This window comes from uncultured Shimia sp. (assembly GCF_913054185.1).
Taxonomy (GTDB): Bacteria; Pseudomonadota; Alphaproteobacteria; order Rhodobacterales; family Rhodobacteraceae; genus Shimia.
Genome location: NZ_CAJXIV010000019.1, coordinates 1 through 48,105 on the forward strand (window position 1 = coordinate 1; position 48,105 = coordinate 48,105).

Sequence of the window (48,105 nt, forward strand, 5' to 3'; positions counted from 1 at the left end):
ACGCGCCGGATTCGTTGCCCTGATCGGAGAGCCCAACGCGGGCAAATCCACGCTCACCAACCAAATGGTGGGGGCAAAGGTCTCGATCGTGACGCATAAGGTGCAAACCACCCGCTCCCGCATCCGTGGTGTGGCCATGGAAGGCGAGAGCCAGCTGGTGTTTGTGGACACACCAGGTCTGTTTGCCCCACGCCGTCGATTGGACCGCGCCATGGTGGCTGCGGCATGGGGAGGCGCGGCAGATGCCGATGTTATCGTGATGATGGTTGAGGCCCACCGTGGTGTGACCAAAGGTGTTGAGGCCATTCTCGAGCGTTTGCAAGAGTTTGGCGAAGGCCGCCGCGTCGCATTGGCAATCAACAAAATTGACCGCGTGAAATCAGACGTGCTTCTGGCGCTGACCCAAGATCTGAACCAACGCTATCCCTTTATCGAGACCTTTATGATCTCGGCAGAAAAAGGCTTTGGTTGCGCGGATCTTCGCAAATGGCTGGCGCAAGAGCTGCCCGAAGGTCCGTGGCTCTACCCTGAGGATCAGATTGCTGATCTGCCAATGCGCATGATTGCCGCTGAGATCACTCGCGAAAAGCTGACCCTGCGCCTGCATCAAGAGCTGCCCTACCAGATGACGGTGGAAACCGAGAGCTGGGATGAGCGCAAAGACGGATCCGCCCGAGTGGATCAGATGATCTATGTCATGCGCGACGGTCACAAAGGCATCGTGCTGGGCAACAAAGGCGAGACCATCAAAGCCGTCTCAAAGGCCGCACGTGAAGAGCTTGAGGAGTTTATGGGGCGTCGTATCCACCTGTTCTTGCAGGTAAAAGTTCGTCCGAACTGGCTCGAAGAGAAAGAGCGTTATTCCGAAATGGGGCTTAAGTTCAGCGACGGAAACGCATGACGGCCAAAAGGCCCCAGATCACGGCCGCCACAGCAAACAACGCAATAGCGATGTGGTTTGCTGGCACTTTTTCGGACGGAATCATTCCTCCGGCCTCAAGGCCAATGAGTATCAAAGCGGCCAAAAACATAAGCCGCACCGTCCATGGAATTCTGAGTTCCGGGCGCATTGTTCAAAGTCCTTGCATACCAATTACCCGCAAGGCGGGTGTGGACTACTACCATGGGTTTAATGAGTTGTCATGCGGTTAACAGCGGAGTTTTGGGTGCACGCCTATTTGGCTCGTTTACGCCTGGCAGATATACCCGCATTTGTGGTGGCGCATGGTGATAACACTGCCGGGGCGGTATTGGTGAAACTCAATACATTGGACGGTAAAGCCATTGTTTTTCAGCGTAGTTTTGATCTTATGACCGGAGATCGCCAATGGGTTGTTCTCGCAGAAGGTGATGAGCCCGAGGTCGATGCTGCCCTGGCTCGGCAACGCAGTTTTGACACTGATGTTTGGGTGATCGAGGTGGAAGACCGACAAGGCCGCCATCTCTTGGACGAGCCCGGCCTCTCGGACTGATACCAAGAAACCTCTTCCCTTTCTTGGGTTTGCAGGCTTTTCTACGCCCAAAGGAGAGGCCATGGATTGGCGCGATCAGGGCTTTGTGCTTAGCACACGCAAACACGGCGAAACCTCGGTGATCCTGGAGGTGTTTGCGGCGGAGCATGGTCGCCACTCCGGTGTGGTTCGTGGCGGCGTGAGTCGAAAGATGACCCCAATCCTTCAGCCAGGTGGGCAGCTTGATTTGTCATGGCGGGCGCGATTGGCAGATCACATTGGCAGCTTCACCGTTGAACCTATGCGATCGCGCGCTGCCGCCCTATCCGACAGGTTTGCGCTTGCAGGCCTCAATTCCGTGACAGCCTTGCTGGCCTTCTGTTTGCCAGATCGTGAACCGCACCCAGAGCTTTATGCGAAAAGCAGTCAGCTGCTTGATCTCCTAGGGCAAAACGACCTTTGGCCACTTGCTTATTTGCAGTGGGAAATGGCGCTTTTGACAGAGCTTGGATATGGTCTCGATCTCACCGAATGCGCTGTCACGGGCAGCACCCAAGATCTGATCTACGTATCACCAAAATCCGGTCGGGCGGTGTCCTCAAAGGGGGCGGGGGCGTGGGCTGACCGTTTGCTGCCACTGCCGCCAATTCTGCGTGGAGAAGGCGATGCTCCTGACGGTGAAATCCTTCAAGCGTTTTCAACGACAGGATATTTTTTGTCCGAGAAGCTGGCCCCGGACCTTGGCGGCAAGCCTTTGCCAGAGGCGCGCGACCGTTTTGTGGACCTCTTTAGGCGGAGGCTTAATGCCCCTTAAACGCCATCTCGCGTCCAGCGTCATTGCTCATTACCAAGCTGTCGCCAGACACTTCCACCACAGTCATTTCCACTAACGATGCCAAAAAGGCTTCCTCATTGTCGATGCCGGAGCAGTACAGCTCTTCAACAAAGTGGATTTGAATCGCGATCCATGGGTACGGTTTGTTTTGTGAGCCGGAAAATCCATTGCACGGCCCCATGCCATTGACGCTGCCGTGTGGGCCAAACGCAACCACGGCCGAATAGTTTACAGGTGCGCCGTCAACCTCGGTCAATTGCCAGTCGTAGTCCATGCCGCCATATTTGGTAACCGTTTCAGAAGGATCGCACGCGACCAATCCCAACAGTGCTGTCATCGCCAAAAAACCGAATTTCATCCGTCTGCCTCATGTAATGCCAAAATCAAATCAACCAAAGTTCCCAGCGCCGGGCCATTTGTGATCCCGTCATGTGTGGAAAGCTCTTCCATACCTACAAAGGCGGCATAAAACACACGCGTCAACTCCGGATTGCGCAATCCAAGCTCCTCAAACAATCCCTGCACATAGGCCATTCGCTTGGTGTCGACCTGTGCAACAGCTCTGGCGACATCTGTGTTGTCGCGTGCCCAGGCTCGGATCGAAGGTTCCGCTGCTATGCCGCCAAAATCTTCTGGAGGTCCGGCTGCGGCAATTTGCACCAATTCGCGCAATTTACGCACTGCCGTTCCTTGCTGGTCAACCAGCGTGACGATCTCAGCAAAAGCACGGGTTTCCCACGTCGCCATCATCGCTGTGTGAAAAGCCGGGACATCGTCAAAGTGCCAATAAAATGAACCCTTTGTCGTTTCCAGACGCCGCGCCAGTGGTTCTGCCTTGAGGGCCTTGGGGCCCGCTTCCGTCAAAGCCAGAAAGCCTGCTTTGATCCAGTCGTCTTTTGAAAGTCGTTTTGCCATGCTTGAACATACGGCACCGTATTGACTCTCGCAAGCATTGGAGTCACCCCTGTCCATACGATAGCGTATGGGTATTGGAGAATGCGATGAACAAGTGGATGATGACCGCAGCCGGGCTGTTTTTTGTGACAACCGGCGTGCATGTATTTCTGGGCGGTCCGGAAATACACGTGCCGATCCAGGAGAGCGACCTGCACCCGGCCGTCCGCGCAGTTGGGGCGGTGGTGTGGCACGCAGTGACGGTGATGTTGTTGGTATTTGGCGCGGGCTGTGTTTGGCTCGCACGCAATCCCAATGCCCCAATGGCCTGGTTGATGATCGCGACACAGCTTGGGTTTGTTGGACTCTTCATCGGCTACGGCGTGGTGTTGCTTGGCAACCTCACGGTCATGCCGCAATGGATCATTTTCGGATTGATCTCAGCCGTAATTGCAATGGGCGTTCGTGCGGATAAAGCACCCGCACCCCGCACAGTAACGGCCTAAACTATTACCAATTGCTGGTGTGGTCGCGCAGCGTCGCGACCACCGCATTTGGCGCGCCGTCAGCAAACTCTTTCACGCGAGCCGCGAAGGTGGCGAAATATTCTTGGCTTTGAACGTGTTTCAGCGTGGCGTCGCTGTCCCAGCGTCCCCAATGAATGCGCGTCACGCCATTGTCGGCCACGGCCACTTGGTAGGAGAACCCCTGAGCGTCCGGGTCATTGCCCACCGCATTGATGAAGGCCTCACAGGTGGCCACCCACACCATGTCGTCCCCGTCGTAGTCATATGTGATGGTGATACAGCGCATTTGGGTTCCCTTCCAATGGGTCTTTGGGCGCATGATGTGGTTTAAATTCACCGCAACAGCGCACGTTGCGTTCATATTTCCCGGAACAGTCTGCCCCGAATTGCGCACCTCCGCAAAACAGACGCGATACCGACGCGATACAGACGCAGATTTCGGCGGATTTTGGCCGCCGCTCCCCAGTTAACACATGTCAAAAAAAACGCGGCCCCCGAAGGAGCCGCGCAATGTCTGCTGTCTAACTGAGAGCGGGTGTCAGCTCAGCAAACGTCTCGCAATCACCTGCGCCTGAATCTCCGCCGCGCCTTCAAAGATGTTGAGGATGCGCGCGTCACACAGGATGCGGCTCACGCTGTATTCCAACGCAAAGCCGTTACCACCATGAATTTGCAGGGCATTATCCGCAGCCGCCCAGGCCACTCGAGCGCCCAGAAGCTTCGCCATACCAGCCTCAAGGTCACAGCGATGGCCGTGATCTTTCTCCCAAGCGGAGAAGTAGGTCAGTTGGCGGGCGATCATAATTTCCACGGCCATCATGGCCAGCTTGCCAGCCACGCGTGGGAAATTGATCAATGACTTGCCAAATTGCTTGCGGTCGATGCCATATTGCATCCCCACATCCAGCGCGGACTGCGCAACACCAATCGCGCGCGCCGCTGTTTGAATGCGGGCCGACTCGAAGGTTTCCATCAACTGTTTGAAACCTTTACCTTCTTCACCGCCCAAAAGGTTCTCACCTTTGACTTTGAAGCCGTCGAAAGCCAGCTCATATTCCTTCATGCCGCGATAGCCGAGCACTTCAATTTCACCACCGGTCATGCCTTCGGTTGGGAAGGGATCTTCTTCAGAGCCAGGTGTTTTTTCAGCCAGAAACATCGACAGCCCGCGATGGTCCGTCGAATCCGGATTGGTACGAGCCAGAAGCGTCATCACTTGGGTGCGGGCCGCATGGGTGATCCAGGTTTTGTTGCCTGTTACGTCCCAGTTGCCATCTTCGGTCTTCACCGCGCGTGTGCGCAAAGAGCCAAGATCGGAGCCAGTGTTTGGCTCTGTAAAGACGGCCGTCGGCAAAATTTCCGCACTGGAGAGTTTGGGCAGCCACTGCTGTTTCTGCTCTTCCGTACCACCACAGAGGATCAGCTCCGCCGCGATTTCAGAACGGGTGCCCAGAGAGCCTACACCAATATAGCCACGTGACAATTCCTCAGAGACAACCACCATGGAAGCCTTGGAGAGGCCAAAGCCGCCGTATTCTTCCGGAATGGTCAGGCCAAACACACCCATTTCCGCAAGCTCTTCAATGATTTCCATTGGAATGAGCTCATCTTTGAGGTGCCACTCATGGGCGTTTGGTTCTACACGATCCACAGCAAACCGGCGGAACTGTTCGCGGATCATCTCTAGCTCTTCATCAAGGCCTGTTTGACCCACTGTGATGTTTGCCGCCTGCTCTTGCATCAGTTCTACAAGGCGCATGCGGGCGGCTTGAGAGTTGCCCTTGTCACAAAGAGTCATGACCTCTGGCGCCATCAGACCGCGGGTCTCATCCTGCGTCAGGCCAAGATCTTGAAGGCGCACAATTTCGCCTTGGCTCATCGGAATGCCGCCATAGACCTGCCAGAGGTACTCACCAAAGGCGATTTGGTGGATGATCTGTTCGATCTCGCCAAATTTGCCTTCGCCGTTCAATTTTTCAGCCCAGGCCTGCATTTGCTTCAGCGACTGGGCATAAGTGGCCAACCAGCTAAGGCCATGGGCCGCTGTTTGATTTTGCTCGATGAGCTTTCCGGAAACGCGACCCTCTTCGGAGACAGTCTCTTTCACCCGCGCAATTGCGGTCTCCAAGATGCTTTCCACCGGCGCAACGGCTGCACCGGTCAATTTCAGAAGATCAGGAAGAATCACTGAGTTTGTCATCGCCAAGTCCTGTCCATCATGCGCCATACGTCAAAAACCCTCTAATGCTGCACCGTGACATAATCACTTTGCAGGTGCAGCGCAACAAAAATACCAAAACCCCACATCATTTGGTTGTTTGTTTCGCGCGAAGTCTTTGCAGGGTGTGTGGTTAGGGGCCTATAGCGGGGTATGGATTCTCTATTTTTGACTTATACACCTCAAGCGTTGGTTTTCTGTGCGAGCGTTGCGTTACTCGCCGGGATTATCAAGGGCATGGTGGGCTTTGGCATGCCTATGGTTTTGATTTCAGGGCTAAGTACATTTCTTTCTCCCGAAATTGCCCTGGCTGGTCTTATTTTCCCAACATTGGCCAGCAATGGCTTCCAAGCCTTCAGGCATGGCGCAACGGCGGCGTTGCAATCCCTAATGCGTTTCCGGCGCTTCCTGATTTCGGGGGGCATCGTCATGGTAGTCAGTGCCCAGTTCGTCCGTTGGGTGCCAGAAAATGTATTGTTGGTCATGATTGGCGCGCCAGTTGCCGTGTTTGTTGTGCTGCAACTGCTTGGCCGTCCGCTGCGCATCTCAAAACCCACTGCGCGAGGTGAAGTTACTGTTGGCGCATTTGCGGGCGCAATTGGTGGTGTGTCAGGTGTATGGGGCCCTCCCACGGTTTCATATTTAACGGCGATTGGCACGGAAAAGACGGAGCAAATCAGAATTCAGGGTGTAATCTATGGCCTGGGCGCGGTGGCCCTTTTGCTGGCTCACTTGGGCTCTGGTGTGCTGAACGTCAAAACCGCGCCATTGTCGGTTTTTCTGGTTTTGCCCGCCATGTTGGGTGTGTGGTTGGGGACGAAGGTTTCGGATCGTATTGACCAGAAAATGTTCCAACGCATGACACTTGTGGTGTTGCTGATTGCCTCCCTTAACCTCATTCGCCGAGCACTTTTCTAGGAGATTTTTCTCAGCTTGCCCCTGCCTGCCTGAACGGTAGGATGATGCTGACGTGCAAGGAGTAAATCACCGGTGTCACAGATTAACGCATCCCTGCGCGTGGCTACACTTAGCCTTGCTATTTTGGCCGCTATTGCCACTGGCTGGTTTCTAAATGCCGCTCAAGCTATCCTTGTACCCATTGTGTTGGGGGCGTTGCTGGCCTTTCTGATGGACGGCATTTCCCGCTTCATGGGCCGCATCCCACTTTATTCACAATATGTACCAGATTGGCTGCGCATGATGCTGACAACCGTAGTGCTATTTATTGTGCTTGCTGGTCTGATCAGTTTTTTTGCCAGAAACTTGGATCCGGTGGTCCGGGCAATGCCAGGGTACTTGGAGCGCCTGTCTCATACATCCTCAGAGGTTGCCGCCCGCTTTGATGTGGAATTTGAACTGACCTGGCAATCATTGGATCGGCTGTTTTTTGACAATATCGACATTCAACGGCTCATCCGCATGACGGTGAATTCGGTCAGTTATTCAGCGGGTTACCTGGCGCTGGTTTTCCTTTACGCCATCTTGTTCCTGATTGAGCGGGATAGTATTCCAAAAAAGGTCGCCGCGATTGTTCCGGATCAGCAGTCGCAGTCCAATGTTTGGCAAACCATTGATCTGATCACCGCGCAAATTGGCACGTATTTCACCACCAAGACCTTGATTAACGTGGTGCTTGGTGTGCTGTGCTGGGTGATTTTTCTGTTCTTCGGGCTTGAATTTGCGGCCTTCTTTGCCGTGACCACTGCAATCTTTAATTACATCCCTTACGTCGGGTCTTGGATTGCGATGGCGCTGCCCATGCTTTTTGCCGTTGGTGACTGGGGGCTTAACATGGATGTGGCGCTGTTGTTTGCCGCGCTGTGTGGTGCGCAATTTGGTGTTGGCTATTTCTGGGAGCCGCGTCTTATGGGACGCTCCATGAACTTGAGCCCGGTGATTGTGATGGTGTCTTTGGCGTCCTGGGCCGCAGTTTGGGGGCTGATTGGTGCCATATTATCTGTCATTCTGACCTCCGGAATTATGACCATCATGTCGTTTTTCCGTGCGACCAGACCTGTGGCAATTCTTCTAACCAATGATGGTGAAATCCCTTGGTTAGAAGAGATTGAAAGTGAAGAAGTCGCCTGACACCGGCCTATTGGTTCACTTGGTCATACCAGGCCAAGAGGGATTCGATGTCGGCGGGCACGTTGGTTGCCATACCGCCCGAAAACTCCTCAAACACCTCAGAGTTTAAAGGATTTGTGCCCGCAATAACCGTCGCGTCTTTTTCCAAGGCGTCTGCCAACAAGTCCCGAAACCCTCCGCCTTCCGTTTCCTGTTTGCCAAACTTGTTGAGCAGGAAAACGTCAAAATCGGCTTGCATCGATTGTCCAACTGCTGTGATCGCGGTTGCCATTGCGTCCGGATCAAGTCGACAACCTTGAGCGTCTTTTCCTAAATTCTGCGAAATGCGAATGGTCGGGCCATCCGGCAAGATACGTACATCCATGTCACACCCATGCGTGGCACCGCACTCAGTATTGGTCTGTACAATCCCGCGGGTCTTAAGGCCGCGTGCTTCTAGGCGCTCCGCCAAATCGGATAATAGTAGGTCCAACTCTCCGCGCCCATGCGCCATGGTGTATGCAATTTTCATCATGCGCTAGAAAATAGGCGAGTGTTTCCAGAAAGCAATTGCGAACTGGGGTTGGCAGCCTTTACTCCAGCGACTTTGGAAGCAATTTGTTGATGAGAGACACTAGGAAGGCAGTGGAAATACCAAAACAAAGAATGCCTGTTACCCCGCCGAACGCGCCAAAAACCCGGAATTCGACAGGCAAAACAACGTCGCCATATCCCACGGTCGTATAGGTCACGAGTGAGAAATAAAGTGCGTCGTAAAGGTAATCAAAGGCATTCATGTGAAGCAGTACCGCCGCCCAGAACCAAACCTGAATGGTGTGTGAACTTACGATCATGACAAAGGCCGCACCAACAACAACAGTTGTTCTAAACATGCGAGATCGGTTTTTGACCCAACGGCCAATATGAGCCAGTACCTCAATCATCGCGGCCAGTAGGCCGACATGAATGAGTGCACAAACGCTAAGAACAACCGATCCCCACAACAGCTGGTCGTGTTGGCTCATCGCAAGTGTGTCTGGGGTCATGGTGTTGCTCTCGTTGCTCGGCGCAAACTGGCATGTGGTTGGGCGAAGAACAAGCCTGCCAGATGGTCACATCGTTTCAACGCAATGGCGCCTAAACGCCCGCTTCAACATGTCCAATTCCGCGCGAAGGAGGTCGATTTCCGCACGCAGGTCTCCCGCCAAGGCTTCGCCGGCAATAAAGCTGACGGTGTCGAGCCGCTTACCCGTAGTGTGATCGGCGATGACAACAGTTTGAACGCCGTCTGAGATGCTTTCCTTTGGGATAGGGAAACGCAGTCGCCAGAGGCCAATATCTTCCGCTGGTTCAACCGACACATCCTGAATCGGCTCACCTAAGTAAGTGACGTCAACTTGCGGCTTTGCACTGGTGTCTTCTGAACACTTAAGAGCCCCTTCCCAAGTACCCTCAAATAGGCGGGTTTTTGTCAGCGTTAGTTCGGTCATGCGGCCATCCCTTTGTGTTTGTTTTAGAACTCAGCCCGTGGACGGCGGGAGAAGGTAACGTCCCTCAGGACAACTTGGTTCATCTCGGGGCCCTCAAAGATCAGGTCGATCCACATTTTTTCGACCCTCTTTTCGTTGAGGTTTGAATAGGCCAGATCAAACTCGACACGAATGTCTTCAGCCTGGAGCGGCAGTTCCCGCACGATTTGCTCTGTGTTGGGGCCATGACGAATGTTCAAACGGGCAAAAATTTCGAGCGGCTTCTCCATCTCAACAATCGTGTCCATGCGCACAACATGTTCCCGCTTAAGGCCAGAAACCGCTTCCTGCGGCATGTCGATAACCAGAGATAGAAAGGAGCCGTCAAACCGAAAAACATCCATGCGCAGGCCAAACGGCGCAAGGTCTTTTTCCCTGTGGTTTCTGAGCTGTCGCAGGGTGAGCTCAGATATGCGACAGTCATGAAAGAGTGTGACTTCCTCGCCCAGCATTTCTTTGTTTTCCACCGCGGCGCGGCCTTTAGCAGGAATAGGCTCCCGCCAAAGAGCCGGGCGCCACGACCAATCTGTCCCATGGGGCTTGGGAAAGGCGTTTGAGCCAATGATGGGCAAAGCCAAACGGCTTTCGGAAACCGCAATCACAGTATCCAGATATTGACGAAGGGTTCTGGCTCTGCGCCGTTGCGCCCGTAAGGTGGCAATATCCGCTTCAGAGGCCTTGCGTGCATTACGCGCCCAATACTTGGACAATCCGCTTTGAAGCGCCTGCTGAAAAAAACGTCTGCTTTTTGCCATTTGCCTTGGAACCATGTCTCATTGTTGCTGGCGGCGAAACGATCTGCGGCCTTCGTTATGATTATTTAGCGAAATGGTTGCGATAGGACAAATGTCCATTCAGGCCAATCCCCATGAATTCTCAGTGTGTTGCCCTGTGTCTGTCCCGTAAATGTAGCACTTCGGCTGTGATTGGAGATGAAATGTACATTTTAACGGTGCCAAAAAAGGGATTTGGGGGTGCTACTGGAGCATGACTGAGATTGCATTTTCTGACGTAGCGTCTTATCTCATCCGAGATTGGAACCAGAGGACACTGATCACATGAACTGGATCACCAACTACGTCCGTCCGCGGATCAACTCGATCTTTTCTCGCAGAGAAGTTCCAGACAATCTCTGGACCAAATGCGACGAATGCGGGACGATGTTGTTTCACCGCGAGCTGAAGGGCAACCAAAACGTTTGCACGCAATGTGACCATCATATGTCGATTTCCCCGCGGGATCGGTTTGAGGCATTGTTTGACGGTGGTGTGTTTGTCGAGGTGGATGTACCAGAACCAGTCGCTGATCCTCTGCAGTTCCGGGATCAGAAAAAATATCCAGAACGCATGAAGGCCGCGCAGAAAAAGACGGGCGAGGCAGAAGCCATGTTGGTGGCAGAAGGTGATATTGGTCGAACCCCAATTGTGGCCGCGTGCCAGGACTTCTCCTTTATGGGCGGCTCCATGGGCATGTATGTCGGCAATGCGATCATTGCAGCTGCGGAGCGTGCCATCGCCCTGAAGCGCCCATTGGTGTTGTTCTCGGCAGCCGGTGGTGCTCGGATGCAGGAAGGCATTCTTTCTTTGATGCAGATGCCCCGCACAACCGTTGCGGTGCAGATGCTCAAAGAAGCAGGTTTGCCGTATATTGTTGTCCTGACACACCCGACAACCGGTGGAGTAACGGCGTCTTATGCCATGCTGGGTGATGTTCAGATTTCCGAACCCAACGCGCTAATCTGTTTTGCTGGTCCTCGGGTGATTCAGCAGACCATCGGAGAAAAATTGCCTGAAGGTTTCCAGCGCGCCGAGTATTTGCTGGACCACGGCATGCTTGATCGCGTGACAAAGCGAACCGAACTCAAAGCCGAATTGGTGTCGATTATCCGAATGCTAATGGGTATGCCTCCTGCAGTGGCCGGTGACCTGCCTGCTCCTCAGAAAGAGGAAACCTCGCCTAAGACTCCGGAAGAAAAACCCGAAGAGGCGAAAACGGAATAAATCAGTCGCTTATGCGTCGAGAGAAATGGGCTTTCGGAACATAAACCGAGGGCCCGTTTTGTTTAATAGCCCCCCTTTTAGATGGAGTGCTTCATGGTCGCTCAATACGATACGTCGGACACAATCCTCGCCCGTATGATGGCGCTTCACCCAAAAATCATTGATCTGACCTTGGATCGCATGTGGCGCCTTTTGGACGCTCTGGGCAACCCTCAAAAAAAGATGGCTCCGGTTGTGCATCTGGCAGGGACAAATGGCAAAGGCAGCACGCAGGCTATGGTCCGCGCTGGCCTTGAAGGTAGGGGGGACAAGGTTCATGCCTATACCAGCCCGCACTTGGCGCGGTTTCATGAACGCATCCGCTTGGCGGGGGAGCTTATTGATGAAGCGCATTTAGCGGCGGTTTTGGACGAGTGTTGGGAAGCCAACGACAGACAGAACATCACCTACTTTGAGATCACCACGTGTGCCGCCATTCTGGCGTTTTCACGCACGTCTGCCGACTACACGTTGCTGGAGGTTGGTTTGGGGGGGCGCTTGGATGCGACCAATGTGATCACCGCCCCCGAATTGACCGTCATCACACCTGTTTCCAAAGACCATGAGCAGTTTTTAGGGGAGACGGTTGCGGAGATTGCGGCGGAAAAAGCAGGAATTATTAAGCGTGGTGTTCCTTGTGTCGTTGGCCCGCAGCCCGTCGAGGCCATGGACGTGATTGAACGCGCCGCGATGCGTATTGGTGCGCCATTGATTGCCTACGGTCAGCACTGGCACGTGTCTGAAGAACGCGGGCGTCTCGTTTTCCAAGATGAACGCGGATTGCTGGATCTTCCTCTCCCTGCTTTGGCTGGTGCGCACCAGGTGCAAAATGCGGGTGCTGCCTTGGCGGCATTGCGCCACTTAGATGCAGACGAGGCGGCTTGCGAAGCAGCAATGACGAACGTCTCCTGGCCCGCCCGTATGCAACGACTGAAAGACGGGCCACTGTTCGAAGCTGCGGATGGCGCAGAGGTGTGGCTCGACGGAGGGCATAACGCGGCTGCTGGCAAGGCGCTGGCGGATGTCATCTCAACGTTGCCAAAGCGGCCGACCCATCTCGTCTGTGGCATGTTGAACACCAAAGACATCCTTGGGTATCTGACACCTCTCGCGCAGATCGCCGAAAGTTTGACTGCTGTGTCTATTCCCGGAGAAAGCAACACGCTTCCGGCCTCTGAAACGGCGAAATCTGCACGGCAGGCGGGTATGCAGGCCGTCGAGAGTGCCAGTGTCCTAGAGGCGCTGCAAGACGTGGTGTCCAAGTCACCTGAAAGCCGCATATTGATTTGTGGATCGCTTTATCTTGCTGGTGCAGTGCTCCGAGAAAACTCCTAAGTCGGAGTAGCTATGGAGGTGGGGGCTGAGGTCAAATCATCCGGTTGACTGATTCGAATCGGGACACGTATAGTCTAAGCAACGTCTCTTTCGCCCCAACACCATTACAATCAGCGAAGCGACCTACGGACAGGCAGGAAAATGGGGGGCGATCAGCCCCCCTAATAATGCCCGCTGCATTTTGATTTGCATATTGTCTGCGGTGCCGCCTCAAGGAATGTGGAGTGGACACCACCGTTCGTCAGGTTCGTATGAGATATGGCTTTTGTTTATGGAGGCAGTTTTGGCCGCCAAGGTTGTGTTTCATCTGCCCAAGCAGTTCCGTGAGAATTATCTGGAACTGACCCATCTGGCACTTTTTCATAAGATTCATGCGTTGATTGTCTCTCGAGGAGGCGAGGTCGAAGTGCGCCGTCGTCACGAAACGCTGCGGTCGAAGGAACGGACGGATTGGTTCGACCGTTTGGAAGCTGAGAACTTACATGTCGTTGAAAACGGCATGGTCAAGCAAGGCAACGCTCTGAACACGGCATTAGCTTATTTACCACCTTATTTCCATCTCGACCCGCAAGGTGTGTTGGCGGAAAGCATGGCCGGTGACGCCAAGTTTTCTGAAGCTGAGGTGAATGCTGTACTCGCCAATTCGAAATTCCGAGGATTGCATGACCGCTTGGTGAAAAAACGTCGGTCACGTTATGGTCCAAAAGACGAAGCCACGGAAATCCCTGACGGGTGTATTGCCGTCTTTCTTCAGGGCGATAACCCCCACCGGCAGGGCACTGCTTATTGCGACAACGAAACGTTGCTTCGCACAGTGGCGGAGAACGCCGGCGGGCGAGCTGTGGTGGTGAAAGCGCACCCTGTAAGCAAACAGCTTGACGATGCTCAACTGATCTTAAATCTCCTACAGGACGGGTTGGCGGTGGAGCCAACCGACGCCAATATACATGACATTCTGCGTCAATGTTCTGCCACCGTCAGCTACAATTCCGCGGTTGCCATTGAAGGGTTTTTGCATAAAAAGCCAGCGATCCTATTCGGAAAATCTGATTTCCACCATGTTGCTGAAACCGTCCGCGATCCCGGCGGCTTTCCAACTGCGTTGAGTGCAGCTCTGGCCAGCCAACATGATTACGCGAAGTATTTGCACTGGTATTTTTCAAATTACGCCGTGTCCGTCGAGGATTGGCTATTAGAAGATAAACTTCTTCAGGTTTTTGAGACGATGGGGTTCACCGAGGATCGGCTAGGGCTTCGGGGGATCCGTGGCACGACATCGGAGGACCAGGCAGGGCCCAAGAACAAACAGGCGGTCGCCGAAACACAACAGTTGTTCCGGGGACTTGCTGAAGCAAAATCTGTGAAACTTCGGCGCAGTTTGGTTATCGACGATGACTATCATGAATTCATCGGGGCAATCGGCGACCGGAAGGTGCGTGTTTGTCGGTACTTATCTGCAGAAGGCCAGCAGGACGTAAGCGCGCGCGCGGCTGAGTTACGCCACTTGCAAGACACCATGGTCTCAGACCATCTCACCGCTGAAAAAGCCATTTTTGCTTACGAAGAGTATGGCGTCTTGTGCGTGACCCAAGCGCCGGGTGTGCCTTTAGTGCAAAAGATTGCAGGGGCCTCGGGTCCTCGTCGGTCAAAGTTTGTACGCATGGGCGCAGAGTGGCTAGACGAAGCAACCCAGGGGCGTATCAAGCAGACGGAACTGGCATCGCTGTTCCGCCTGAAGATTCTAAAAGAGTGGTCTTTGGACAATATCGAAGACGATGAGGATTGCGCCTTGTTAGAAGGGCTGCTGTCAAATTTGACCAAACGCGCTCGCCTGATCAAGGGCATGGAAATCACGCAAATTCACGGGCAAGCTTGGTTTTCGGCTGAAAACCTTGTGTTCAAAGACAGCACCCTATGTGGGGTTAACATCGGGGGGGCACATTGGACGTCGGTGTCACGCGCTGCCGCGCAATATCTCGTAGATTTGCAATTGGTCGCGCCTGAGAGTTCTGGCAAAACTCGGTTTGGCATTGCGCAAGATGATTGGCGTGCGTTTTTGTCAATTGACGTGGTCCCTGAAGGCGAACGCCGCACGGCTTTGCCATTCTTTTTGGGTGAGCAACTGTTTCGACGTTTTGTGTCTGACTACAGGTGCCAGGAGAAACGTGAACGGGCGCGCCAAGCAATACGCGCATTTTTGGAATAGTTTTTCTGACAAACCGGTCGCAAACCCTGCAATGTGGCAGCAGTGCAGGGAGGGACCAATGCAGATTGTCGATGAGTTTCCATTTGAGGTTCAGGAAGATCCTCACGTTTGGATCGAAATGCCGGATGGTGTGCGGTTGTCTGCGCGCATGTGGCTGCCCAAGACGGCCGAGCCAGTTCCCGCAATCTTGGAGTACCTCCCGTATCGTAAGCGTGATGGCACCGCCGAAAGAGATGCGCTGACACATCCTTACCTCGCGGGCCATGGCTATGTTTGTGTGCGCGTAGACATGCGCGGCTGCGGCGATAGCGAAGGCCTGTTCGAAGACGAATACTCGCCACAAGAATTGGATGATGGGATTGCCGTCATAGAATGGCTGTCACGGCAATCATGGTGCAACGGCAATGTCGGAATGATGGGCATCAGTTGGGGTGGTTTCAACGGGCTGCAAATTGCGGCTCTTGCGCCTCCAGCTTTAAAAGCCATCGCCAGCCTGTGTTCGACTGTGGATCGATTTGCTGATGACATTCATTACAAAGGTGGCGTCATGCTCGGAGAAAATCCGGCTTGGGCGGCGACCGTTTTGGGGTGGTTTGCCCTGCCGCCAGATCCACAGATAGTTGGGCCTCAATGGCGTGAGATGTGGCTGAACCGGTTAAAGAATACTCCGTTTTTAGCCGAAACTTGGGCAAAGCACCAAAATCGGGATGCTTATTGGAAGCACGGATCGGTTTGTGAGGACTACAGCGCAATCCAAGCAGCCGTTTTAAGTGTTGGCGGTTGGCATGATGGGTATCGAAATACCATTTCCCATTTGGTCGAAAATCTGGCGTCTCCGGTAAAAGGACTCATCGGGCCTTGGAACCACAAATACCCGCATTTTGCCGTTCCGGGTCCTCAGATTGATTTCTTAGGGGAATTGCTTTTGTGGTGGGACCATTGGCTAAAGGGCAAAGAGAACGAAGTTGCGTCTTTGCCGGACATGCGTCGCTGGCTCATGGACAGTGTGCCGCCCCAGGTGACCTATGACCTTCGTCCAGGGCGGTGGATTGCGGACGGAGTTGGCTCCAAGGGGAGCGTTCTGACTCTTCACTTGGATGGGGAGATTCTCTCGGAGACTCTCGCGCCGGCAGAACGGCAAGTTCTGCCGGAGTTAGCTGTTGGGCAAGCTGCGGGGGAATTTTTTCCTTTCGGGTTTGGTCCGGGGGAGTTGCCGGACGATCAAAGGAGCGATGACATACGCAGCAGTTGCTTTGATGGGGACCCAATACGTGAAGCATTGGACTTGGTTGGCGCACCAAGACTACGGGTGAAACTTCGCTCCAACACGCCCAAGGCACAGATCGCGGTTCGGCTCTGTGATGTGCACCCATGTGGTGAGAGTACTCTGATTACACACGGATTTCTGAACCTCAGGCACCGGGAAGGACATGAAGCCCTCATTGACGTGCCTATAGGAGAAAACTTCGATGCGGTGGTCTCTCTGGATCAATGTGCCTACCACGTCCCTCAAGGGCATAAGTTACGTGTTGCTCTGTCGACGAGCTACTGGCCTTTTGTGTGGCCAGAATCGGAGCTGACGACACTTGATGTTGTTTTGGGCGCAATTGAGCTTCCAATCCGAAATGTGTCAAAGGGCGACGAGTGGCGATTTGATCCGCCAAAGTCGGCACGCCCGCGGCCAACAAAGCGACTGAGTGTTGGCGACGAGAGCAAGCGCGTCATACGCGACATTGGCAAGCGTTTGACGCGCCAAGAAATTCAAAGCGACGATGGGGGCTTGCGGGATTTGGAAACTGGCCTGGAAAGCAGAACGAAACACCGGGAAGTGTTTTCTATTGGCGACACTGATCCAAATTCTGCAACTGCCAGTTTTGTTTGGGAACGTGACATGTCGCGTGGGGATTGGGGTGTGGCGATCAAAGCTGAGCTGGATATGAGCGCTGATTCAGGCAGTTTCTTCATCAAAGGCCACTTACAGGCCAAAGAGGGAGGGAAAGTGGTCTTTCAAAAAGAATGGGACGTGTCCGTCCCAAGGCTTTGATCAGTGGCAAAAAAAGAAGCCCGCAAAAAACGGGCTTCTTTGGTTTCAGCGTACGACAAAGACCGATTGTTTGGCATGTCTCGATATTCGAGCAGCGTTGGGGCCGATCAAATAGTCTTTCAGCTGTGACTTATGTGCGCCCACGATAATCGCATCCGCAGAGACATTTTCCGCTTCCTTCAGCACCAGATCATAAATGGTGCCTTGATCGACGTGCAGGCGCACTTTCTGTAAATCCGCGAAGCGCTCACCTGCCCAAGTTTCCAAGGCAACCTTGGCTTCCTGAAGAATGGCCTTGTTGTGATCTGCGCTGAAAAACGAACCAACAATCGACATTCCGTAGTCTGGCACGACATTCATGATGTGCAACTCAGCATCGTCACGCTCCGCCATTGTTTTGGCAACCGCAGCAGGACGTTCAGACCCTTTCAGGTCATTCACGTCTACAGTCAGTAGTAGGGTCTTAAACATATCACATCTCCCTAGAATGCAGGCTGCGTGGCGCGAGGCCGTTGAATCAGCATCAATCCGGCAAGCAGCAACAATGCTGGAATGAAGAACAGCTCTTTGGGCATGCGCTCATTTTCGACTTCTACTTGAGAAATCACCACGGGGTTGTCGCCGTAGTAGTCATACTCAGTGCCAAGCGAACCAAAGTATGGCGAACCTGGGAAAGGTTCTTCGAGAAGCAATTTCCCATCTTCTTCCAAAACCGCGAGGCCATTTTCTGTCATTGCCTCACCAGGTTCACCACCGGGATACACCATGGTGATGGTTGTGGCCCGATTATCTCCAGTGTCAAAGTCAGGACCTTCCACCTTAAAGCGGATCAGGCTGCCTTCCGGCTGTTCGCCAACAAGTTGCACCGCCGCAGGGCCCGTCACGCTTTGGTACTTCTCAGTCACCAGATCCAGGAAGAAATCCGGGCGGAACAGCATGAACGCAATAAAGAGCAGCGCAACACTTTCCCAACGTTTGGATTTGGCTATGAAGTATCCTTGAGTTGCAGCTGCAAATATGAGCATCGCGATCAAACTTATGAAGAACACCAAGATGGCTTTGCCCAAACTCACGTCAATCAACAGCAGATCTGTGTTGAAGATGAACATGAACGGCAGCAGGGCGGTACGAATGTCGTAAGCGAAGCCTTGGATACCAGTCTTGATTGGATCACCACGAGAGATCGCCGCCGCAGCATAAGCCGCAAGCCCAACCGGAGGCGTGTCGTCGGCGAGGATGCCAAAGTAGAACACAAACATGTGCACCGCGATCAATGGCACAACAAGGCCCGCCTGAGCACCAACGCTCACGATGACCGGGGCCATGAGAGAGCTCACCACGATGTAGTTCGCCGTGGTCGGCAAACCCATGCCTAGGATCAACGACAAAATTGCAACCAAAACCAGCAGGAGGATCAAGTTGCCACCTGAGATAACCTCGATCACTTGACCAATCACTTGGTGCGCACCTGTCAGGCTGATGGTGCCAACAATGATGCCAGCGGCGCCTGTTGCGACGCCAATGCCAATCATGTTGCGTGCGCCCATGATCAGCCCCTGCACAAAGTCAGACCATCCCGTTGAGAAGGCCACGTTTAGCGCGGTTTCACCGCGGAAAAACGCTTTGATTGGACGATGCGTGAGAGCAACGATGATCATAAAGATTGTTGCCCAGAATGCAGACAGCGCCGGTGACAGGCGGTCCAACGTTTCCGTTTTGACCATCAAATTCCAAACCAGGATAAAGATTGGCAAGGAGTAGTAAGCACCGCCCAAAAGCGTGGGCGTTAGGCGAGGGGCCTCTAGAGGTGCGTTTGGATCATCCATTGCGACGTCGGGATATTTCGACGCGAGGTACAACAATGCCAGGTACATTATCGCCAGTAAAACAACGGCTGCGTAAATGCTGTCAGCCATCATGGGATCAAGTAAGTTGCGAATTCCAATCATCACGAAGGTGATCGCAGCCAGCCCCAAAAAACCTGTCAAAAATAGGACCATGATCATGATCGGGCCAATGTGACGGCCAGCTTTCTTGAGGCCTTTCATCTCCATTTTCAACGCCTCAAGGTGCACAATATACAAGAGAGCGATGTACGAAATGACGGCCGGCAAGAAGGCATGTTTGACGACGTCGATGTAGGGAATATTGACATATTCCACCATCAGGAAGGCCGCAGCCCCCATAACAGGAGGAGTCAGCTGGCCATTGGTGGAGGACGCAACTTCGACAGCACCGGCTTTTTCAGCCGGGAAGCCGATGCGCTTCATCAAGGGAATTGTGAAGGTACCGGTGGTCACGGTGTTAGCAATCGAGCTGCCGGAAATCATGCCGGTCATCATAGAACTCAGAACCGAGGCCTTCGCAGGTCCGCCACGCAGGGCGCCAAGCAGAGCAATTGCTACTTTAATGAACCAGTTCCCACCGCCAGCACGATCAAGAAGAGCACCAAACAGCACAAATAAGAAGATCATCGAGGTAGACACACCAAGTGCCACACCAAAGACACCTTCGGTCTGCATCCAGTAATGCCCAAGCGCCTTGGAAAACGATGCGCCACCGTAGTTAGTGATATCTCGCACCCACTCGGAATTTCCGCCAAAGAAGGCAAAAAGGACAAAAGATCCTGCAATGATGACGAGCGGTAGACCTAGCGAACGATACACGCAGATCATCAAAACCATCATGCCAATCGCAGACATTGTGATGTCTGTCGTCGTCCAAAGACCTGGGCGGTCCGCAATCTGATAGCGGAACACAACGAGGTACAAGCAGGCGCCAACACCCAGTGCAATCAGCGCCCAATCGTAAAGCGGAATACGATCGCGCGGTGACGATTTGAACATCGGGAATGCGAGAATTGCCAAGGCGATCGCAAAGGCAAGGTGAATGTAACGCGCTTGCCCCACGATGTTTGCAAATCCGGAAAATCCTGTTGTTTGCGCGAGAACTCCCGGAAGTTTTGAAGCGATATAAAGCTGAAAAAGCGACCAGATAATGCAGATCGCGATGATCAATTGACCTTGAAAACCGTCGGCGTTGCGTGCGCCAGTATCGACTTCTGCAACAAGTGCGTCGGCTTTGGCGGTGCCATCATTTTGATGATCTTGAGCCATAATTTTCCCCGTTGAACCCATTCGTTGAAAAGCGCCCCGAAGTGCATTTCGGGGCGCTTCCTATACTTGTAAACTCAGGCTGAACTTACTTCAGGCCCAGCTCCATGTAGGCTTTTTCGGCACCTGGGTGCAGTGGCGCGCTGAGGCCATCTTCGACCATTTCAGCTGGGTCCAGGTTAGCAAACGCAGGGTGCAACTTGCGGAAGTCTTCCACATTTTCCATCACGGATTTTGCTACAATGTAGACAACTTCGTCAGGAACGGTTGCGCTGGTTACAAAGGTTGCGCCAACACCAAATGTTGTGGTGTCGCCATCGGTGCCTTTGTACATGCCACCAGGAATGGTTGCCACACGATAGAACGGGTTGTCCGCTACCAGTTTTTCGACTTCAGGGCCTGTTACGCTGACAAGGGTCGCATCACATGTTGTGGTGGCTTCTTTGATCGCCGCAGCAGGGTGACCAATGGTGTAGATCATCGCGTCGATGTTGCCATCACACAGTTGCTTAGCCATCTCGGACCCTTTGTACTCTGTGGCCAGAGCAAAGTCGTCCATGCCAATGCCATAAGCATCCATCACCACTTCCATAGTCGCGCGCTGGCCAGAACCTGGGTTGCCGACGTTGACGCGTTTGCCTTTTAGGTCGGCAAAGCTGTTCACACCCGCGTCAGAGCGCGCGATCACAGTGAACGGCTCAGGGTGCACAGAGAATACTGCACGGATGTCGGGGAATGGGTTGTCGGCGAATTTGGAAGTGCCGTTGTATGCGTGGTACTGCCAGTCAGATTGGGCAACGCCAAATTCCAATTCGCCCGCTTTGATGGTGTTGATGTTGTAGACAGATCCGCCAGTGGATTCCACGGCGCAACGGATGCCGTGCTCTTTGCGGCCTTTGTTGACCAAACGGCAGATTGCACCACCTGTCGGGTAGTAAACGCCGGTTACGCCACCGGTGCCAATGGAGATAAACTCCTGAGCAGAAGCGCCCGCAGAAATGCCCATGGAGGCGATAATGGCCGCACCGGCCAGTTTCAGTTTCGAAATCATCTTAGGCTCCCTAGTTGATGATAGTATTGAAATTTCAGTCTTTTTGTCTTTAGTCCACCCAGAAATCACCCAGGTCTTGATTGCGCCGCTCCACCTCGCGAATGCGGTCGCTTGTCCCTTCGCCAGATTGCGCGACAAGCATGGCAATCATCGACTCCATCAATGCCAGAGTCGCCGCATAAGACGAGAAGAATTGTGGACTATCTGACGGAACAATAAAGGGAAAAGTTGCATATTTGATCGCGGGACAGGTGTGACTGTCGCTGATCACGATGGTTTTTGCCCCAATATCTTGTGCGGCTTGAGTGGCTCGCACCGCTCTATCAGCATAGGGGCGCTTCGTGATCACGAGTAAAACGTCTGCTGGGGTTAAGGACGCCAATGATGCACCTAAAGAGGCCCCCATGCGCCCTGCCAACGTCCAATTGGTTGAGAAATAGTTGGCCAAGTAGGCCATGTATTCAACGATTCCAGTGGAACCAAAGGCGCCAAATAGTACTACTGATCGCGCGTCGCCTAACGCGGTCACCGTATTTTGAAGTCGGTGTTTGTCGAGTGAGTCTGCGAGACCCGAAATGTTGGAAATACAGGCAGTCGCTTGCAGTTCATACATAGAATCTACGGAGTTCGCAGTTGTTTTGAGCCGTTGAGCCCGTTCAGAAAACGAACTTGTGCGCCCTCCGACAGATTTTCGGCAGACTTCGCGAAGTTCCTCGTAGGTTTCATAGCCTAGGGCTCGTGCAAGCCGTGACAGCGTGGCAGGGGAAACGCCACTTGCAGAAGAAATTGAGCGCAGGGATCTTGCCGCCACGTCCATTTCATTAGCTACAACAAAATCTGCCGCTTCCCGAAGCTTGACGCTTAGGTCGGCATAGTTCCCCGCAACCCGCTCTTGAAGACGGTCTGTGTTGTTCACGAATCCCTCCACTTGACAGGGATTATTCATATGTTTTAGCTCGGGTCAAGATTCGAAACGTTCGTTTCACCAAGGGTGCTTGAAGGTCGCCGACTACAGAAAGAAACAGAGATGCCCAAAAACAGCATCAAGCCGCAATTGGGGTGTGAAGCCTTGGTGCCTTTAAAGGTGACCGTTGCTCCCAATGGTGCCCGTAAGACCAAAACAGATCACCCGAACCTACCCGTTTCCATTGAGGATATTGCCTACACTGCAAGGCAATGCTCTGCTGCAGGGGCGCATGAGCTTCATCTGCATATTCGAGATGGCAAGGGCCAGCATACCCTAGACCCAGCGCGATACCGGGAGGCAATTTCCGCGGTGTCTGAAGCTGCGCCAGACATGCAAATCCAGATCACAACAGAAGCTGCTGGGCTATTTGACGTGGCGGAACAGTTTGAAACATTGAAACAGTTGGTGCCCTCAGCTGCGAGTGTGTCAGTCCGTGAAATGGCGCGAGACGACACTGTTTCTCGCCAGCTGTATGCTTTTGCCCATGAGGCAGGCGTTTCAATTCAACACATTCTCTATGATGCGAGAGACATCGCGCAGTATCGGGCGTGGCTTTCTGATGCGGCGATTGCCTCTACTCAACGGGATGTTTTGCTTGTTACCGGACAATACAACCCTCCAAAGCCTGCAAAGGTAGAGGAGCTTTCACCGCTACTGACCGCTTTAGCCGGGGAAATGTCTTCATGGACCGTGTGTGCGTTTGGAGAGAGTGAGCAAGCTGTTATGCAATCCGTAATCCGCCAAGGAGGCCATGTCAGGGTTGGGTTTGAAAACAACGTCCATCGATCTGACGGGCAATTGCTTAAGGACAATGCAGAAAGCGTGTCCGGTGTTGTTCAATGCGCCAATCGTTTGGGGCGCTCGATGTTAGGAAAGGTGCAAGGTCAATGAGCCACGTATTCCCAAGGCATAGCCGAAAAGAGTTGCCCGTCATTGCTCGGGGGGAGGGGCCTTTTCTTTACGACACGTCTGGCAAAGCATACTTCGACGGCTCCGGTGGCGCCGCAGTGAGCTGTTTGGGGCATTCTGACCCAGCTGTGCTGGCAGCGATAAAAGCGCAAGTAGATGCCGTTGCCTTTGCACACACGGGTTTTTTTACGTCAGAACCCGCTGAACGGTTGGCAGGCAAATTAATTGAAAATGCCCCCGGAAATCTGGATCGCGTGTACTTGGTGTCGGGCGGATCTGAGGCCGTAGAGAGCGCTTTGAAGTTGGCCCGGCAATATGTGTTTGAAAAAGGCGAAACGAAGCGTCGGCATGTGATTGCTCGGCGTCAAAGCTATCACGGCAACACACTTGGAGCCCTGGCAACTGGCGGAAATCTTTGGCGACGCGAGCCGTTCTCTCCCTTGTTGATGGAAACGCATCATATTTCGCCGTGTTATGCTTATCGCGGGCAAAACCCCGAAGAGACCAGTTTCGACTATGGACAACGTGTGGCGCAAGAACTGGAGGACAAAATTCTTGAACTTGGGCCGCAGGAGGTTATGGCTTTTGTGGCTGAGCCGATCGTGGGCGCAACTTCAGGCGCAGTGCCACCTGTTGAGGGTTACTTCAAAAGGGTGCGGGAGATTTGTGACAAGTACGGTGTTTTGCTCATTTTGGATGAAGTGATGTGTGGCATGGGCCGCACCGGGAGTTTGTTTGCCTATGAGCAAGAGGGCATTTTTCCGGATATTTGCGCCATCGCAAAAGGGCTTGGCGCGGGGTACCAGCCCATAGGTGCCATGCTTTGCACGTCCGAAATTTACGATGTGATCCAACAGGGGTCAGGTTTTTTTCAACACGGGCACACCTACAATGGGCACCCAACTGCGGCTGCAGCTGCGCTGGCTGTTGCTAAGCGACTGATCGACGACGATGCCATCTCGAATGTTGCGCCAATGGGGGCGAAGCTAATGGACGAGCTTCATAATGCGTTTTTGCACCATCCACACATTGGAGACATTCGCGGTCGTGGTCTGTTTCTAGGGTTGGAAGTCGTAAAGAATCGCGAGACCAAAGAGCCTTTTGAATCTGAACTCGCTATACCTGCGCGCCTGAAGATAGCAGCGTTCGAAGCCGGTCTGATCTGTTATCCGATGGGAGGTACCATAGACGGCAAGCAAGGAGCTCACGTTTTGTTGGCACCGCCGTTTATTATGGAGACGTCCCACATTGATCTCATCGTTGGTACGCTAAAGAAAGCACTCACCAAAGTGCTTCCCTAAGCTCACGCGTTTCATTTTAGGAATGTCGCCGCCTTCATCGAGGGCGGTGCCTGGATGCCGAGGCGGCCAAGAATGGTTGGAGCGAGCTGGAGCTGCGAAAGAACCGCATCAGCCTTTGGCCCATTGGCATCACCGAAGTAATAGAGCGCAAACTCCTGTTGCAGTGGGTCATTGCCGCCATGATGTCCCCGTGCATCCTGACCATGATCTGCCGTGACAATCACTTCGAATCCCATCTGTCGCCATCTCGGAATGAAAGGCGCCAACATTTCGTCCATCACAAAACACGCGTGATCCATTTCGTGGCTGTCGTGCTGGAACCGATGCCCCATGCTATCCAACGTACATGTGTGTAACATGCCGTAATCTAGCCCATGGTTGAGGCAGAGATTGGTAAGGGTTGCGAACAAATCAACATCTGACGGCGTCATTTGATTGGCCGCGCCATACCCGGTCATTGTGTGGAACCGACCGTGGTTGATGGTTTGGCTATCAGCTTCATCATACTCGATATCGCGAACATAATCGAATGGATGCCGATTGAAAAATTCGGACCAGAAAGAATGGGCAACAGCTCCGGTTTTGCCTCCACCCTTGCGTACTTCGGAGAAGATATCAGGTTGTTTGATCCGAAACACGTTTCCATTGCCGGTACAGCCATGTTCTTGAGGTGTGACACCGGTGTGAATCGAAGCGTAACAGCTGGCAGAAATAGACGGTAGAACAGAGGTCATTTTCCATTTTTGGGCAGTGCCATCAGCAACCCAGCCTTCCAAATTGCCAAAAAGACGCGACCAGTTCCGCCAGGGCACGCCATCCAAAATGATGAGAAGTAATTTGTTGTCCAGCTTACCGTCCTCCGATGTTGTGAAAACCGTAGACCAAGATTCTACAATTGAAAGCACAGGGCCGACATTTTTGGTTTGATTGCGCATAAAAAACGGCGGCGTCCTTGCGAACGCCACCGTCGAGTCTGGTTAGTCAGGTTTTAGTTTCCTGCGCTTTCCATTTTACGGTTTGCGATGACATCCTCGAGCCACCCCAGCTTCATCTCAGGTACCGAGCTGAGTAGCAGGTCGGTGTAGTCATCAAATGGTGGTGACAGAACGTCGGATTTACCTCCGTACCGAACAACTTCCCCTTGATACATCACAGCAATGGAGTCCGCGATGGCCTTCACTGTTGCCAGGTCATGCGTGATGAACAGGTAAGCCACATCCTCGATTTTTTGCAAGTCAAGCAGGAGTTTCAGAATGCCATCTGCCACCAGTGGATCAAGCGCACTGGTTACCTCGTCACAAATGATCATTTTTGGCTTGGCAGCCAAGGCCCGCGCGATGCAAACCCGTTGTTTTTGCCCACCAGAAAGCTCAGCCGGGTAGCGGTCAATAAAGGCCTCGCCCATCTCGATCTCGTCAAGAAGTTCAATGATCCTTTTGTGTTTCTCGGCGCCCTTTAAGCCAAAGTAGAATTCGAGCGGCCTCCCGATGATTGTGCCAACGGTCTGACGCGGGTTCATCGCAACGTCTGCCATCTGGTAGATCATCTGCAACTCGCGCAAGTCGTCCTTTTTGCGCCCCGCAAGGTCTCTGCTCAAATCGCGACCTGCAAAGTGCACGCTGCCGTTACTCTGAGGCAGCAAACCCGTGATCACACGCGCTAATGTAGACTTACCCGAACCACTTTCGCCCACAACAGCCAAAGTTTGTCCGGGGTGAAGCTCTACGTTGATGTTTTTCAGAACATCAAAGTTCGTGCCTTTGTAACGCGCAGTTATGTTCTGTACCTTGAGGACAGGCTCAGGCGTCGGCTCTTTTTCTTCATGCTCAATTGAGCGAACTGACACCAGCGCTTTTGTGTAGTCTTCTTGCGGATCATTGATGATCTGATCCACAGTGCCGTACTCAACCATGTCGCCCATCTTGAGCACAAGAATATCGTCGCTGACTTGCGCCACAACCGCAAGATCGTGCGTGATGTAGAGGGCGGCAACGCCGGTGTCGCGGATGGCTTCTTTTATGGCCATGAGAACGTCGATTTGCGTTGTTACGTCTAGTGCGGTTGTTGGTTCGTCAAACACAACCAAATCAGGTTCTGGGCACAGGGCCAAGGCGGTCATACAGCGTTGAAGTTGGCCACCGGATACCTGGTGCGGATACCGATTGCCGATGGTCTCCGGATCTGGGAGGCCAAGTTTCCGGAATAATTCAATGGCCCGGCTTACCGCTTCTTTGCTGGAGAACTTACCCTGAAGAATGGCTGCTTCAGTGACCTGATCCATGATTTTTTTGGCTGGGTTGAACGAAGCTGCCGCGGATTGGCTCACATAGGTAACCTCGCCGCCGCGCAGTGCGCGCACGTCAGAGTGACTGGTTGTCAGGATGTCGCGTCCATTGACCCAAACCTCACCACCGGTGATTTTTACGCCACCCCGCCCATACGCCATAGAGGCCAAGCCAATGGTTGACTTACCCGCGCCGGACTCACCAATCAGGCCGAGCACTTTGCCTTTTTCAACGTCGAAGCTCACACCATGCACAATCTCAATGTCATGCGGTTTTTCCCCAGGGGGATAAACGGTGGCGCCAATTTTGAGGTCGCGAACTTTCAGAAGATTGTCGCTCATCCGCGGCCTCCTTTCAGTGATGTGGTGCGGTTGAGGACCCAATCCGCAACGAGGTTCACAGATATCGCCAATGTAGCGATGGCAACGGCTGGATAAAGCGCTGCGCCAATGCCGTAAACGATGCCATCAGCGTTCTCTTTTACGATGCCACCCCAATCAGCTTGCGGTGGTTGAACACCCAGACCAAGGAATGAAAGGGTGGACACAAACAGAACCATAAAGATAAACCGCAACCCCATTTCCGCAACAAGCGGGCTTAGCGCGTTGGGTAGGATTTCGCGGAAGATAATCCAGCCACGGCCTTCGCCACGCAGTTTTGCGGCTTCGACGTAGTCCATGACATTGATGTCTACGGCCACGGCGCGTGCCAAGCGATACACCCGCGTGCTGTCCAAAAGTCCCATAACGAGGATAAGGACAGGAACGGTAACCGGCATAACGGACAATACAACAAGCGCAAAAATCAGTGACGGGATCGACATGATCAAGTCGACAAACCGGCTCATAGCTTGGTCCGCCCAACCGCCTAAGACAGCTGCGAGGAAGCCAAGTATAGATCCTGTCGTGAAGCTGAGGATGGTTGCTGCCGTGGCTATGAAGATTGTGGTCCGCCCGCCGTAAATCATACGACTGAGCAGATCACGCCCAAGATTGTCGGTACCAAGAAGAAATTCGGATGACGGTGGTAGCCAAACATCGCGGCTGACAACCTCCGCCATGTCATAGGGTGCAATCCAAGGCGCGAAAATCGCGACAAAGAAGTATGCACCGGTGAAGAAAAGCCCGATCAGGGCAGCTATGGGTATTCTCATAACGTGTTCCCTACTTCGGATGCCGCAAACGCGGATTGGCAATAATGGATACGATGTCGGCCACCATGTTGAGCCCGATGTAGACAGCTGCAAATATCAGGCCGCAGGCCTGCACCACCGGAATGTCACGTTTGGACACATGGTCGACCAAATATTGCCCCATGCCGGGATAGGTGAAGACCACCTCGATCACAACAACACCCACGACCAGGTAGGCCATATTGAGCATGACAACGTTGATGACTGGTGCGACGGAGTTGGGCAGAGCGTGTTTCCAGATGATGGTGAACATGCGCAGGCCTTTTAGTTCTGCAGTCTCGATGTATGCAGATTGCATCACATTCAATATGGCCGCGCGGGTCATACGCATCATATGTGCCAGAACAACCAGCGTAAGTACGGCCACAGGAATAGAAATTGTGTGCAGTTTTTCACCTAAACTCATGCTGTCATTGATTGTTGTAACTGATGGTGCCCATCGCAGACGAACCGAAATGAAAAAGATCGCGACGTAAGCAATCAGAAACTCAGGAACAGAAATAGACGCCAGAGTGACAGCGGAGATCAATTTGTCCGGCCAGCGTTCGCGATATCGCACGGCAATCAAGCCAAGCAAAATCGCAAGAGGCACAGAGATGACCGCGGCCCAGAAGGCCAGGAAGAGTGTGTTTCCGAGGCGACGTCCAATGGATTCGGCAATGTCCTTACCGCTGGTGAGTGCGGTGCCGAGGTCGCCTTGCAGCAAACCGCCGAGCCAGTTGAAGTAGCGTTGGACCGGTGGCTCATTCAACCCGAGATCACGGCGCATGTTGGCCAACGCTTCAGGGGTAGCGGATTGTCCAAGGATGGATTGGGCCACGTCTCCCGGCAGAATAATGGTGCCGGAAAAAATCAGAATTGAGACGAGGAAGAGCAAAAGGAGACCCAGCGCGATGCGCTGGGCCAATAGTTTTACAAGGAGCGACATATCAGCCTGTCACCCACATACGCTGTGCCGCGTAACCGTTCATTAAGGAGAAACCTGCAACGCCTTCGACCCAACCGCCGATCTTGTCGGTGTGGGCGTCGACGAAGTCATTGAACATCGGACAGATCAGGCCGCTTTCGTTGCGCACCATCATGCCCATATCGGCATACATCTTCTTGCGCTTGTCCTGATCAAGCTCAGCACGTGCAGCAATGAGCAGCTTGTCAAAGCTATCGCTCTTATAACGTGTGTCGTTCCAGTCGGCTGTGGACAGATACGCGGTTGTGAACATCTGATCTTGCGTGGAGCGGCCACCCCAATAGCTGGTGCAGAATGGCTTGTTGTTCCACACTTCAGACCAGTACCCATCGTTTGGCTCACGTTTGATTTCGAGCTCGATGCCAGCTGCTTTTAGAGACTGTTGGAACAGTGCTGCTGCATCCGGTGCACCTGGGAATGAGTTGTCGGACGTGCGCAGAAGAACCGGACCTTCGTGGCCGGATTTCTTGAAATACTCAGCCGCTTTTTCCGGATCGTACTCGCGTTGCTCCATTTCCTCATACATCGGATAGGCCGCATTGATTGGAGAGTCGTTGCCGACAGAACCGTACCCAAACAGAATCTTATCGACCATTTCCTGACGGTTAATGCCGTATTTCAGAGCCATCATCAGATCAGGGTTGTCAAACGGCGCAGTGTTTACGTGTGCGATAAACACGTAGTGGCCTGGGCCAGCTGTGGAGGAGACAGTGATGCCAGGGGCGCGTGCCACCAAGCCCGCTGTGCGTGGTGGAACGCGGTCGATGATGTCAACTTGACCGGATTGCAGTGCTGCAACGCGGGCGGTATTGTCGTTGATCACCAGCATTTCGATGGCCTCTGCATGGCCAATTTCGCCCCAATAGTTGGGGTTTTTCTCAGCCACAAAGCGCACGCCCATATCAACTTCTTTCATGATATAGGGGCCAGTACCAATTGCAGCATCCGGCGCATCTTTGCCACCGTTTGGCTGAATGATCAGGTGATAGTCGCTCATTAGGTAAGGCAAATCAGCGTTGCCGTTGTTGAGCTCGATAACCACATCTCGGCCATTGGTGCTGACATTTTTGATGTCGCGCAGCAAGCCAAGGGCTCCAGACTTTGACTCTTCACCGGCGTGACGGTCTAGCGTAGCCGCGGCGTCGGCTGCGGTTACTTCTTGGCCATTGGAGAAGGTGATGCCTTTGCGGATGGTAAAGGTCCACGTAGTTGCATCGGCAGAGGCTTCGAAGCTTTCAGCAACTTTGCCTTGCAGGCCGCCGTCGTCAGTCAGCTCGACGAGAGGTTCACCCCACATGCGGATCAGGTTTACAGCCGTTGTGTTTGCTGCCAGTGCCGGGTCAAGGCTGTCGGTGGTCGAACCGCCTTGCAAACCAATACGCAGTGTACCGCCCTTTTGCGGTCCTGCTGCGTGAACAGCGCCAGCAAGCATGGTGCTTGCAGCTGCTGCCGAAACGCCAAGCGCACCAGCGCGGCCGAGGAACTTGCGGCGTGAAATTGTACCCAAAGCAGCCTGGCGGCTCAGGAACTTAAGCTCTTCATTCATTTGGAAACTCCCATGTTGAATATTTTTGTTTTCGTTATGCTGCGGCTCGCCTGCGACACAAATCAAGGAAAATATGCCTAAGCCCACAAAGTTTTCGCCGACTCCGCTCGCGATTGGGGTCGCCACAGTGGTGCCTTCAGGAAACCGTCATATCATGGTTCAAAACCGACAAACATGCCGTTTTTGGGCTTTGCCAATTTTGCGTGTTTTGTGCTGTGTTTCGCGCTTTGAGTGTGTTGCGTGGTGGCAAACGCCTAAGGGGTGTGCGAATTTCTGGCCTGACCTGGCGGCAACTCACCCTGCAAATGGCCGCATGTTTCAATGAAACCGTGCTCGGGAATTCACGAATGGGATTACTATCGGACTATTCAGCAGCCAGTTGTCGGCGCGCTTCGCTCAATAGTGCGGCGAGTTCAGGTCTACATGATCCACAATTGGAACCTGCGGACAATGTCGTGGAAATTTGTTCTACTGACACGAGGTTTTTGTCTTCGATGGCTGCTAAAATAGTGTTCACACCGACATTGAAGCACGCGCAAACCGTGGCGCCGGGATCAAGCTGGACGGTACTTGGGCGCCCAGCCAAAACGCCGAGACCGCTTTGACCAAGCGCCTTTCCAGCAAATGTCCGTGACATTTGAACCGGGGACCGATCTACAAACAGGGCTCCGACCAATTGTTCGCCACAATGAAAGGCCATACGAACGCGGCCTTTAGAAGTGTCAAACAGGCTGGAGCACTGAGCCTCTCCAGTTCGCAGTAATGTCCGCGCAAAACCTTCCCAACTCTCTGGTGTGTTGACGTTCGCCAATTCAAGTTGCCACCCGTCTGCAAGCTTGGCTTTAGCCCAGTAGTTTGTGGTTGCATGTGGTTGCTGTACCGCCACAGCGTAGCCGTACCAGGCCGCGTTAAATTTGGAGAGGCTAACGTAAGCAGATTTGCTGTCTGGCTGACCGGAGACAGGGTCCACCACCGGTGGGACCAAATCAGACACAACAGAATTGCCCGCGGTCTCTCCGGTCCAGTGAATTGGAGCAAATACCTGCCCTTGACGAACGCGATCAGTGACCAATGCACGCAGTATCACGGAGCCAAATGAATTGGAGACCTTCACTAAGTCGGCCTCAAGGAACCCATGCTGGATCGCGTCGGTTGGATGGATTTCCAGAAATGGTTCGCCGTAATGTTGGTTGAGGCGGGGAGATTGTCCAGTGCGTGACATGGTGTGCCACTGATCCCGAATTCGTCCTGTGTTTAGGCGAAATAGTGGTGGTTTAAGCTCTTGTGGAAAGTGAGGTTGCGTAACAGGAACCATTTTCGCGCGCCGGTCCGCCGTAAAATACTTACCGTCAGAAAAGAATCTCTTGTTGGGCACTTTTCCTTGGGAGTGTACGGGCCACCTGACGGGCGTCATACTTTGGTATTCCACATCTGAAACCTGTGCCAAACCGGAGATGTCAAAGTCCTTGCCCAACTTCGCAGCCAAACCGGACAGCGCTGCGTGTTCGCGAAAAATGTCGGCGGGCCCGGAAAAATCGAAACCCTTAGAAAACCTCATATGTTTGGCAACATCGCAAATGATCTGCCAATCATGCCGCGCGTTACCTGGCGCTGGAAAAACGGATCGTTGTCGGCTGATTGTACGGTCGGAATTTGTGACCGTTCCGTCTTTTTCTCCCCACCCCGTGGCCGGCAAGACAACATCTGCCAAGCGTGCGGTGTCGGTTGTGGCAAACATGTCTGATACCACGACAAAATTGCAATTCGAAATCGCTTCCCGCACTTTTGTGGCATTGGGCATGCTGACAGCAGGGTTTGTACACATCACCCAAAGGGCTTTGATCTTTCCGTTGCCGACCGCTTCGAACAGGTCGACTGCCTTGAGCCCCTGGCGCTCTGCGATGGTTGGTGTGTTCCAAAAGGATTGCAAACTTGCGCGATGTGCCGGGTTCTCAATATCGAGGTGGCACGCAAGTGTGTTGGCAAGGCCGCCAACTTCACGACCGCCCATCGCGTTTGGTTGCCCGGTCACGGAAAAAGGACCACATCCAGGTTTACCAATGCGCGCCGTTGCCAAATGGCAATTGATGATGGCGTTGACTTTATCTGCGCCATGGTCGGATTGGTTAACGCCCTGCGAGAACACAGTGACGCTTTTCTCTGTGTTAACCCACAAATTGGAAAAATCGGAAAGCTGTTCTTGGCTCAGGCCTGTAACCGCGACGTCTGTTTTGTACGCGGTATCGAGCGTCTCTGAAAAACCAGTGAGGCTTTGAGAAGCAAACGCCAAATCAACGACGCCCTTAGCGTGCGATTGGCTGAGCAAGTGGTTGAACAACGCCACATCAGTGCCGGGTTGGATCGCAAGGTGCATATCCGCGAGATCACAGGTGGCTGTGCGGCGCGGATCGATAACCACCACTTTCATTGAGGGGCGTGTTGCCTTCGCAGCTGCGATGCGTTGATACAGCACTGGATGGCACCAAGCGAGATTTGAACCCGTTAGAATGACCAAATCGGCCAATTCCAAGTCCTCGTAGGTGCCAGGTACTGTGTCTGTGCCAAAAGCCCGTTTGTGGCCAGCAACGGTCGATGCCATGCACAGGCGCGAGTTGGTGTCGATATTGGCAGAGCCGATGTAGCCCTTCATAAGCTTGTTGGCGACGTAGTAGTCTTCAGTGAGCAACTGTCCCGACACATAAAATGCCACTGAGTCAGGGCCGTGTTCCGCGATTGTGGTGCGGAACTTCTCCGCGACCAGTGTGAGTGCTTCCTCCCAACTCGCTGGTTGGTCACCGATCTGCGGCGCGAGCAGCCGACCTTCTGTCGAAACGGTTTCTCCGAGAGCGGAACCTTTGGAACAGAGACGCCCAAAGTTTGCGGGGTGCTTCGGATCACCCTCTACAGTGAGCCCGCCTGCACCATCCGGTGTGGCAAGAACACCGCAACCGGTACCGCAATAAGGACAAGTGGTACAGGTGGATTGAGATGTCATTCTGCGGCAACCCCAGTGGTCAGTTCTGATGTGTCGAGCAGCACCCGATCTTCGATGATTTGCGTGGCAAACGTTGCAATCTGGCCCACATCCGCGCCTTGAGCTTTGCCAGTTTCCAGCGAGAAGACCCAATTGTGGAGCGGACAGGTGACTGCTTTCCCGTGTACGATGCCTTCCGACAGCGGGCCACCTTTGTGCGGACAACGATCTGATGTCGCGAAGACCTCGTTGTTGTCCGTACGGAAGACGGCAACGCAGCCCACGGCGGTTTTCACAAACCGCGCGCCGCGCAGGGGGATGTCGGTGACGGAACAGATATCAATCCAGTTCATTCTGCTGCCTCCAGTGAGAGGTTTGCGACCGGCTGATAGGTTTCGGCCTTTCCGGATGCGTGCTCGGCCCATGGGTCGGTGCGATAGACGGATTGGGAAACCTCGAAACGCTCGGCCAAAGCTTTGCGGTTCTCTAAGTCATCGACAACCTGCTCTTTGACCCAGTCGAGTCCAACCTTAGCGACCCACTTAAAGATCCGATCGAGATACTTGGCGTTTTCGCGGTAGATTTGCGTCATGGCGGAAATTACCTCGATGGCTTCTTCCTCGGTGGCAACTTTACAAAGAAGTTCGGTTTCCTTGACTTCCATGCCAGCCGCCCCTGCAACGGAAATTTCGTAGCCGGAGTCCACACAGACCACGCCAATGTCCTTGCATGTGGCCTCGGCGCAGTTGCGCGGACAGCCGGAGACGCCGAGTTTCAACTTGTGTGGCGTCCAGGACCCCCAGAGATGCTTTTCGAGCTTCACACCAAGACCGGTGGAGTCCTGCGTGCCAAAGCGGCAGTGATCTGAGCCAACGCAGGTTTTCACTGTACGCAAGCCCTTGGAATAAGCATGACCGGAAACCAAACCAGCTTGGTTCAGGTCGAACCAAATCGCTGGAAGGTCTTCCTTTTTCACGCCCAAAAGATCGATGCGTTGACCGCCGGTGACTTTCACCGTTGGAACGTCGAATTTGTCAGCTGCATTCGCGATGGCGCGCAGCTCACTTGAGGTGGTGATCCCACCCCACATGCGCGGCACAACCGAATAAGTGCCGTCTTTCTGGATGTTGGCGTGATTGCGCTCGTTCACAAAACGGCTCTGTGCATCGTCTTGATACTCCAGCGGCCAATCGGCCAGCAGATAGTAGTTGATCGCGGGTCGGCAAACGTGACAGCCATTTGGCGTCGACCAACTAAGCTCCTGCCAAACCTCCGGTTGCGATTTCAACTCTTTGGATTTGATCAAGCGTCGCACATCTTCATGCGTCAGATCCGTGCAACCACAGACAGACTTCGCGGCAGGCACGACAAAGTCATCGCCCAGCGTGACCGCGAGAACTTGTTCCACCAAACCTGTGCACGTCCCGCAGGATGCCGAGGCTTTGGTGGTTACCTTGATATCTTCAAGCGTTGTGGCGCCGTTGCCAATGGCGTCCTCGATCTGACCTTTACATACGCCGTTGCAGCCACAGATTTCTGCGTCAGCCGGTAAGGCTGCAACGGCTGCCATAGGGTCCAATGGGGACCCTCCCTGAAAAGCCGGACCAAAGATGAGCGTATCGCGCATCTTGGAGATGTCCTCTCGATCTTTGATCAATCCAAAGAACCAGTTACCGTCTGCTGTGTCGCCGTACATGACGGCGCCGACGATGCGGTTCTCCTCGATTACAAGCCGTTTGTAGACGCCACGCGCAGGGTCGCGATACACGATGTCTTCGCGGCCTTCCCCTTCCGCAAAATCGCCCGCGGAAAAAAGGTCACAACCGGTGACCTTGAGCTTGGTGGCCACATCTTTGTTCACAAAGGCCGCATCCCCACCAACCAGTGTTTTGGCAATCACTTTGGCCTGATCAAAGATCGGCGCAACGAGGCCAAAGACGTCGCCGTTGTGTTCCACACATTCGCCAAGGGACAGGATGTTTGCATCCGAAGTGACCATCTGGTCGTCCACATGGATGCCGCGACCAGTCGCGAGGCCAGCCTCAGCTGCCAAAGCCACTGACGGGCGAATGCCCACAGCCATAACCAATAAGTCGCACGGCAACTCCGTGCCGTCGTCCAGTAGCAGCGCTTTAACTTTGCTATCCTCGCCAAGGATTTCCTTAGAGTTGGCAGAGCATTTCACGGTAATGCCCTTGTCCACCAGCGTCTTGCGCAGCAGATAGCCTGCGGCTTCATCCAACTGGCGTTCCATCAAGTGGCCCATAATATGGACCACAGTCACGTCCACACCACGCAGCGCGAGGCCGGCAGCGGCTTCGAGCCCCAGCAAGCCGCCACCGATCACAACAGCTTTTGCATCGGGGATTTCTCCGAGGGAGATCATCGCGTTGGTGTCTTCAAGGTCGCGATAGGCGATCACGCCGTCCAGATCGTGACCTGGCAGCGGGATGATAAACGGAGTGGAGCCTGTGGCGATGATAAGCTTGTCATAAGGTAGCACGTCGCCGCTGTCAGAAGTTACGGTTTGTGCTGCACGGTCGATTCCAACCACCTTTTCGCCAAAGCGTGTGTTTATTCCATTTTCCTCATACCATTCAGCGGTGTGGGTGACGATCTCGTCGAATGTCTTGTCGCCCGACAGGACCGGGGAAAGCATAATCCGGTTGTAAGTGCCACGTGGCTCTGCGTTAAACAGCGTGATCTCGTAGGCGTCAGGGGCCGCTTCAAAGAGATGTTCCAGGGCGCGCCCGGCGGCCATCCCGGCCCCAATAATGATAAGTTTCGGTGTCATAGTTTACTCCGCTGCAATGGCTTTGGCGGGTTTCGTGCTGGGTTTGGCGCCGTGCTCGTATTCTTCAAGGAAATCGAGAACATCTTGGCGGTAGCGGTAGTAGTCGGGGTGCTCGAGCAGGGCTTTGCGCGTGCGCGGGCGTGGCAGGTCGACATCTACAATTTTGCCAATTGTCGCTTGCGGGCCGTTGGTCATCATGACCACGCGATCTGCCAGAAGGATGGCTTCGTCCACGTCATGCGTCACACAAATTGCTGTTACCTTGGTGCGGTCCCAGACTTCCATCAATACTTCCTGCAACTCCCAGCGCGTCAGGCTGTCGAGCATGCCAAAGGGTTCATCCAAAAGAAGAAGTTTCGGGGACAAAGCAAACGCGCGGGCGATGCCAACCCGCTGTTTCATGCCGTTAGACATAGAATGCGCAGGTCGGTCCATGGCATCGGCTAGGCCGACACGTTCGAGGTAGTATTCTACGACGTCCTGGCGCTCACCTTGGCTGGCTTTGGGGTAGACCTTGTGCACACCAATCGCCACGTTCTCTTTGGCGGACAACCAAGGGAACAGGTTAGGCGATTGAAACACCACTGCGCGTTCAGGATCGGCACCTTCCACATGGCGACCATCCAGACGGATGCCACCTTTGGAAATCGGGTTGAGACCGGCGGCCATGGTGAGCACGGTTGACTTGCCGCAACCGGAGTGACCGATCAACGAAATGAATTCGCCGCGCTGCACTTTGAGATCAAAACCCTCCACCACGGTCAGCGGACCTTTCGGTGTTGGGTAGATCTTGTGCAGCTGTGAAAAGTCCAAAAAATTATGGTCGATCATGCCTTTTTGAGCATCTTTGACGGCAGCAGGCACACCGTGGATTGGCGTGACGTTAGGCAGTGTTTTGGTGTCTTCCGCTTTCGCCGCGATGCCCACGTCCATCAGGTGTTTGGTGACCTGAGTACGCAATTTCTTGAACCCTTCGTGGTGGTTCATTTCCAAACGGTCCCGGCGGCGCGGGATGTCGACTTTGAACTCCTGTCCTAAGGTGCCATCCGGGTTCAGCGCGATGATGCGATCCGCGAGAATGATCGCTTCGTCCACATCATTGGTGATCAAAACGCATGTCTTTTTCTCCGCGTCCCAAATGGCCTCGATTTCGTCCGCAAGATTGGCGCGAGTGAGGGCGTCCAACGCGCTAAGGGGCTCATCCAACAGCAAAACTTCGGGGTTCATCGCAAGAGCACGAGCCACGTTGACACGTTGGCGCATGCCACCGGACAGCTCCGCCGGACGGCGGGTTGTCGCGTGGGATAGACCAACCATCTTGATGTAATGGTCGACGCGCTCTTCCTTCTCGGGCTTGGGCATGTTGGGGAACACGCTGTCGAGCGCCAGGCGGACGTTGCCGTTCACCGTCAGCCAAGGCATCAGAGAGTAGGATTGGAAGATCACACCGCGTTCTGGTCCCGGTTGGGTGATCGGTTTGTCCTTGAACGTCACGCTGCCGGAAGTGGGCAATTCGAGGCCCGCCATAAGGTTGATCAGCGTGGTTTTGCCGGAGCCGGAGAAGCCGAGGAGAACGAGGAACTCGCCTTCTTGCACGTCCAGATTGATGTTTTTCAGAACGTCGGACTTGGCGGTGCCTTCGCCGAAGCTCTTGGAGACGTTATTAAATTTCAGAAGACTCATGTCGATCACCGGTTGGATGTGAAGGTGAAGAGTGACTGGATGGCGTACATCAGGCGATCAAGCAGGAAGCCGATGATGCCGATGGTGAAGACCGCGACCATGATCTTGGCGAGCGAACTGGAAGAGCCGTTTTGGAACTCGTCCCAAACAAACTTTCCGAGGCCCGGGTTCTGCGCCAGCATCTCTGCGGCGATCAGCACCATCCAACCAACTCCGAGCGACAGGCGCAGACCGGTGAAGATCAGTGGCAGGGCAGAGGGCAGCACCAGCTTGGTGATTTTGGTCCAAGTGTTCATCTTCAACACCTTGGAGACGTTCACGAGATCCTTGTCGATGGAGGCCACGCCGAGGGAGGTGTTGATCAGAGTTGGCCAGAGAGAACAAAGAGTTACGGTGATTGCAGACGTCAGGAAGGACTTGGAGAATAAGCCGTCATCCACGGTGTAAGTGGCGGAAACCACCATGGTTACAATGGGGAGCCATGCCAGTGGCGAGACCGGTTTGAAGATCTGGATCAGCGGGTTCACGGCGGCGTTGGCGTAGGGCGACAGGCCGGCCATGATGCCAATTGGCACGGCAATTGCAGTGCCGATCAGGAAGCCAACGAACACGGTTTTGATCGAGGTCCAGATTTGATTGTAGTAGCTGGGACTGCCTGTGTACTTGATATCTTTGACTTTTTCCGGCTGGCCGTTGGCGATGAATTTGGCGTTGCGCGCCTCTACTCGTTCGTTGAACTTTGCCTTTTTGACCGCTTTGGCCTGGGCGTCTTTGTGCAGAAGGACGGCTTCGGTCCAGACGTCCTGGGGGCCGGGAACAGCGCCGAGGGAGGTTTGCACCTTGGGCGCAAGGTTGGTCCAGAGCATCAGGAAGACTGTGATGGCCAGCAGTGGCACGCCCAAAAGACGCCATATTTCAACAGCTTGTGCTTTTGGGTTGTCACCAGCCGCGGCTTTCAGAATGGGCGTGAGGAAGCTGAGACCGAAGACTTGGAACCAAGTGTCGGCCTTGTTGATGCGGGTGAAGAGGCGGGCGCGGCGGGCTTCGCGTTCTTCATCTGCGATGTTTTGCGGGTCGATTGTGGTCATTGGTCTGTCCGTGGCTCTAAGCGCTGTTGCAGTATTGGTTAATGCCGGGGCGCGGCTGATTTTGGCGTCGGTATAACGTCGGTATCGCGGCTGTTTTGCGGAGGTGCGGTTTTGCCGGACAGGCGCGTGTTAACGGCCCGTCCGTTGCGCCCCACGATTGGGCTCAGCCTTGCACCTCCGCGCCCACCACACGCTGATCCCCTTTCAGGCCAATTGGCAGGCTGTCGAGGTAGGCGTTGGGCATGCGGCCGTCGTAGGCGATGCCGTCGATGATGTCCTCAGACGGGGTGGGTGCTTTGTAGCCGTCGCTGTCCCATGGGAAATCCGCTTCGTTGGCCAAGCCTTCGTCCACCAGCAGACGGGCGGCTTCCAAATAGATCGCGGGCTTGTAGACAGATTTGGCCACCTCGTCATACCAGCTGTCCGGCTTGGCCTCAGAGATCTGGCCCCAGCGGCGCATCTGGGTGAGATACCAGATGGCGTCGGAGTAGAACGGGTAGGTCGCGTGGTAGCGGAAGAATACGTTGAAGTCGGGAACGTCTCGCTTGTCACCCTTTTCGTATTCAAAAGTGCCGGTCATGGAGGCTGCAATCACGTCGTAATCCGCGCCGACATAGTCTGGCTGGCTCAGAATGCGCACCGCTTTGGCGCGGTTGGCGTTGTCGTTTTCATCGAGCCACTGCGCCGCACGGATCAGCGCCTTGGTCACGGCGAGTGTTGTGTTTGGGTATTGCTCAGCAAAATCAGCATTCAGGCCGAAGACTTTCTCAGGGTTGTTTTTCCAGAGTTCGTAGTCGGTGATCACGGGCACGCCGATGCCTTTGACCACGGCTTGCTGGTTCCAAGGCTCACCCACGCTGTAGCCGTAGATTGTGCCCGCTTCCATCGTGCTGGGCATCTGCGGCGGCGGGGTTACGGAGAGCAGCACATCGGCGCCGATCTGACCGGTGATGTTTTCGGGGGAGTAGTAGCCCGGTTGCAGACCACCAGCAGCGAGCCAGTAGCGCAGTTCGTAGTTGTGGGTGGAGACCGGGAAGACCATGCCCATGTTAAACGGCTTGCCTTCGTTGGCGTAGGTCGCAACCACCGGCTTCAGCGCGGAGGCGGAGATTGGGTGTTGCGGGCGGCCATCGTCCATCAGCGGCACATGCGGCTTCATCTCTTCCCAGATCTGGTTGGAGACGGTGATGCCGTTGCCGTTCAGGTCCATAGAGAATGGCGTGATGATGTGCGCTTTGGTGCCGTAGCCGATGGTGGCGGCGAGCGGTTGACCTGCCAACATATGCGCGCCGTCAAGTTGACCGTCGATCACGCCGTCGAGCAGCACTTTCCAATTGGCTTGAGCCTCCAGAGTGACAAACAGGCCCTCGTCATCAAAGTAGCCCTGCTCATAGGCCACGGCGAGCGGCGCCATGTCTGTTAGTTTGATGAAGCCAAAGGTCAGTTCATCTTTTTCAAGCTCGGCGGCGGCTGGCGCGGCCAGAGCGGTGGTCGCAGCAAGAAGGGCGGCGAAACGATGCATTTGTGGCGTTCCTTTTGGTGTGCCCCGAATTGGAAGAGAGGGCAGGAAAACAAAAAAGCCGCGCGACCAGCGCCGAAGGAGGAGGGTCGGCGGGGTCGAGCGGCTTTGCTCAAAATGTCCCTGGTCATTCAGGGTCAAAACAGAACGTCGTTGTCCTGCGTTGGGTCCATTAGGTGGCGCGGCTTGGTGAGTCTCAAGCGCGATGTGCGGAAAAATGCTGCAATGCCGCAATTCTCTGTGTGGATGCCTAATTTTTGGGCAAATATGCCTGAGAGAGTCGTATTCCTGCCCAACATTGAACCAAACACAGCTACTGTTTGCGACAGGTGCGCGGGTCAGCAACGGCGCGCAGTAATGCGCGTGGCATAACGTGGAGCGCACTTTTGTCTTTTAAATGGGGGGCGGTGGAGGTGCAGACCGCGTGCTCAGGACAAGAGGTCAGAGGCGGTGACCAAAGCCTGCGCCACGCCCGCTATTTTCTTGCCGTCGCGCATCGCGGTCTTACGCAGCAGAGCATAGGCCTCATTTTCCGAAATGTTGCGTGCCTGCATGAGAAGGCCTTTGGCGCGATCAATGATTTTGCGATCTTGCAGCGCCTGTTTGGTGTTGGCCAACTCACTGCGCATGTCTGAAATCATATGAAAGCGGGTGATGGCGGCGTCCAGAATGGGTTTGATCCGATCCGGGTGCATGCCATCGACCACATAGGCAGAGACACCGGCTTTAATCGCCAGTTGCGTCAGACCATCGTCGGAATGATCAACAAATAGGGCAACAGGGCGTGTGAGCGGTTCGGTGGCGCGTGTGAGCGCGTCAATGTCCTGGCGGCTAGGCTTGGCGAGGTCGACCAGAACCAGATCAGGGGTCAGCTCTGCCACGGAGCTGGCGAGGCCGGTGGTTTCTGAAAGCACACGAATGTGGTGATCGCCGGTGGCAACCAGGCTGTCGATGATGGCATCGGCGCGTGTCTTGTCGGCTTCGACAATCAGGATGGTGAGCTGGGCGGTCACGGCGCTTTGGACTCCGCTGGCTGGCGTTGGATTGAGCTAACGCTGCGCTGCGGCAAAGGGCCAGAGTGTCCGTGGGGGGAGGGTGTGACGCAACCGCCCAAGGTGATGAAACTTTGGGCGGTTGGGGGGTGTTTGCTTAAGGAGGCGGCGCTTTTAGCAGTTTGCGTTTGAATTGAATCGCTTGTTCGCTGCCTCTCCCATGCGGTCGAACGCGAAAAGCGATCCGCTTGCTCCTGTAAAACGCAAACTGCTTTAGATACAGCGCCCGCCGTCCACTTCCATCAGGGTGCCGGTGATCATGCTGGCCTCGTCGGAGCACAGGAAGGCGGCGGCGTTGCCCATGTCTTCGGGCTGCGAAAAGCGGCCCAAGGGGATGGAAGAGAGAAACTTGGCGCGGATTTCCGGGGTGTCCTCGCCCATGAAGGAGGCCAGAAGCGGGGTTTCACCGGCAACCGGGTTGATGGCGTTCACGCGGATGCCGTGGGGGGCGAGCTCCACCGCCATGGCTTTGGTCGCGGTGTTCACCCAGCCTTTAGAGGCGTTGTACCAGTTGAGGTTGGGACGGGGGGAGAGGCCTGCGGTTGAGGAGACGTTGAGAATTGCGCCGGTCTTGCGCGACTTCATGTGTGGCACCAGCGACTGGGCGATGAGGTAGATCGATTTACAGTTCACCGCAAAGACGCGGTCAAAATCACTCTCCGTGACGGTTTCCATCGGGGCTGGCAGGTGGGTGACGCCCGCGTTGTTCACAAGGATGTCGATGTGGCCCCATGCGGAGAGTCCCGTGTCGATCATGGCTTGCACGCTGGCGGCATTGGCGACGTCGACGGTGCAGGGGAGGGCGTTGGCGTGTTCGGCGGCTTTGGTGGTGGCCATGTCGCCGTTGATGTCGGCCACGAGCACGCGGGCGCCCTCGGCGAGGAATTTGTCGACAATGCCCGCGCCGAAGCCCTGAGCGCCGCCGGTGATGATGGCTGTTTTGTTTTCAAGACGCATAATGAAGTCCTTTTGCGTTAGCCGTGCAGGGCGGCGACGGTTTTGAGTTGGCTGAAGTGGAACAGGGCCTCAAAGCCTTTTTCGCGGCCGTGACCGGAGTGGCCGGTGCCGCCGAAGGGCAGTTCCACGCCGCCACCAGCGCCGTAGTTGTTGAGGAAGACCTGACCAGCCTTCAGCGACTTGGCGAGGCGCATTTGGCGCGCGCCGTTTTGGCTCCAGATGGAGGCGACAAGGCCGTATTTGGTGCCATTGGCAATTGTGAGGGCTTCCTCTTCGCTGTCAAACGGGATCAGCGCTTGTACCGGGCCGAAGATTTCGTCCTGGGCCAGCGTGTGGCTTGGTGGGACGTCGGCAAACAGGGTTGGCGCAATGTAGTGGCCGGGGGCGTCGGTGACGATTTGGCCCTGGGCGGCGGTGTGCAGGTCTGCGCCTTTGGCCAGAAAGCCGGAGACAAGCTCTTTTTGACGGCCAGAGATCAGCGGGCCGAGATTGGCGTCGTCAAGAGCCGGGGCGACGCGCATCTCGGCATAGGCGGCGGCCATGCGGCTGGTGACTTCATCATAAACGGAGCGCTCGACAAGGATGCGCGAGGAGGCAGAGCAGGTTTGACCGGCGTTCTGGATGCCTGCGTTCACGAGAAACGGAAGCGCTGCGTCGAGGTCAGCATCCGCAAACACCAGCTGCGGGCTTTTGCCGCCGAGCTCCAGCGTGACGGGCACGACGTGTTGCGCAGCGGCGGTTTGAACAAGGCGGCCGGTGTTGACGGAGCCGGTGAAGGAGATGTGTTGAATGTCTGAATGACCTGCGAGCGCGGCACCGGCTTCGGCGCCAAGGCCGGGCACCACGTTCAGAGCACCGGCGGGCAGACCGGCTTGCTGCGCAAGTTCGGCGAAGGCCAGCGCGGTGAGGCAGGCTTCTTCCGCTGGTTTCAGAACACAGGCGTTGCCCATGGCGAGGGCAGCGCCAACCGAGCGGCCAATGATCTGCATCGGGTAGTTCCATGGCACGATGTGGCCGGTCACGCCAAAGGGTTCGCGCAGGGTGTAGACGGTGTAGCCATCCATGTAGGGGATGGTTTCGCCATGCACTTTGTCCGCTGCGCCGCCGTAGAATTCCATGTAACGGGCCAGAGCGATCACGTCGTTGCGGGCTTGGGTGAGCGGCTTGCCGACGTCCAAAGCTTCGAGTTTGGCCAAGGTGTCGGTGTGCTCCAGCACCAGCTGCCCAATGCGGGTGAGAATACGGCCACGTTCCACAGCGGTGGCGCGTCCCCAATCGCCAGCACGGGCAGCATGGGCGGCGGCAACAGCGGCGTCAACGTCAGCGGATGTGCCCCGCGCGATGGCAGCCAAATGGGTGCCGTCCGACGGATTGGTCAACTCCAGTGTGTCGCCAGAGGCAGCGGTTTGCCAAAGGCCGCCAATCAGGCATTTGGATGGGTCAAAAAACAGGTCAGGCAGGGGCATGGGCGGTCTCAGTTTTGTCACTCAACGCGGCCAGATCCGGAAGCACCGGCGCGGCGTTGATCAGGGTTTGGGTGTAGGGGTGCTGTGGCGTGGTGAAGACCGTCTCGGTCTCGCCTTGCTCCACAATCTCACCGTTTTGCATCACCAACACGCGGTCGGTTACAGAGCGCACCACAGAGAGATCGTGGGAGATAAACAGATAGGCCAGATTGTGACGGCGGGAGAGCTCGGCAATCAGGTCGAGGACTTGCGCCCGGATGGACACGTCGAGTGCAGAGACCGCTTCGTCAAAGATGATCAACTCAGGTTTGGTGATCAGGGCGCGGGCAATGGCAATGCGCTGGCGCTGACCGCCGGAGAATTCGTGGATGTATTTCTGCGCGTCAGACGGCTGCAAACCAACGTCGCTGAGCACCTCGCCAATGATCTGCGTTAGTGCGGCGCGGGTGGGGGGCGTATCGACCAGATGGAAAGGCTCGGTCAGGATGCGCCCAACTTTGTGTCGTGGGTTGAAGCTGCTGTAGGGGTCTTGGAACACCACCTGCGTTTTGATGCGGGCCTGCGCCGGCATGTCGGGGGCCACGGCGGTGCCAAAGGCCGTGATGCTACCGTCTTGCAGAGGTTCTAGGCCCAAAATCGCCCGTGTTAGGGTCGATTTTCCGCAACCGGATTCGCCGACCAATCCAACCCGCTCACCTTGGTGGATGTCAAAGCTGATGCCTTTGACCGCACGGTGAAAGCTGCGTGGCGCAAAGAGTTTTGTGCGCGGCAAGGCGTAGTCGCGCGTGGCGTTTTGCACAGACAGGATGGCGGTTTTCCCTTCCTCGGCGCTGGGCAAGTCAACCTGATGGCGGGAGGCGGCAAACAGCGCTTTGGTGTAAGGATGCTGCATATGGGCAAGCAGGTGTCTGGTGTCGCCTTGCTCGACCACTTCGCCTTTGCGCATGACCACAATACGATCCGCCATGTCGGCCACCACGGCGAGGTCATGGGTGATCATCAAGAGGCCCATGTCAAAGTCTTCGACGAGGTCTTTAAGCAGGTCGAGGATCTTGGCCTGTGTGGTGACATCGAGTGCGGTTGTTGGCTCATCCGCGATCAACAGGCGCGGGCGGCGGGCAATGGCCATGGCGATCACCACCCGTTGACGCTGACCGCCGGAGAGTTCGTGTGGGTAGCGCGACAGCGGGAAGCGATCTTGCGGCAGGCCAACTCGAGTGAGCATGGCGGCGGCCTGTGCTTCTGCCTCGGCTTTGGGCAGGATGCAGTGCATGCGGATGGTCTCGGCCACCTGCTGGCCAATGGTGTGCAGCGGGTTGAGCGCGGTCATTGGCTCCTGAAAGACCATGCCGACGTCATTGCCGCGCATGGCGCAAAGGGCTTTTTCTGACTGCGCGGTGAGCTCTTCGTCACCCAGCATAATGTGGCCAGAGGTGCGAGCGCTGTCTGGTAAAAGTTGCATCACCGCCAGCGCGGTCATGGATTTGCCGGAACCGCTTTCGCCGGTGACAGCCACGATCTCGCCCGGCGCAATGGAAAAGGTCACGTCTTTCAGGATCGGCAGCGGGCCGATGGACAGGGACAGGTTTTGAACAGAGAGCAGGCTCATGAGCGCATCACCCTGATTTTGGGGTCAAGAAAGTCGCGCAACCCGTCCCCCAAGAGGTTTAGGCCGAGGACAGAGATGATGATGGCAAAGCCGGGGATCAACGCGAGGTGCGGTGCAAAAGACACCATGGTTTGGGCGTCCGCCAGCATGCGGCCCCAAGACGGTGTGGGCGGTTGCGCGCCAAGGCCGACGTAGCTGAGGCCGGCTTCTGCCAAGATGCCGAGGCTGAACTGGATGGTGCCTTGCACGATCAGCAGGTTGGCGACGTTGGGCAAGATGTGTTCGGCCGAGATGCGGGCGTGGGATTTGCCAGCAACCCGTGCAGCGAGGATGAAGTCGCGTTGCCACAAGGGAAGTGCTCCGGCGCGGGTGAGGCGGGCAAAGACCGGGATGTTGAAGATGCCGATGGCCAGGATGGCATTGACCGCACTGGGGCCAAGAATGGCGGTGATCAGGATGGCGATGACCAGGCTTGGAAAGGCGAAGATCAGGTCGTTGCCGCGCATGATCAGCTCGTCGAGCCAGCTGCCGGAATTGGCGGCGGCCCAGAGCCCCAAAGGCACGCCCAGACCCATGCCGATGCCGACGGCAACAAGGGCCACGGCCAGCGATGTGCGCGCGCCAACCATGATCATCGAAAAGATATCGCGGCCAAAATGGTCGGTGCCAAACCAATGGATGGCGCCGGGTTTTTGCAGCTTATTGGGGATGTCCATCTGCGTGATGTCAAATGGCGTCCACAGAAAGCTGATCAGGGCTGCGGCGATCACCAGGAGGCAGAGCAGGCCGCCAAAGAGGATATTGCGGGAAAGCATCATGTGCGGGACCTCAGGCGGGGGTCAACGGCGGCATAGGCGAGGTCCACCAGGAAGGTCACCAGGATCACCATAAAGACCAGCAGCATGACCACGCTTTCCACTACGATCAGGTCGCGGGCGGAGATGGATTGGAAGATCAGGCGGCCGAGGCCGGGTAGGAAGAAGACCTGTTCGATGATGATGGCTCCGGCAAGCAGGAAGGAAAACTGCATGCCAATGATGGTCAGCACGGGGATCAGCGCATTGCGCAAACCGTGGCGCATCAGGGCTTGGCGGCGGGTCAGGCCTTTGGCGCGGGCGGTGCGCATGAAGTCTTCGCCAAGCACATCCAGCAGGGCAGAGCGCATGACGCGGGCGAGGATGGCGGATTGCGGCAGGGCCAGCGCGATGGCGGGAAGGGTCAGGGATTTCATTGCCGCTGGGATGCCTTTTTCCCAGCCAACAAAACCACCGGCGGAGAACCAACGCAGGTTGATGGCAAAGATCAGCACGAGCATCATGGCAAACCAGAAGTTGGGTACAGCGACACCCAGTTGGGTTGCGCCCATCACAGCCATGTCACCGGGTTTGCCACGGCGGGAGGCGGCGTAGATACCAGCGGGGAAGGCGATCAAGGTCGACAGTGTAAGGGCGTAGAGGGCCAGAGGCAGGGAGACCCAGATACGGTCGCCAATCATCTCGGTCACGGGGGTGCGGTAGGTGTAGGAGGTGCCAAAGTCGCCCTGCACCATGCCGCCAACCCAGGAGAGGTAGCGCTCCAGTTTGGACACATCCAACCCCAGTTCGCTGCGCAGGGCGGCGATGGTGTCAGGTTGGGCGTTGAGGCCAAGCATAAAGCTGGCCGGATCACCGGGCACCACCTCGATCACAAAGAAGATCACCAGCGAGGCCACCACCAGGCTAAGGCCCAGAGACAGGGCGCGTTTGAGAGTGTAGCGGAGCATGGGCGGTCAGGTCGCTGGTTTCAGGTAGTCGGCGTCGGTGACGTGTTCGAGCCAGGTGGCACCGGAGCCGTCTTCGACCTGTTGGATGGCCATATGGGACATGGCGGTGTCGGGCGTGGCGCCGTGCCAATGTTCGACGCCCGGTTCAATCCAGATGCTGTCGCCGGGGCGGATGGTGCGTGGGGCTTCGCCGCGCAGGGCAATCAGGCCAACGCCGGACAGGACATGAAGAATTTGGCCCACGGGATGGGTGTGCCATGCGGTGCGCGCGCCGGGTTCAAAGGTGACGCGGGCGGCAAAAACTTGCGAAGGGGGGCGGCTTTCCGTGATCAAATCCATCCGGACATCGCCGGTGAAATACGCGGGCGGGGCTTTGCGGCTGGGCAGGGTGCCAGCGGGGATGTGGTCAATCATGGCTGCGGCTTTCGGTATGATTTGCGCCGGAGCCACAGGGTGTGGCCCCAGCGCGGGGGGTGTTATTCTGACCAGCTTACAGCGGTCAGGTCAGTGGCTTGGGTTGGCGCGTTGAGCCAGAGGCCCTGCACACCCGCTTTGGCCACAGTTGGGTAGGCCAGCTGGAACAGGTAGCCGTTGACATAGTCTTCGGCGATCATGGTTTGGGCCACTTTGCGCAGGGCGGTGCGCTCTGCTGGGAGAGTGGCTTTGTTCAAGGTGTCCATGATCTGCTGGAACTGCGGATTGTCATACTGGAAGTAGTAATCCGG

The 48,105-nt window shown here is 55.1% G+C and carries 42 protein-coding genes and 1 pseudogene; 12 read left to right on the forward strand and 31 right to left on the reverse strand.

The window, feature by feature from the left end:
* The 3 genes from era to recO all read left to right on the forward strand — a co-directional run.
* The coding region (gene era, locus QZ517_RS06205; protein ID WP_294223797.1) for a GTPase Era at positions 1-901 on the forward strand (901 nt) is incomplete at its 5' end.
* Positions 902-1,142: 241 nt separating this feature from the next.
* The gene (locus QZ517_RS06210; protein WP_294223799.1) at positions 1,143-1,472 is read left to right on the forward strand and encodes a DUF1491 family protein; all 330 of its coding nucleotides are present in this window, start codon (positions 1,143-1,145) and stop codon (positions 1,470-1,472) included.
* Positions 1,473-1,533: 61 nt separating this feature from the next.
* Positions 1,534-2,265 (forward strand): DNA repair protein RecO, encoded by a 732-nt coding sequence (recO, locus tag QZ517_RS06215; protein WP_294223802.1) that lies wholly within the window; start codon positions 1,534-1,536, stop codon positions 2,263-2,265.
* Here recO and QZ517_RS06220 read toward each other — a convergent pair.
* Complete coding sequence (locus tag QZ517_RS06220) at positions 2,252-2,644, reverse strand: META domain-containing protein (RefSeq protein ID WP_294223805.1); 393 nt, start codon at positions 2,642-2,644, stop codon at positions 2,252-2,254. The two genes, recO and QZ517_RS06220, sit on opposite strands and share 14 nt — an antisense overlap.
* Positions 2,641-3,201, reverse strand: a complete 561-nt coding sequence (locus QZ517_RS06225; protein WP_294223808.1) for a TetR/AcrR family transcriptional regulator — start codon at positions 3,199-3,201, stop codon at positions 2,641-2,643. The genes QZ517_RS06220 and QZ517_RS06225 overlap by 4 nt, the downstream gene beginning before the upstream one ends.
* An 86-nt stretch (positions 3,202-3,287) precedes the next feature.
* On the opposite strand from QZ517_RS06225, the gene QZ517_RS06230 reads away from it, so the two are divergent.
* On the forward strand, positions 3,288-3,686 hold the full coding sequence (locus QZ517_RS06230) for a hypothetical protein (protein ID WP_294223810.1): 399 nt from the start codon (positions 3,288-3,290) through the stop codon (positions 3,684-3,686).
* 4 nt (positions 3,687-3,690) lie between these two features.
* On the opposite strand, the gene QZ517_RS06235 is transcribed toward QZ517_RS06230, so the two are convergent.
* Both QZ517_RS06235 and QZ517_RS06240 read right to left on the reverse strand, forming a co-directional pair.
* Positions 3,691-3,993, reverse strand: a complete 303-nt coding sequence (locus QZ517_RS06235; RefSeq protein WP_294223813.1) for a hypothetical protein — start codon at positions 3,991-3,993, stop codon at positions 3,691-3,693.
* A gap of 252 nt (positions 3,994-4,245) precedes the next feature.
* Positions 4,246-5,934 carry an acyl-CoA dehydrogenase family protein gene (locus QZ517_RS06240; protein WP_294223815.1) on the reverse strand — a complete coding sequence of 563 codons (1,689 nt, stop codon included), beginning with the start codon at positions 5,932-5,934 and terminating at the stop codon, positions 4,246-4,248.
* 144 nt (positions 5,935-6,078) lie between these two features.
* On the opposite strand from QZ517_RS06240, the gene QZ517_RS06245 reads away from it, so the two are divergent.
* On the forward strand, positions 6,079-6,843 hold the full coding sequence (locus QZ517_RS06245) for a sulfite exporter TauE/SafE family protein (RefSeq protein ID WP_294223817.1): 765 nt from the start codon (positions 6,079-6,081) through the stop codon (positions 6,841-6,843).
* Between the two features lie 72 nt (positions 6,844-6,915).
* Positions 6,916-8,013, forward strand: coding sequence for an AI-2E family transporter (locus QZ517_RS06250; protein WP_294223818.1), 1,098 nt, complete (start codon positions 6,916-6,918; stop codon positions 8,011-8,013).
* Between the two features lie 7 nt (positions 8,014-8,020).
* Here QZ517_RS06250 and QZ517_RS06255 read toward each other — a convergent pair whose 3' ends face one another.
* The 4 genes from QZ517_RS06255 to QZ517_RS06270 all read right to left on the reverse strand — a co-directional run bounded on the left by QZ517_RS06255 (position 8,021) and on the right by QZ517_RS06270 (position 10,276).
* Entirely contained in the window at positions 8,021-8,527 is a 507-nt protein-coding gene (locus tag QZ517_RS06255) for a DUF2478 domain-containing protein (protein ID WP_366766010.1), read from the reverse strand.
* Between the two features lie 58 nt (positions 8,528-8,585).
* Positions 8,586-9,038: a potassium channel family protein gene (locus QZ517_RS06260; protein WP_294223821.1), complete on the reverse strand. Its 453-nt coding sequence runs from the start codon at positions 9,036-9,038 to the stop codon at positions 8,586-8,588.
* Between the two features lie 66 nt (positions 9,039-9,104).
* Positions 9,105-9,482, reverse strand: coding sequence for a hypothetical protein (locus QZ517_RS06265; RefSeq protein WP_294223824.1), 378 nt, complete (start codon positions 9,480-9,482; stop codon positions 9,105-9,107).
* A 23-nt stretch (positions 9,483-9,505) separates the two neighbouring features.
* A complete protein-coding gene (locus tag QZ517_RS06270; protein WP_294223827.1) occupies positions 9,506-10,276 on the reverse strand; it encodes a DUF6478 family protein in 771 nt (256 codons plus the stop codon).
* Between the two features lie 303 nt (positions 10,277-10,579).
* Here QZ517_RS06270 and accD point away from each other — a divergent pair, with 303 nt between their 5' ends.
* The 4 genes from accD (at position 10,580) to QZ517_RS06290 (ending at position 17,145) form a co-directional block, all read left to right on the forward strand.
* Positions 10,580-11,521, forward strand: coding sequence for an acetyl-CoA carboxylase, carboxyltransferase subunit beta (gene accD / locus QZ517_RS06275; RefSeq protein ID WP_294223829.1), 942 nt, complete (start codon positions 10,580-10,582; stop codon positions 11,519-11,521).
* 93 nt (positions 11,522-11,614) lie between these two features.
* A complete protein-coding gene (locus tag QZ517_RS06280) occupies positions 11,615-12,895 on the forward strand; it encodes a folylpolyglutamate synthase/dihydrofolate synthase family protein (protein ID WP_294223831.1) in 1,281 nt (426 codons plus the stop codon).
* A gap of 283 nt (positions 12,896-13,178) precedes the next feature.
* Entirely contained in the window at positions 13,179-15,101 is a 1,923-nt protein-coding gene (locus QZ517_RS06285) for a hypothetical protein (protein ID WP_294223834.1), read from the forward strand.
* A gap of 58 nt (positions 15,102-15,159) precedes the next feature.
* On the forward strand, positions 15,160-17,145 hold the full coding sequence (locus tag QZ517_RS06290; RefSeq protein WP_294223837.1) for a CocE/NonD family hydrolase: 1,986 nt from the start codon (positions 15,160-15,162) through the stop codon (positions 17,143-17,145).
* Positions 17,146-17,190: 45 nt separating this feature from the next.
* On the opposite strand, the gene QZ517_RS06295 is transcribed toward QZ517_RS06290, so the two are convergent.
* From QZ517_RS06295 to QZ517_RS06310, 4 genes are all read right to left on the reverse strand, one after another.
* Positions 17,191-17,616, reverse strand: a complete 426-nt coding sequence (locus QZ517_RS06295) for a universal stress protein (RefSeq protein ID WP_294223840.1) — start codon at positions 17,614-17,616, stop codon at positions 17,191-17,193.
* 11 nt (positions 17,617-17,627) lie between these two features.
* Positions 17,628-20,261 (reverse strand): TRAP transporter permease, encoded by a 2,634-nt coding sequence (locus QZ517_RS06300; RefSeq protein WP_294223843.1) that lies wholly within the window; start codon positions 20,259-20,261, stop codon positions 17,628-17,630.
* 85 nt (positions 20,262-20,346) lie between these two features.
* A complete protein-coding gene (locus tag QZ517_RS06305; RefSeq protein ID WP_294223846.1) occupies positions 20,347-21,309 on the reverse strand; it encodes a TAXI family TRAP transporter solute-binding subunit in 963 nt (320 codons plus the stop codon).
* A gap of 49 nt (positions 21,310-21,358) precedes the next feature.
* Complete coding sequence (locus QZ517_RS06310) at positions 21,359-22,225, reverse strand: MurR/RpiR family transcriptional regulator (RefSeq protein WP_294223848.1); 867 nt, start codon at positions 22,223-22,225, stop codon at positions 21,359-21,361.
* A gap of 111 nt (positions 22,226-22,336) precedes the next feature.
* On the opposite strand from QZ517_RS06310, the gene QZ517_RS06315 reads away from it, so the two are divergent.
* Together QZ517_RS06315 and QZ517_RS06320 are read left to right on the forward strand one after the other, a co-directional pair.
* Complete coding sequence (locus QZ517_RS06315) at positions 22,337-23,167, forward strand: 3-keto-5-aminohexanoate cleavage protein (RefSeq protein WP_294223851.1); 831 nt, start codon at positions 22,337-22,339, stop codon at positions 23,165-23,167.
* Positions 23,164-24,486, forward strand: coding sequence for an aspartate aminotransferase family protein (locus tag QZ517_RS06320; protein WP_294223854.1), 1,323 nt, complete (start codon positions 23,164-23,166; stop codon positions 24,484-24,486). Before QZ517_RS06315 ends, QZ517_RS06320 begins: the two co-directional genes overlap by 4 nt.
* Positions 24,487-24,497: 11 nt before the next feature.
* Here the strand turns inward: QZ517_RS06320 and QZ517_RS06325 are convergent, their stop codons facing one another.
* From QZ517_RS06325 to QZ517_RS06415, 19 genes and pseudogenes are all read right to left on the reverse strand, one after another.
* Positions 24,498-25,334 (reverse strand): alkaline phosphatase family protein, encoded by an 837-nt coding sequence (locus QZ517_RS06325; protein WP_294223906.1) that lies wholly within the window; start codon positions 25,332-25,334, stop codon positions 24,498-24,500.
* Positions 25,335-25,474: 140 nt separating this feature from the next.
* Positions 25,475-27,112 (reverse strand): ABC transporter ATP-binding protein, encoded by a 1,638-nt coding sequence (locus QZ517_RS06330; RefSeq protein ID WP_294223857.1) that lies wholly within the window; start codon positions 27,110-27,112, stop codon positions 25,475-25,477.
* Positions 27,109-27,924 (reverse strand): ABC transporter permease, encoded by an 816-nt coding sequence (locus tag QZ517_RS06335; protein ID WP_283425663.1) that lies wholly within the window; start codon positions 27,922-27,924, stop codon positions 27,109-27,111. Before QZ517_RS06335 ends, QZ517_RS06330 begins: the two co-directional genes overlap by 4 nt.
* A 10-nt stretch (positions 27,925-27,934) precedes the next feature.
* Positions 27,935-28,891: an ABC transporter permease gene (locus tag QZ517_RS06340; protein ID WP_294223864.1), complete on the reverse strand. Its 957-nt coding sequence runs from the start codon at positions 28,889-28,891 to the stop codon at positions 27,935-27,937.
* A gap of 1 nt (position 28,892) precedes the next feature.
* The gene (locus QZ517_RS06345; protein ID WP_294223867.1) at positions 28,893-30,476 is read right to left on the reverse strand and encodes an ABC transporter substrate-binding protein; all 1,584 of its coding nucleotides are present in this window, start codon (positions 30,474-30,476) and stop codon (positions 28,893-28,895) included.
* 364 nt (positions 30,477-30,840) lie between these two features.
* Positions 30,841-33,471, reverse strand: coding sequence for a nitrate reductase (locus QZ517_RS06350; RefSeq protein ID WP_294223870.1), 2,631 nt, complete (start codon positions 33,469-33,471; stop codon positions 30,841-30,843).
* Positions 33,468-33,803, reverse strand: coding sequence for a nitrite reductase small subunit NirD (gene nirD / locus QZ517_RS06355; protein ID WP_294223873.1), 336 nt, complete (start codon positions 33,801-33,803; stop codon positions 33,468-33,470). The genes QZ517_RS06350 and nirD overlap by 4 nt, the downstream gene beginning before the upstream one ends.
* Positions 33,800-36,244: a nitrite reductase large subunit NirB gene (nirB, locus tag QZ517_RS06360; protein ID WP_294223875.1), complete on the reverse strand. Its 2,445-nt coding sequence runs from the start codon at positions 36,242-36,244 to the stop codon at positions 33,800-33,802. The genes nirD and nirB overlap by 4 nt, the downstream gene beginning before the upstream one ends.
* A 3-nt stretch (positions 36,245-36,247) precedes the next feature.
* The gene (locus QZ517_RS06365; RefSeq protein WP_294223878.1) at positions 36,248-37,927 is read right to left on the reverse strand and encodes an ABC transporter ATP-binding protein; all 1,680 of its coding nucleotides are present in this window, start codon (positions 37,925-37,927) and stop codon (positions 36,248-36,250) included.
* Between the two features lie 5 nt (positions 37,928-37,932).
* Complete coding sequence (locus QZ517_RS06370) at positions 37,933-39,015, reverse strand: ABC transporter permease (protein ID WP_294223880.1); 1,083 nt, start codon at positions 39,013-39,015, stop codon at positions 37,933-37,935.
* Between the two features lie 163 nt (positions 39,016-39,178).
* Complete coding sequence (locus QZ517_RS06375) at positions 39,179-40,537, reverse strand: CmpA/NrtA family ABC transporter substrate-binding protein (protein ID WP_294223882.1); 1,359 nt, start codon at positions 40,535-40,537, stop codon at positions 39,179-39,181.
* Positions 40,538-40,962: 425 nt separating this feature from the next.
* Positions 40,963-41,547, reverse strand: a complete 585-nt coding sequence (locus QZ517_RS06380; protein WP_294223885.1) for an ANTAR domain-containing protein — start codon at positions 41,545-41,547, stop codon at positions 40,963-40,965.
* Positions 41,548-41,799: 252 nt separating this feature from the next.
* Complete coding sequence (locus QZ517_RS06385) at positions 41,800-42,543, reverse strand: SDR family oxidoreductase (protein ID WP_294223888.1); 744 nt, start codon at positions 42,541-42,543, stop codon at positions 41,800-41,802.
* A 17-nt stretch (positions 42,544-42,560) separates the two neighbouring features.
* Positions 42,561-44,009, reverse strand: coding sequence for an aldehyde dehydrogenase family protein (locus QZ517_RS06390; protein WP_294223891.1), 1,449 nt, complete (start codon positions 44,007-44,009; stop codon positions 42,561-42,563).
* Complete coding sequence (locus QZ517_RS06395; protein WP_294223894.1) at positions 43,996-45,618, reverse strand: ABC transporter ATP-binding protein; 1,623 nt, start codon at positions 45,616-45,618, stop codon at positions 43,996-43,998. The genes QZ517_RS06390 and QZ517_RS06395 overlap by 14 nt, the downstream gene beginning before the upstream one ends.
* Positions 45,615-46,436 carry an ABC transporter permease gene (locus QZ517_RS06400; protein ID WP_294223897.1) on the reverse strand — a complete coding sequence of 274 codons (822 nt, stop codon included), beginning with the start codon at positions 46,434-46,436 and terminating at the stop codon, positions 45,615-45,617. Before QZ517_RS06400 ends, QZ517_RS06395 begins: the two co-directional genes overlap by 4 nt.
* A complete protein-coding gene (locus QZ517_RS06405) occupies positions 46,433-47,380 on the reverse strand; it encodes an ABC transporter permease (RefSeq protein WP_294223900.1) in 948 nt (315 codons plus the stop codon). Before QZ517_RS06405 ends, QZ517_RS06400 begins: the two co-directional genes overlap by 4 nt.
* A 6-nt stretch (positions 47,381-47,386) precedes the next feature.
* Entirely contained in the window at positions 47,387-47,794 is a 408-nt protein-coding gene (locus tag QZ517_RS06410; RefSeq protein WP_294223902.1) for a cupin domain-containing protein, read from the reverse strand.
* Between the two features lie 62 nt (positions 47,795-47,856).
* Positions 47,857-48,105: pseudogene (locus tag QZ517_RS06415) on the reverse strand (ABC transporter substrate-binding protein); the annotation flags it as partial.

Coding starts and splice junctions, on each gene's coding strand:
- QZ517_RS06295 (WP_294223840.1), bottom strand. CDS start 17,616: ATGTTTAAGACCCTACTACTGACTGTAGACGTGAATGACCTGAAAGGG.
- QZ517_RS06245 (WP_294223817.1), top strand. CDS start 6,079: ATGGATTCTCTATTTTTGACTTATACACCTCAAGCGTTGGTTTTCTGT.
- nirB (WP_294223875.1), bottom strand. CDS start 36,244: ATGACACCGAAACTTATCATTATTGGGGCCGGGATGGCCGCCGGGCGC.
- QZ517_RS06210 (WP_294223799.1), top strand. CDS start 1,143: ATGCGGTTAACAGCGGAGTTTTGGGTGCACGCCTATTTGGCTCGTTTA.
- QZ517_RS06335 (WP_283425663.1), bottom strand. CDS start 27,924: ATGAGAATACCCATAGCTGCCCTGATCGGGCTTTTCTTCACCGGTGCA.
- QZ517_RS06345 (WP_294223867.1), bottom strand. CDS start 30,476: ATGAATGAAGAGCTTAAGTTCCTGAGCCGCCAGGCTGCTTTGGGTACA.
- QZ517_RS06315 (WP_294223851.1), top strand. CDS start 22,337: ATGCCCAAAAACAGCATCAAGCCGCAATTGGGGTGTGAAGCCTTGGTG.
- QZ517_RS06395 (WP_294223894.1), bottom strand. CDS start 45,618: ATGAGCCTGCTCTCTGTTCAAAACCTGTCCCTGTCCATCGGCCCGCTG.
- QZ517_RS06370 (WP_294223880.1), bottom strand. CDS start 39,015: ATGACCACAATCGACCCGCAAAACATCGCAGATGAAGAACGCGAAGCC.
- QZ517_RS06225 (WP_294223808.1), bottom strand. CDS start 3,201: ATGGCAAAACGACTTTCAAAAGACGACTGGATCAAAGCAGGCTTTCTG.
- QZ517_RS06265 (WP_294223824.1), bottom strand. CDS start 9,482: ATGACCGAACTAACGCTGACAAAAACCCGCCTATTTGAGGGTACTTGG.
- accD (WP_294223829.1), top strand. CDS start 10,580: ATGAACTGGATCACCAACTACGTCCGTCCGCGGATCAACTCGATCTTT.
- QZ517_RS06230 (WP_294223810.1), top strand. CDS start 3,288: ATGAACAAGTGGATGATGACCGCAGCCGGGCTGTTTTTTGTGACAACC.
- QZ517_RS06270 (WP_294223827.1), bottom strand. CDS start 10,276: ATGGCAAAAAGCAGACGTTTTTTTCAGCAGGCGCTTCAAAGCGGATTG.
- QZ517_RS06410 (WP_294223902.1), bottom strand. CDS start 47,794: ATGATTGACCACATCCCCGCTGGCACCCTGCCCAGCCGCAAAGCCCCG.
- QZ517_RS06290 (WP_294223837.1), top strand. CDS start 15,160: ATGCAGATTGTCGATGAGTTTCCATTTGAGGTTCAGGAAGATCCTCAC.
- QZ517_RS06375 (WP_294223882.1), bottom strand. CDS start 40,537: ATGCATCGTTTCGCCGCCCTTCTTGCTGCGACCACCGCTCTGGCCGCG.
- nirD (WP_294223873.1), bottom strand. CDS start 33,803: ATGAACTGGATTGATATCTGTTCCGTCACCGACATCCCCCTGCGCGGC.
- QZ517_RS06305 (WP_294223846.1), bottom strand. CDS start 21,309: ATGATTTCGAAACTGAAACTGGCCGGTGCGGCCATTATCGCCTCCATG.
- QZ517_RS06330 (WP_294223857.1), bottom strand. CDS start 27,112: ATGAGCGACAATCTTCTGAAAGTTCGCGACCTCAAAATTGGCGCCACC.
- QZ517_RS06235 (WP_294223813.1), bottom strand. CDS start 3,993: ATGCGCTGTATCACCATCACATATGACTACGACGGGGACGACATGGTG.
- QZ517_RS06300 (WP_294223843.1), bottom strand. CDS start 20,261: ATGGCTCAAGATCATCAAAATGATGGCACCGCCAAAGCCGACGCACTT.
- QZ517_RS06260 (WP_294223821.1), bottom strand. CDS start 9,038: ATGACCCCAGACACACTTGCGATGAGCCAACACGACCAGCTGTTGTGG.
- QZ517_RS06240 (WP_294223815.1), bottom strand. CDS start 5,934: ATGGCGCATGATGGACAGGACTTGGCGATGACAAACTCAGTGATTCTT.
- QZ517_RS06365 (WP_294223878.1), bottom strand. CDS start 37,927: ATGAGTCTTCTGAAATTTAATAACGTCTCCAAGAGCTTCGGCGAAGGC.
- QZ517_RS06220 (WP_294223805.1), bottom strand. CDS start 2,644: ATGAAATTCGGTTTTTTGGCGATGACAGCACTGTTGGGATTGGTCGCG.
- recO (WP_294223802.1), top strand. CDS start 1,534: ATGGATTGGCGCGATCAGGGCTTTGTGCTTAGCACACGCAAACACGGC.
- QZ517_RS06405 (WP_294223900.1), bottom strand. CDS start 47,380: ATGCTCCGCTACACTCTCAAACGCGCCCTGTCTCTGGGCCTTAGCCTG.
- QZ517_RS06280 (WP_294223831.1), top strand. CDS start 11,615: ATGGTCGCTCAATACGATACGTCGGACACAATCCTCGCCCGTATGATG.
- QZ517_RS06320 (WP_294223854.1), top strand. CDS start 23,164: ATGAGCCACGTATTCCCAAGGCATAGCCGAAAAGAGTTGCCCGTCATT.
- QZ517_RS06400 (WP_294223897.1), bottom strand. CDS start 46,436: ATGATGCTTTCCCGCAATATCCTCTTTGGCGGCCTGCTCTGCCTCCTG.
- QZ517_RS06385 (WP_294223888.1), bottom strand. CDS start 42,543: ATGCGTCTTGAAAACAAAACAGCCATCATCACCGGCGGCGCTCAGGGC.
- QZ517_RS06390 (WP_294223891.1), bottom strand. CDS start 44,009: ATGCCCCTGCCTGACCTGTTTTTTGACCCATCCAAATGCCTGATTGGC.
- QZ517_RS06340 (WP_294223864.1), bottom strand. CDS start 28,891: ATGTCGCTCCTTGTAAAACTATTGGCCCAGCGCATCGCGCTGGGTCTC.
- QZ517_RS06255 (WP_366766010.1), bottom strand. CDS start 8,527: ATGATGAAAATTGCATACACCATGGCGCATGGGCGCGGAGAGTTGGAC.
- QZ517_RS06350 (WP_294223870.1), bottom strand. CDS start 33,471: ATGACATCTCAATCCACCTGTACCACTTGTCCTTATTGCGGTACCGGT.